This window comes from Pseudomonas sp. SO81, from assembly GCF_030374125.1.
In the GTDB taxonomy this organism is placed as follows: Bacteria; Pseudomonadota; Gammaproteobacteria; order Pseudomonadales; family Pseudomonadaceae; genus Aquipseudomonas.
This window is the reverse complement of sequence record NZ_CP126126.1, coordinates 4,593,472-4,650,109: the sequence shown is the minus strand read 5'-3', so window position 1 is coordinate 4,650,109 and position 56,638 is coordinate 4,593,472. Positions and strand designations below refer to the sequence as shown.

The 56,638-nt window shown below is 61.9% G+C and carries 52 protein-coding genes, 2 tRNA genes and 1 pseudogene (2 of these 55 running past the window's edge); 15 read left to right on the top strand and 40 right to left on the bottom strand.

Annotation, left to right across the window (positions count from 1 at the left end; translation table 11 throughout):
• The 3 genes from OH686_RS22280 to OH686_RS22270 all read right to left on the bottom strand — a co-directional run.
• Positions 1-1,561 carry the 5' portion of a DEAD/DEAH box helicase family protein gene (locus OH686_RS22280; protein WP_289535302.1) on the bottom strand. It extends 515 nt beyond the left edge of the window, so only the first 1,561 of its 2,076 coding nucleotides appear in the window; the start codon lies at positions 1,559-1,561; the stop codon falls past the left edge of the window.
• Positions 1,554-3,962 (bottom strand): sigma factor-like helix-turn-helix DNA-binding protein, encoded by a 2,409-nt coding sequence (locus tag OH686_RS22275; RefSeq protein WP_289535300.1) that lies wholly within the window; start codon positions 3,960-3,962, stop codon positions 1,554-1,556. Before OH686_RS22275 ends, OH686_RS22280 begins: the two co-directional genes overlap by 8 nt.
• 599 nt (positions 3,963-4,561) lie before the next feature.
• A complete protein-coding gene (locus OH686_RS22270; protein WP_289535299.1) occupies positions 4,562-6,148 on the bottom strand; it encodes a DNA recombination protein RmuC in 1,587 nt (528 codons plus the stop codon).
• Positions 6,149-6,275: 127 nt separating this feature from the next.
• Between OH686_RS22270 and OH686_RS22265 the strand changes: the two genes are divergently transcribed.
• The 5 genes and pseudogenes from OH686_RS22265 (at position 6,276) to umuC (ending at position 9,710) form a co-directional block, all read left to right on the top strand.
• Positions 6,276-7,151 carry a WYL domain-containing protein gene (locus OH686_RS22265; RefSeq protein ID WP_289535297.1) on the top strand — a complete coding sequence of 292 codons (876 nt, stop codon included), beginning with the start codon at positions 6,276-6,278 and terminating at the stop codon, positions 7,149-7,151.
• Between the two features lie 14 nt (positions 7,152-7,165).
• Positions 7,166-7,699: pseudogene (locus OH686_RS22260) on the top strand (plasmid pRiA4b ORF-3 family protein).
• A 307-nt stretch (positions 7,700-8,006) separates the two neighbouring features.
• Positions 8,007-8,195, top strand: a complete 189-nt coding sequence (locus OH686_RS23255) for a S24/S26 family peptidase (protein WP_354005268.1) — start codon at positions 8,007-8,009, stop codon at positions 8,193-8,195.
• Positions 8,192-8,443 (top strand): LexA family protein, encoded by a 252-nt coding sequence (locus tag OH686_RS23250; protein ID WP_354005267.1) that lies wholly within the window; start codon positions 8,192-8,194, stop codon positions 8,441-8,443. Before OH686_RS23255 ends, OH686_RS23250 begins: the two co-directional genes overlap by 4 nt.
• Positions 8,436-9,710 (top strand): translesion error-prone DNA polymerase V subunit UmuC, encoded by a 1,275-nt coding sequence (gene umuC / locus OH686_RS22250; protein WP_289535295.1) that lies wholly within the window; start codon positions 8,436-8,438, stop codon positions 9,708-9,710. The genes OH686_RS23250 and umuC overlap by 8 nt, the downstream gene beginning before the upstream one ends.
• A gap of 287 nt (positions 9,711-9,997) precedes the next feature.
• Here umuC and OH686_RS22245 read toward each other — a convergent pair.
• The 10 genes from OH686_RS22245 to OH686_RS22200 all read right to left on the bottom strand — a co-directional run bounded on the left by OH686_RS22245 (position 9,998) and on the right by OH686_RS22200 (position 17,749).
• Positions 9,998-10,074: transfer RNA gene (locus OH686_RS22245), tRNA-Pro, on the bottom strand.
• An 82-nt stretch (positions 10,075-10,156) separates the two neighbouring features.
• Positions 10,157-10,513 (bottom strand): MerR family transcriptional regulator, encoded by a 357-nt coding sequence (locus tag OH686_RS22240; protein ID WP_043310659.1) that lies wholly within the window; start codon positions 10,511-10,513, stop codon positions 10,157-10,159.
• Positions 10,494-10,796 carry an integration host factor subunit alpha gene (gene ihfA, locus OH686_RS22235; RefSeq protein ID WP_002553164.1) on the bottom strand — a complete coding sequence of 101 codons (303 nt, stop codon included), beginning with the start codon at positions 10,794-10,796 and terminating at the stop codon, positions 10,494-10,496. Before ihfA ends, OH686_RS22240 begins: the two co-directional genes overlap by 20 nt.
• Before the next feature lie 3 nt (positions 10,797-10,799).
• Entirely contained in the window at positions 10,800-13,178 is a 2,379-nt protein-coding gene (gene pheT, locus OH686_RS22230; protein WP_289535292.1) for a phenylalanine--tRNA ligase subunit beta, read from the bottom strand.
• A gap of 42 nt (positions 13,179-13,220) precedes the next feature.
• Entirely contained in the window at positions 13,221-14,237 is a 1,017-nt protein-coding gene (gene pheS / locus OH686_RS22225) for a phenylalanine--tRNA ligase subunit alpha (protein ID WP_289535290.1), read from the bottom strand.
• A 95-nt stretch (positions 14,238-14,332) separates the two neighbouring features.
• A complete protein-coding gene (gene rplT, locus OH686_RS22220) occupies positions 14,333-14,689 on the bottom strand; it encodes a 50S ribosomal protein L20 (protein WP_003243409.1) in 357 nt (118 codons plus the stop codon).
• A 30-nt stretch (positions 14,690-14,719) separates the two neighbouring features.
• Positions 14,720-14,914: a 50S ribosomal protein L35 gene (gene rpmI, locus OH686_RS22215; RefSeq protein WP_021701550.1), complete on the bottom strand. Its 195-nt coding sequence runs from the start codon at positions 14,912-14,914 to the stop codon at positions 14,720-14,722.
• A 60-nt stretch (positions 14,915-14,974) separates the two neighbouring features.
• Positions 14,975-15,526: a translation initiation factor IF-3 gene (infC, locus tag OH686_RS22210; protein WP_289539119.1), complete on the bottom strand. Its 552-nt coding sequence runs from the start codon at positions 15,524-15,526 to the stop codon at positions 14,975-14,977.
• Positions 15,526-17,448: a threonine--tRNA ligase gene (thrS, locus tag OH686_RS22205; RefSeq protein ID WP_289535284.1), complete on the bottom strand. Its 1,923-nt coding sequence runs from the start codon at positions 17,446-17,448 to the stop codon at positions 15,526-15,528. The genes infC and thrS overlap by 1 nt, the downstream gene beginning before the upstream one ends.
• 224 nt (positions 17,449-17,672) lie before the next feature.
• Positions 17,673-17,749, bottom strand: a tRNA-Val gene (locus tag OH686_RS22200).
• Positions 17,750-17,934: 185 nt separating this feature from the next.
• On the opposite strand from OH686_RS22200, the gene OH686_RS22195 reads away from it, so the two are divergent.
• Positions 17,935-19,218 (top strand): NAD(P)/FAD-dependent oxidoreductase, encoded by a 1,284-nt coding sequence (locus tag OH686_RS22195; protein WP_289535282.1) that lies wholly within the window; start codon positions 17,935-17,937, stop codon positions 19,216-19,218.
• Between the two features lie 57 nt (positions 19,219-19,275).
• Here OH686_RS22195 and OH686_RS22190 read toward each other — a convergent pair whose 3' ends face one another.
• From OH686_RS22190 to OH686_RS22120, 15 genes are all read right to left on the bottom strand, one after another.
• Positions 19,276-19,581, bottom strand: a complete 306-nt coding sequence (locus tag OH686_RS22190; RefSeq protein WP_289535280.1) for a DUF2388 domain-containing protein — start codon at positions 19,579-19,581, stop codon at positions 19,276-19,278.
• A 117-nt stretch (positions 19,582-19,698) separates the two neighbouring features.
• On the bottom strand, positions 19,699-21,219 hold the full coding sequence (locus tag OH686_RS22185) for a GumC family protein (RefSeq protein WP_289535279.1): 1,521 nt from the start codon (positions 21,217-21,219) through the stop codon (positions 19,699-19,701).
• Positions 21,216-22,382 (bottom strand): glycoside hydrolase 5 family protein, encoded by a 1,167-nt coding sequence (locus tag OH686_RS22180; RefSeq protein WP_289535278.1) that lies wholly within the window; start codon positions 22,380-22,382, stop codon positions 21,216-21,218. Before OH686_RS22180 ends, OH686_RS22185 begins: the two co-directional genes overlap by 4 nt.
• Positions 22,382-23,050, bottom strand: a complete 669-nt coding sequence (locus OH686_RS22175; RefSeq protein ID WP_289535277.1) for a polysaccharide biosynthesis/export family protein — start codon at positions 23,048-23,050, stop codon at positions 22,382-22,384. The genes OH686_RS22180 and OH686_RS22175 overlap by 1 nt, the downstream gene beginning before the upstream one ends.
• 119 nt (positions 23,051-23,169) lie before the next feature.
• Positions 23,170-23,787, bottom strand: coding sequence for a P-loop NTPase family protein (locus OH686_RS22170; RefSeq protein ID WP_289535275.1), 618 nt, complete (start codon positions 23,785-23,787; stop codon positions 23,170-23,172).
• 10 nt (positions 23,788-23,797) lie between these two features.
• A complete protein-coding gene (locus tag OH686_RS22165) occupies positions 23,798-24,916 on the bottom strand; it encodes an acyltransferase family protein (protein WP_289535273.1) in 1,119 nt (372 codons plus the stop codon).
• Positions 24,913-25,749 (bottom strand): class I SAM-dependent methyltransferase, encoded by an 837-nt coding sequence (locus tag OH686_RS22160; RefSeq protein WP_289535272.1) that lies wholly within the window; start codon positions 25,747-25,749, stop codon positions 24,913-24,915. The genes OH686_RS22165 and OH686_RS22160 overlap by 4 nt, the downstream gene beginning before the upstream one ends.
• A complete protein-coding gene (locus OH686_RS22155; protein ID WP_289535270.1) occupies positions 25,746-27,002 on the bottom strand; it encodes a glycosyltransferase family 4 protein in 1,257 nt (418 codons plus the stop codon). Before OH686_RS22155 ends, OH686_RS22160 begins: the two co-directional genes overlap by 4 nt.
• Positions 26,999-28,459, bottom strand: a complete 1,461-nt coding sequence (locus OH686_RS22150; protein WP_289535268.1) for an O-antigen ligase family protein — start codon at positions 28,457-28,459, stop codon at positions 26,999-27,001. Before OH686_RS22150 ends, OH686_RS22155 begins: the two co-directional genes overlap by 4 nt.
• Positions 28,449-29,408, bottom strand: coding sequence for a glycosyltransferase family 2 protein (locus tag OH686_RS22145; RefSeq protein WP_289535267.1), 960 nt, complete (start codon positions 29,406-29,408; stop codon positions 28,449-28,451). Before OH686_RS22145 ends, OH686_RS22150 begins: the two co-directional genes overlap by 11 nt.
• Entirely contained in the window at positions 29,405-30,235 is an 831-nt protein-coding gene (locus tag OH686_RS22140) for an NAD-dependent epimerase/dehydratase family protein (protein ID WP_289535266.1), read from the bottom strand. Before OH686_RS22140 ends, OH686_RS22145 begins: the two co-directional genes overlap by 4 nt.
• Complete coding sequence (locus tag OH686_RS22135; RefSeq protein ID WP_289535264.1) at positions 30,232-31,152, bottom strand: glycosyltransferase family 2 protein; 921 nt, start codon at positions 31,150-31,152, stop codon at positions 30,232-30,234. The genes OH686_RS22140 and OH686_RS22135 overlap by 4 nt, the downstream gene beginning before the upstream one ends.
• A 4-nt stretch (positions 31,153-31,156) precedes the next feature.
• Positions 31,157-32,638 carry an exopolysaccharide biosynthesis polyprenyl glycosylphosphotransferase gene (locus OH686_RS22130; RefSeq protein ID WP_289535263.1) on the bottom strand — a complete coding sequence of 494 codons (1,482 nt, stop codon included), beginning with the start codon at positions 32,636-32,638 and terminating at the stop codon, positions 31,157-31,159.
• A 65-nt stretch (positions 32,639-32,703) separates the two neighbouring features.
• Positions 32,704-33,732: a GDP-mannose 4,6-dehydratase gene (locus OH686_RS22125; protein ID WP_289535261.1), complete on the bottom strand. Its 1,029-nt coding sequence runs from the start codon at positions 33,730-33,732 to the stop codon at positions 32,704-32,706.
• 176 nt (positions 33,733-33,908) lie between these two features.
• Complete coding sequence (locus OH686_RS22120; RefSeq protein WP_289535260.1) at positions 33,909-35,105, bottom strand: polysaccharide biosynthesis protein; 1,197 nt, start codon at positions 35,103-35,105, stop codon at positions 33,909-33,911.
• A 447-nt stretch (positions 35,106-35,552) separates the two neighbouring features.
• Here OH686_RS22120 and dusA point away from each other — a divergent pair, with 447 nt between their 5' ends.
• Together dusA and tal are read left to right on the top strand one after the other, a co-directional pair.
• Positions 35,553-36,563, top strand: a complete 1,011-nt coding sequence (gene dusA / locus OH686_RS22115; RefSeq protein ID WP_289535258.1) for a tRNA dihydrouridine(20/20a) synthase DusA — start codon at positions 35,553-35,555, stop codon at positions 36,561-36,563.
• A 75-nt stretch (positions 36,564-36,638) separates the two neighbouring features.
• The gene (gene tal / locus OH686_RS22110) at positions 36,639-37,562 is read left to right on the top strand and encodes a transaldolase (RefSeq protein ID WP_289535257.1); all 924 of its coding nucleotides are present in this window, start codon (positions 36,639-36,641) and stop codon (positions 37,560-37,562) included.
• A gap of 67 nt (positions 37,563-37,629) precedes the next feature.
• Here the strand turns inward: tal and rssC are convergent, their stop codons facing one another.
• Together rssC and rssB are read right to left on the bottom strand one after the other, a co-directional pair.
• Positions 37,630-38,124, bottom strand: coding sequence for an anti-sigma factor antagonist RssC (rssC, locus tag OH686_RS22105; RefSeq protein ID WP_137971969.1), 495 nt, complete (start codon positions 38,122-38,124; stop codon positions 37,630-37,632).
• Entirely contained in the window at positions 38,121-39,305 is a 1,185-nt protein-coding gene (gene rssB / locus OH686_RS22100; RefSeq protein ID WP_289535256.1) for a two-component system response regulator RssB, read from the bottom strand. The genes rssC and rssB overlap by 4 nt, the downstream gene beginning before the upstream one ends.
• 215 nt (positions 39,306-39,520) lie before the next feature.
• On the opposite strand from rssB, the gene OH686_RS22095 reads away from it, so the two are divergent.
• Positions 39,521-39,820, top strand: coding sequence for a PilZ domain-containing protein (locus OH686_RS22095; RefSeq protein ID WP_137971967.1), 300 nt, complete (start codon positions 39,521-39,523; stop codon positions 39,818-39,820).
• A 61-nt stretch (positions 39,821-39,881) separates the two neighbouring features.
• Here the strand turns inward: OH686_RS22095 and OH686_RS22090 are convergent, their stop codons facing one another.
• Complete coding sequence (locus OH686_RS22090) at positions 39,882-40,577, bottom strand: MlaA family lipoprotein (RefSeq protein ID WP_137971966.1); 696 nt, start codon at positions 40,575-40,577, stop codon at positions 39,882-39,884.
• A gap of 116 nt (positions 40,578-40,693) precedes the next feature.
• Between OH686_RS22090 and OH686_RS22085 the strand changes: the two genes are divergently transcribed.
• The 3 genes from OH686_RS22085 to OH686_RS22075 all read left to right on the top strand — a co-directional run bounded on the left by OH686_RS22085 (position 40,694) and on the right by OH686_RS22075 (position 42,200).
• Positions 40,694-41,101, top strand: coding sequence for an acyl-CoA thioesterase (locus OH686_RS22085; protein WP_289535253.1), 408 nt, complete (start codon positions 40,694-40,696; stop codon positions 41,099-41,101).
• Positions 41,102-41,165: 64 nt separating this feature from the next.
• Positions 41,166-41,816: an HAD superfamily inactivated hydrolase PcrP gene (pcrP, locus tag OH686_RS22080; RefSeq protein WP_289535252.1), complete on the top strand. Its 651-nt coding sequence runs from the start codon at positions 41,166-41,168 to the stop codon at positions 41,814-41,816.
• A gap of 120 nt (positions 41,817-41,936) precedes the next feature.
• The gene (locus OH686_RS22075) at positions 41,937-42,200 is read left to right on the top strand and encodes a DUF4404 family protein (protein ID WP_289535250.1); all 264 of its coding nucleotides are present in this window, start codon (positions 41,937-41,939) and stop codon (positions 42,198-42,200) included.
• 42 nt (positions 42,201-42,242) lie between these two features.
• On the opposite strand, the gene queF is transcribed toward OH686_RS22075, so the two are convergent.
• The 4 genes from queF to OH686_RS22055 all read right to left on the bottom strand — a co-directional run bounded on the left by queF (position 42,243) and on the right by OH686_RS22055 (position 46,235).
• A complete protein-coding gene (gene queF / locus OH686_RS22070) occupies positions 42,243-43,073 on the bottom strand; it encodes an NADPH-dependent 7-cyano-7-deazaguanine reductase QueF (RefSeq protein WP_289535248.1) in 831 nt (276 codons plus the stop codon).
• A 222-nt stretch (positions 43,074-43,295) separates the two neighbouring features.
• Complete coding sequence (locus OH686_RS22065; protein WP_289535246.1) at positions 43,296-44,000, bottom strand: copper resistance protein B; 705 nt, start codon at positions 43,998-44,000, stop codon at positions 43,296-43,298.
• Positions 43,987-45,699: a copper resistance system multicopper oxidase gene (locus OH686_RS22060; protein ID WP_289535244.1), complete on the bottom strand. Its 1,713-nt coding sequence runs from the start codon at positions 45,697-45,699 to the stop codon at positions 43,987-43,989. Before OH686_RS22060 ends, OH686_RS22065 begins: the two co-directional genes overlap by 14 nt.
• On the bottom strand, positions 45,696-46,235 hold the full coding sequence (locus OH686_RS22055; protein WP_289535242.1) for a cupredoxin domain-containing protein: 540 nt from the start codon (positions 46,233-46,235) through the stop codon (positions 45,696-45,698). The genes OH686_RS22060 and OH686_RS22055 overlap by 4 nt, the downstream gene beginning before the upstream one ends.
• Before the next feature lie 144 nt (positions 46,236-46,379).
• Here OH686_RS22055 and OH686_RS22050 point away from each other — a divergent pair, with 144 nt between their 5' ends.
• Both OH686_RS22050 and OH686_RS22045 read left to right on the top strand, forming a co-directional pair.
• Positions 46,380-47,057: a heavy metal response regulator transcription factor gene (locus OH686_RS22050; protein ID WP_289535240.1), complete on the top strand. Its 678-nt coding sequence runs from the start codon at positions 46,380-46,382 to the stop codon at positions 47,055-47,057.
• Positions 47,057-48,382, top strand: a complete 1,326-nt coding sequence (locus OH686_RS22045) for a heavy metal sensor histidine kinase (RefSeq protein ID WP_289535239.1) — start codon at positions 47,057-47,059, stop codon at positions 48,380-48,382. Before OH686_RS22050 ends, OH686_RS22045 begins: the two co-directional genes overlap by 1 nt.
• On the opposite strand, the gene OH686_RS22040 is transcribed toward OH686_RS22045, so the two are convergent.
• The 5 genes from OH686_RS22040 to OH686_RS22020 form a co-directional block, all read right to left on the bottom strand.
• The gene (locus OH686_RS22040; protein ID WP_289535237.1) at positions 48,379-51,447 is read right to left on the bottom strand and encodes an efflux RND transporter permease subunit; all 3,069 of its coding nucleotides are present in this window, start codon (positions 51,445-51,447) and stop codon (positions 48,379-48,381) included. The genes OH686_RS22045 and OH686_RS22040 overlap by 4 nt on opposite strands.
• Entirely contained in the window at positions 51,444-52,463 is a 1,020-nt protein-coding gene (locus OH686_RS22035; protein WP_289535235.1) for an efflux RND transporter periplasmic adaptor subunit, read from the bottom strand. The genes OH686_RS22040 and OH686_RS22035 overlap by 4 nt, the downstream gene beginning before the upstream one ends.
• Positions 52,464-52,544: 81 nt before the next feature.
• Entirely contained in the window at positions 52,545-53,324 is a 780-nt protein-coding gene (locus tag OH686_RS22030; protein ID WP_289535233.1) for an ABC transporter permease, read from the bottom strand.
• Positions 53,321-54,253: an ABC transporter ATP-binding protein gene (locus OH686_RS22025; protein ID WP_289535231.1), complete on the bottom strand. Its 933-nt coding sequence runs from the start codon at positions 54,251-54,253 to the stop codon at positions 53,321-53,323. Before OH686_RS22025 ends, OH686_RS22030 begins: the two co-directional genes overlap by 4 nt.
• A 121-nt stretch (positions 54,254-54,374) precedes the next feature.
• Entirely contained in the window at positions 54,375-55,049 is a 675-nt protein-coding gene (locus OH686_RS22020) for a transglutaminase-like domain-containing protein (RefSeq protein WP_289535229.1), read from the bottom strand.
• A gap of 115 nt (positions 55,050-55,164) precedes the next feature.
• Here OH686_RS22020 and OH686_RS22015 point away from each other — a divergent pair, with 115 nt between their 5' ends.
• On the top strand, positions 55,165-56,638 hold the 5' portion of the coding sequence (locus OH686_RS22015) for an acyl-CoA dehydrogenase (protein WP_289535227.1). 971 nt of this gene lie beyond the right edge of the window; the window shows 1,474 of its 2,445 coding nt (coding positions 1-1,474); its start codon is at positions 55,165-55,167; its stop codon lies beyond the right edge, outside the window.

Genomic DNA, 56,638 nt, shown 5'->3' with positions numbered 1-56,638 from the left:
GTCGGTCTTGATTGTCGTTCAGCAGTTGTTTCAGTTTGCGTTTTTTGTCTGCACTGCTACCGGTGAGTTTGGCGCGCTTGATGAGTTCGAGCTTTAGGCTGGTGGAGAAATCGTCTTTATCCCCCATGGCCATTAGCCGAGCAATTTTTTTACTCAACCGAATGTATTCGTCCAGCTCCTCCGGGTCCAATTCACAGACGATCGGGTAATAGTTGTACTTGCACAGGAAGCCGGCGTCGATGGCGTCCTTGATGTTAAACTCAATTACCGGCTCACCGAAGTAGTCAAAGATGGCCTTGGTGCCAAAGGGGTCGTTGTGGCGGATGGGCGTGGCCGACAACCCAATTCGGAATCGCGCCTGTTGGGGAAGCTTCTGGGCAATGTTCTCAGCGCCCATGTTATGCACCTCGTCCGACACCAACAACAAGTTGGTCCGGACACTATCAAGGAACGACTGGAACTGGCTGTTCTTGAAGGTGTCATTGACCGCAATGGCCAACATATGGTCACGGTCCCCGGACAACATTTGATTGTAGGCAGACTGCAACGCACCCAACCACTTGTCTTTGCCCCCATAGCATTTGATCGCGTCATAGCCAAAGAACGCCGCTTCGTCCGCCCATTGCTCCCCTAAATGCACGTAGGGGACGGTGATAACGATGACGAGCTTGGCTTGTTGAGTGCGGAAGTGGTCCAACAGTCTGGTAGCCGCGGTCAGGGCGGTGATGGTTTTGCCGGCCCCGGTGGCCATGCAGAACAGCCCTTGCCCATTCTGCGCAAACCAGGCTTTGATGGCTTTTTCCTGGTACCCCCGAATCTTCCCCTCGTCATCTTGAATGGCTTGGGGAACCGCAGGGCAGCCAGATGGCAGGCTGTATGGACGAGAGCCCGTTGTGGCATAGGCTTTGATTTTATCCAGCGTATTGGATGTGGGCGTAAAGATCAGTAGGTTGGGGTCCTTGCCTTGCCAAATGCTCTCAAATTCGTGTTTCTTCTTTTCGCACCGCTGGCGACCTTCCTCGCTGGTCCACGACCGATAGATGTCAATAATTTCCCAATTGGAAGAGGCTCTAGCGGTCAGATTGTACGAGCCGCTGAAGGCGATATCGTTGCCCGCCTCGTCCGAGAAAATGCCATTTTTCGCATGGTAAATTCCACTCAGCTTATTGGTAGGCACCGCCACTTTCAGCTCAACAATTCCATCGCGGATTAGCCAAGCCAGCGCTAGACGGGCGTCCTCTTTGAGCGCCGAGAACACCTGATCCACCTCTTCCTCAAAAATCCGCTTGGCCTGAAACTCCTTATCCGCCACGGCTTTTGAATTTACGATGCAGTCTAGGTCTTTCTCCTGCAACTCGTGGCCAACGATCCATCGAGCCTTGCCCCGGGACCGAGCGAACTGCGAGATACCATGAGCAGTATCCGCAATCCAGCCGGAGGTAAAATACCCCACTCCCACGTCGTATCTGGCGGCACTCTTTAGCACCGGGTCAAAAAAGATCGCGTTGGGATCTTCGGAAGAAGTATTAATTGACAGCGGGAGATTGATTTCCTTAAACATACAGATCGAATTCCTTTATCAACGCATCCAGAACACCCGTATCAACAGACTTCTCCTCCGTATGGTTACGGTAATCCAATTGCCTTAAGGTGATTGGCTCGCCGGTGGCGAAATAGCGTTCAATCTCCGTATCCGTACCATCGAAGCGCACATAATCCCGTTCTAAGGTGATGTCCGGGTCCTTCCAAACGACCGAGAGAATGGTGGCGACTGCATACTCTATCCCCGTTGATCGAACACGATTATATACCGACGACAACGCAACAGATTCTTTGTAGGCAGCCATTCGGATTGCGGCTTGAAGACGGCGTATGTCGGCGAGGTCATTAAACACTCGGCCAGCCACATCCCACTGGCGTTTTTCCGCCGTCAGGTAGACCTCGTCACACGCTATCAAGCTGTTTCGGACCGAGCCATTGGTTAGCTCACCCCGGGTGGGACGGAGCAACTCCATGACATCAGAGATCGAAACCGGCCCGTGAGCCTCGACCAGTTCTGCGATTTCGGTTTCCAGCGGTAAATAATCTCCATAGCTGGGCAGGCCGACCATAAAACCTCGTCCAATTCGGTATCGTCCGTCGTCCTGAAGAATGCCATGCACTAGATAATAGTTAAAATAAGGCTCTTTCTGTCTGAAATCTGGCCTGATGCGAGAAATGTGTTCAAAAATAATTCTCGAATTCACATAACGACCTTCATTGAGGATCAGCTTATATGCTTCGTCTTTGATGTGGTCGATATCATCGGAATCCAGTTTTAAATGGGCGTACAAGGCAAACGTAGCTGGGCCAACAATTAATACATCCTGCAATCGGTTCAGGGTTGACCCAAGGGCGTGCTCTGTGACCTCTTCCTTGAAAATCGTTTTGTACAGTCGTGTGGCTTCACTGGTATGGAGGGGTTGTCCAGCCGACGACAGCACAATCCGGGCGCGCTCCGATGCGGAGTTAGTGACGATATCAATGCCACCCTCCGCACTCATAGAAAACTTCTTCTGGTTACGAAAAATAAAATACTCCAACACCGGACGATTCACACCATCCAGCTCTTTTATAAGAGTATTACCATCCCCGCCGGCGTTACGATAAATAAACGCTTCAATATCGCCGAATATTTGGTCTTGACGCGCCAAGAAATCCCTGCCGATGATGTAGTCGCCGTCCCTTGTCATCCACACATCGCTGCTGGCCGGGACAACGAAGTTTAAGACCACCTCCAGCTTTAGCCTTGAAACGCCGTACAAGCGCTGTATAACCTCAACGGATAATACTCCTTTTGAGGCTTTGACATATTTTTCGAGGCTTTCGGATAGGTGGAACAGGCCAGTGCGATTACTCTTCACGTATTTCGCTATCGCCTTAGACTCGATTTGCCGAATTCGCTCTCGGGTCACGCCAAAATATCGCCCCAGCTCCTCAAGTGTCTGGCCTTCTCGCTCTAACCTCGCCAACAGGACTTTTTTCTCTCGGTCTTCCAAGCCCGACAAGTCATTTGCGAAAAATTCATCGTGGTGAAAGACCTGATTCTTCTTGCTCAATAGAAATCTGTAAAAATCCGAAAGCAATGCTGCAAGCCTCGGTGCCAGCGTAGCGTGAGTGATTATTCTTTCAGACAGCTCATAGAGGTCATAACTGATTGCGGTTAACAGTTGATGTAGCGAGGTTTCTTGGTAGTCTGGGTCTAGTTTATTTAGCAGCACTCTTTCCTGCTTAGACAAGCCTGGCGCTTTGCTGATGATTTCCGTAACGGTGATGGTGGCAAAGCCTTCATTTTCAAGCAGCGACACGAACTCCGAGCCAAAGTCACTCGACTCATACTGAAGCGGCAGGCTCTGCTGCTCAGTTTCTGTTAAAGACAATTCGTTCACAGATTTGCCTACCAAGGATTTCAACAGATCGAGGAATTCGTCCACAGATGCCTGACCAAAGCCAGTTAGCTTTTGAAGCTCACGCCTCAGAGTGCAAATACTCTTACCTTCTAAATCCCCCAAAGTCTCTGATTCGAACTCTTTATTTTCGATAGCTTTAGTGAGCGCATTATGCAATCGCACACTACATCGACAAGCGTGTGAAAAACTGACAATACTAAAGCTCTTATAGTGAGCCGGGATAGTTATATAAAGACTCTGTTTAGTCGACGCTAACGCGTGTGAGTTACCAGCCAAATTAGCTTCGGCATACTCATCGAGTATAATTACTAGTTCACTGACGCTCTTTTTTCCGAGATTAGGAATTAGGAAGAGCCGCTGAATATTTTCACTTTTATTTTCAATATACTCAGACAAACTACTAAAAGGCAGTCTGCCTTCGAATGCGGCTTGCAACACAGCGTTGTACAGCCTGGCACTAACTGGCTCACGCTCTAAGATTTCTATAACTTCTAGATCGAGATTATCTTTCATTCCGTGTCAACTCTTATAGTGGTCAACTTATCCCGAGCGCCGACTTAATTTTTTCTTCCTCTAGTGCCAAAACGCCCTGCTCGATCAGGCCATCGCACGCCGCCCAGAAGGCATCTTCGTTAATTGCCCTTTCAGGCGCCCCGGCAGCGACTGACTACCAATACTCAAACCATCGGCGGGCACCAGGCTAGCAGGGCCTGCTCCAACTAACTCATGCACAACACCCCACAGCCGCCCGCAGCAAAACGGGCCTGTCCAATTCAAATAAAGGCGGCAACGAAACAACGGAAACCGGAGGGAAGCTGAGCGCCTAGCGGCGAATGCCGATGCGCATATGGAGAGTCATCCCTGGGATACCGCGACCTGCCATTTTGCGATGTCCGTCACCATATCCACTGTCCGAGCATGGGTAAAGCCATGCTCGGTGCTTTTTGGCACCCCGGTCAGTTTGCTGGCCCGCAGTCCTTGGATATCGGCGTTTTAGCCACATCAACACGCCCCGTATAGACCAGACTGATGCGCATGCCCGACTGCAGACCGGCCGCATAGTTGGCGTGATGCTCATGCCGAGTAGCACTACCATGACCAGCCGCACGCGTTCATGCTTCCTCCTGCGCCTCGAAGGCTGCCTGTTCGACCAGGCCCAGCTCAAGCTCGGCGCGGTCTACCCAGGTTTCGTCCAGCTCGCCTTTGACGGCCACGCCCAGTTGGCGGAAATCGCTGACCTGCTTGACCAGGTTGGCCTTGCCGCTGACCAGCTGATCACGCGCCTTACGGTAGGCGTCCTGGGCTTTGTCCAGGCTGATGCCGATGGCGTCCATGCTGCCGAGGAAGGTGCGTAGCTTGTCGTAGACCTTGCCGGCCCTTTCGGCCAGCTCGGCGGTGTGCTTGTTCTGGTCCTCGAAACGCCAGAGCTGACGCACGATGTTGAGGCTGGTGAGCAAGGTGGTCGGGGTAGCGACCAGCACGTTCTGCTCGATGGCTTTCTGGAACAGGGTCTCGTCCGCCTTGAGCGCCTCGACGAAGGCCGACTCGATGGGTACGAACATGAACACCATCTCCGGCGCATTCAGCCCCGGCAGCTCGAAGTAGTGCCGGTTGGACAACTCCTTGATGCGCTGGCCGATAGCCGTGACGTGGTCATTGAGAGCCAGGCGCCGCTCGGCATCATCCTCTGCATTGATGTAGCGGGTGTAGGCATTGAGCGAGACCTTGGCATCGATGATCAGGTGCTTGCCCTGCGGCAGGTAGACGATCACATCCGGGCGCTGGCGATTCTCCTCACCATTGATGCTGACCTCGCGTTTGAAGTCGCGCCCGTTGACCAGACCGGAGCGCTCCAGGACGTTTTCCAGCACCAGCTCGCCCCAGTTGCCCTGGGCCTTCTTCTGGCCCTTGAGTGCAGTGGCCAGGTCATGCGCCTCCTGGGTGATCTGCTGGTTGAGCTCCTTGAGGTGCAGCAGCTCCTGGGTCAGCGCGGCCTGTTGCTGGACATCCTTATGGTGGATGTCTTCGACCTTGGCGCGGAAGCCGTCGATCTGCTCGCGGAAGGGCTTGAGCAGCGCATCCAGCGACTGCTGGCTGTGCTGCGAGAACGCCTGGCCCTTGGCTTCGAAGATCTGCCCGGCGAGCTGCTCGAACTCCAGCTTGAGCTGGTCGCGGCTTTCCTTGAGCAGCTGCTGTTGCTCGGCAAAGTGCTGCTGCTTCTGCTCCAGGCTGCTGCTGAGGGTGGCGTGCTCCTTGGACAGGTTGGCGAACTTGTCCTGCATCACCTCGTGACTGTTCTGCAGGCGTTCATGGGCCTGCTTGAGCTCGGCGTGCTGCTGCACGAGCTGGCCATGCTGAGCGCGCGCTGCGCTGGCCTGGCTTTGCGCCTCGGCCAACTGGGTGAGCAGTTGCTTCTGCTCATCGCGCAAGCCGGCAGACTCTTCACGGGCAAAGCTCAGCTGGCGCTGCAGTTGCTCGACATGCGCCTTCTCGGCACGCACCGCGGCTGTCAGCTCGCGCAGCTCCAGCTCACGGGACTGGCTCAGCGCCTGAAGCTGCTCCAGCTGGTCTTTGCAACCCTGCAAATGGGTCTGCGCCTCCTTGCGCCGCATGCTCTGCCAGAACAGCGCCAGGCCAAGACCTGCGGCCAGCACCAGCGCAGCCACCACCATCCCCCAGGACATTCCGATATCGCTCACGGTGTTCTCCTTCCACTACATGCATCAGTGATGCAACTTGAATGACAGCCACAGGATATGTAGCCTAAATCGACGCATCCACGGTGTTTACACGTACAGGTAAAGTTTTCGAGCAGATGGAGAGGCCATGAAACGCAAGCAAGCCATTGAGTCAGTGCGCTGGGATCTGGCCCTGCGCTACCGCCTGATCGAGACCATCGCCTGGTGGGAGGGCCGTTTGACCACGGGCCATTTGATGCAGAGCTTCGGCATCAGCAGGCAGCAGGCGTCGAAGGACATCAACTCCTACATCACCGACTACGCGCCTAAGAACCTGGAATACGACAAGCATTTGAAGGGGTATGTGCCGAGCCGCCACTTCAAACCGCTGTTCATCGATGACAGTGCCAGCGCCTACCTGCACCTGCTCAACCAGAATCACGACCGCGCACCACACATCGAAGGGCTCGCGCTGGCCTATGCGCACACCGAGGTACTGGAGGTGCCGGATCGCTCGGTACGCCCAGAGGTGCTGCGCCCGCTACTCAAGGCCTGCCGCGAGGGGCTGCGGCTGGAGTGCGAGTATGTGTCCTTCAACACGCCTGACGGTGAAACTCGCCTGATCGCACCGCATACACTGATCTACACCGGCATGCGTTGGCATGTGCGCGCTTACTGCGAGAAGAACAGAGATTACCGGGACTTCGTGCTCAGCCGTTTTCGGGGTGAACCGGGGCTTATGGATGACCAGTCTGAGCACAGCCAGGATTTAGATAGCGGGTGGAATACCGAGCTCGCGGTGGTCATCGAGCCCGACTCGCGCCTGAAGCACGAGCAGCGCGCCATTATTGAAGCAGACTACGGCATGCAGAACGGCCAGCTACTGATCGAGACCCGTGGCGCGCTGGTGCAGTACGTGTTGCAGCGCTACCAGATCGACCCGACCAAGGTGCATGCCAAGGCGGAGGCTCAGCAGATTGTCGTAGCCAACCTCGATGAACTGAAGCCCTGGCTTTATCACTGACAAATGGAGCCCGTATGGCCTCCCACCCCCTGCTTTACACCCTACATATCCAGCTAGAGCCATTGCAGCTCGATCCACCGATCTGGCGGCGCATCAGGGTGAGCGGCGACTGCACCCTGCGCAAGCTGCACCACTTCATCCAGGCAGCCTTTGGCTGGCACAGCAGCCACCTGCATGAGTTCAGCGACGGCATCCATCGCTACCTGCCGCTGGATGCCGAGCTGATGTAGATGTACGACAATGCGCTGGATGACCGTAAGAGCAAACTGCGCCGCGTACTCAAGGAGGCAGACCGGCTGCGCTATCTCTACGACTTCGGCGACAGCTGGCAGCACGTGATTGCCGTGGAGAGCATCGAGCCCTGCGACTTCACCGGCACCTGGTGTGAGGTACTCGATGGAGCCCGCGCCTGCCCGCCGGAAGATGTGGGTGGCGTGCCGGGTTACTTGGACTTTCTGGCTTCAAGCGGCAGCTTTGATCCCGAGCTGTTTGACCGGCGCGCCGCCAACGCGGCGGTGCAGCGGATCTGCAATAACTTCTGGGGCTGAGGCCAGCGCTGCCAAGCGCGGCTAGCGCTTAATTCGCAGCACCGCCATAGGCCAGCTTGGCCAGCCCGATCAGTGCGGGCAGCACCAGCGCCAGCGGCAAAAGATCGCTAAGGGTGGGCAGCAAGATCATAGGAAGTCCTCCTGGTCGGTTGCCCACAACCTAGCGAGAACCGCCTGCCAGGGCGATCTGTCTACTTTTCGCCTGTAAACAATCCGTGCAGACCCCGCACGTTGGCGACGAACGCGCCTTGTCGAAATGACGGAGCCCTCAATACTGTATATAAATACAGTTATCGGTCAGCCCATCATGAGCAACGCCCTCATCCTCAGCCTGCTGCAGCGCAGCGGCACCGCCCTCCCTCTCTTCGATGCGCGAGTCCCGGACGGCTTTCCCAGCCCTGCACTTGATCACATGGAGCACAAGCTGTCGCTCGATGCGCTGCTGGATATGCAGGCCCCGCACACCTATGTGGTCGCGTCAGCGGTGACAGCATGATCGGCGCCGGCATCTTCGATAACGACCACCTGATCGTCAGTCGTGCGCTGCAAGCCCGCCCCGGACAGGTGGTGGTGGCATGCCTCAACGGCGATGTATTTGTGAAACGCCTGGCGCAGGACCAGGGGCAATTCGTATTGCGCTCGGAGAATTCCGCCTACTCGCCGCGCTACATCCTGGAGCAGGATGAGCTGATGATCTGGGGCGTCGTCACCCATAGCCTGCGCAATCACCTGAACCATGGCTGAGCCGGTCTACGCGCTGATCGATTGCAACAGCTTCTATGCCAGCTGCGAGCGCGTATTTCGCCCCGATCTGCAGCGCACGCCCATCGTGGTGCTCAGCAATAACGACGGCTGCGTCATCGCTAGGTCTGCCGATGCCAAACCTTTCGTGAAGATGGGCGCGCTCTTTCACGAGATTCGTGGCGACCTCAAGCGCCACGGCATCGTGGCCTTCAGCAGCAACTACGCACTGTATGGCGACATGAGCGAACGCGTGATGACCATCCTGGAGGCCAGCTTCCCGAGCGTCGAGGTCTACAGCATCGAAGAAGCCTTCGCCGATATGACCGGCCTTCCCGAACCACTGGGGTCGATAGGCCGTCAGGTACAGGCGGAGGTGAAACAGAAAACCAGAATTCCCGTTGGCGTTGGCATCGCCACCACCAAGACGCTGGCCAAGCTGGCCAATGCCGCCGCCAAACGCTGGCTAAAACATACCGGGGGCGTCGTAGATATTCGCGACTCTGTTCGGCGTGACAAGCTGCTCAAGGCTATACCGGTTGAAGAGGTCTGGGGTATCGGCCCGCGCCTACGCGCACACCTAGAAGGCATGCAGATCAAAGCGGCCTGGGAGCTGGCGCAGATGGACGCCTGGACGCTGCGCAAGCGGTTCAACCTGGTGGTGGAGAAGACCGTGCGAGAACTGCGCGGAATAGCCTGCCTGGAGATTGAGAGCGAGATCGAACCCAAGCAGGAGATCTGCTCCAGTCGCTCCTTCGGTAAACGACTGCGCGAATTAGCCCCTATCCAGGAGGCCGTCGCCGCCTATGCCATACGTGCCGCCGAAAAACTGCGCAAGCAGGAATCACTTTGCCGGCAAGTGCGCGTCAGCCTGCGCACGGGGATGTTCAACCCCGCTGAAGTCAAATATGCCAACGGCATCCTCTGCCAATTGCCCTACCCTACCGATGACAGCCGGCTGATCATCCAGGCCGTTCAGACTGGGCTAAAGCAGGTGTACCGCGATGGTTTCAGCTACGCCAAGGCGCAGGTGCTGCTATTGGATCTCTGCCGAAAGAATGAGTACACACCGGATCTGTTCGCACCCGAGCAGCCCATCAGAACCGAGCGACTGATGAGCACCCTAGATGAGATCAACAGCCGCTGGGGGCGGAGCACATTGCAGCCAGGAAGAACGGCCAAGCCCGCGGAGTGGCCAATGCGCAGAGAATTTCTGTCACCCGCCTATACCATACGGTGGACAGATCTACTTGTAGCTAAAGCTCTGTAAGCACGCATAAAGCCACCGCTTGCTTTGAAGGACAGGATACGGCCATAGGAAGTTAGACAGTGGCCTGCTCAGCTGAAGCAACCAGCCATATATGAGCTGGTGAGCATTATCAAAATGGCCCCGCAGGAAACAAGGCGAATACAGTCCCGTACGGACAAGATCAGTGCAAGCTCCGCACAAACGGTCACCAAACGGTCACCACAAGTGGTCCTCAGGAGTTGGGTTGAAAAATCGCACCCATAAAAAAATCCAGTCACTGCTAAGTGACTGGATTTTCTAGGGTTTTTTGGTCGGGACGGAGTGATTCGAACACTCGACCCCTTGCACCCCATGCAAGTGCGCTACCGGGCTGCGCTACGCCCCGACGATGCTTCCGTGTTACCGAAAGCGGGGAGGACTTTACAATAAGCTGCTGAATTGTGGAAGTTTTTTTTACCGCTGGGCACTTACTTGCGAAGCACTAGCAGAACATCCTCGAGTTCGGCAATCATCTGCCGGATCAGCTGCTTGTACTGGGTGGTGTCGTCCTTGGCTTCGTCGCCAGAGAGACGCTGACGCGCCCCACCGATGGTGAAGCCCTGGTCGTACAGGAGCGCTCGGATCTGACGAATCATCAGCACGTCTTGGCGCTGATAGTAGCGACGGTTGCCCCGCCGCTTCACCGGATTGAGCTGAGGAAACTCCTGCTCCCAGTAACGCAAAACATGAGGCTTGACGGCACAGAGGTCGCTGACTTCGCCGATGGTGAAGTAGCGTTTGCCAGGGATAGGCGGCAGCTCGTCGTTATGACTTGGTTCCAGCATATGCCTCTACTCTGGCCTTCAATTTCTGGCCCGGACGAAAGGTGACAACACGGCGAGCCGTGATCGGGATTTCTTCGCCTGTCTTGGGATTTCGACCTGGGCGCTGACGTTTGTCGCGCAGGTCGAAATTGCCGAAACCGGACAATTTGACCTGTTCGTTGTCTTCCAGCGCGTGGCGGATTTCCTCGAAAAACAGCTCCACCAACTCCTTGGCTTCCCGCTTATTCAGGCCAAGCTCTTCATACAGACGTTCCGCCATCTCAGCTTTCGTCAGAGCCCCCATACGCTACTTCCTTAACGTGGCGTTGAACCTTTCTTCCAGCGAGGTGATGATGTTTTGCGTAGTTGTATTCACCTCATCGTCGTTAAGAGTGCGCGATGGATGTTGCCAGGTCAAGCCAACGGCAAGGCTTTTTCTATGTGGATCAATGCCTTTACCGTGATACACGTCAAACAGTCTGAGGTCCGTCAGCCACTCGCCAGCGGCCTCGCGGATGGTGGAGAGCACGGCTTCTGCCGGCTGCTCGCGGTCCACCAGCAGGGCCAAGTCGCGGCGTACCTCGGGGAAGCGTGACAGCTCGCTGAACGCCGGCATGCGCCCGGTGGCCACTTCGGCTAGTACCAGCTCGAAGAGGAATACCGGCTGATCCAAGCCCAGGGTCTTGGCCAGCTCCGGGTGCATTGCACCAAGGAAACCAACCAGGCGCCCTTCCCGCTCAATGCGTGCGGTCTGGCCCGGGTGCAGGGCCGGATGCTCGCCAGGTACGAAACTGAAGGCATCGGCGGCGCCGGCATAGCCCAGCAGCGCCTCGACATCGGCCTTGAGATCGTAGAAGTCCACGCTCTCACGGCCGTTGGCCCAGCCTTCCGGCAGGCGGCTGCCGCTGATCACGCCAGCCAGCATAGCTTCCTGCTTCAGGCCTTCGAGCTGGCCGATGAAGCGCAGGCCGCTCTCGAACAGACGCACACGCGACTGCTGGCGGTTGAGGTTGTGCTCCAGTGCCTTGACCAGGCCCGGCCAGAGCGAGGAACGCATGGCGGCCATGTCGGCGGAGATCGGGTTGGCCAGCTGCAGCGGCACCACGCCCGGATTGAACAGCTCGAACAGCTTGGGATCGATGAAGCTGTAGGTGATGGCTTCCTGATAACCGCGCGCGACCAGCAGGCGACGCAGGGCCGGCAGCTCGGCACGGGCCTCGGCCTTGGCCTGCGGGGCCAGGCGGGCCTGCGGGTAGCGCACCGGCAGGCGGTTGTAGCCGTACAGGCGGCCCAGCTCTTCGATCAGGTCCACTTCCAGGCTGATGTCGAAGCGGTGGCTCGGCACGCTGACCTGCCACTGGCCGGCGCCCTGGGCGACGGTGTTCAGGCCCAGCGCATTGAGCAGGCGCTCGACCTCGGCGTCGTCCATATCCATGCTCAGCATCTGGCTGATGCGCTCGGCACGCAGGGTGATCGGCGCGACGTTCGGCAGGTCGGCGGCGCTGGCCACTTCGATGATCGGGCCGGCTTCGCCGCCAACAATCTCCAGCAGAAGCGCAGTCGCGCGCTCCATGGCGCTGCGCGCCAACTGCGAGTCCACGCCACGCTCGAAGCGGTGCGAGGAGTCGGTGTGCAGGCCATAGGAACGAGCCTTGCCGGCCACCGAGATGGTGTCGAAGAAAGCGCTTTCCAGGAACAGGTCACGGGTCTTGTCGCTGACGCCGCTGTGCTCGCCACCCATCACGCCGGCGATGGCCAGGGCACGGTTGTGGTCGGCGATCACCAGGGTGTCGGCGCGCAGGCTGACTTCCTGGCCGTCCAGCAGGACCAGCTTCTCGCCCTCTTCCGCCATGCGCACACGGATGCCGCCATTGATCTCAGCGAGATCGAAGGCGTGCATCGGCTGGCCGAGTTCGAGCATCACGTAGTTGGTGACGTCGACGGCGGCGTCGATGCTGCGGATGTCGGAACGACGCAGGCGTTCGACCATCCACAGCGGAGTCGGCTTGGACAGGTCGACGTTGCGGACGACGCGACCCAGGTAGCGCGGGCAGGCCTTGGAGGCCAGTACTTCGACCGGGCGTACTTCGTCATGGGCGGCGGCGACTGGGGCAACGGAGACAGCCGTTACCGGGGCGGCGTAGATGGCGCCGACTTCGCGGGCCAGGCCGGCCAGCGACAGACAATCGCCACGGTTCGGGGTCAGGCCGATCTCGATGCTGGCATCGTCCAGACCGAGGTAGTCGCGCAAGCTCTGACCGACCGGAGCGTCTGCCGCCAGCTCCATCAGGCCGTTGTTGTCGTCGCTGACCTGCAGCTCGGAGGCCGAGCAGAGCATGCCCTGGGACTCCACGCCGCGGAGCTTGGCCTGCTTGATCTTGAAGTCGCCCGGCAGCTCGGCGCCGATCATGGCGAACGGAATCTTGATGCCGGCACGAGCATTGGGCGCGCCGCAGACCACCTGGAAGGTGGCGCTGCCGTTGCTGACCTGGCATACGCGCAGTTTGTCGGCGTCCGGGTGCTGTTCGGCGCTGAGGATCTCGCCCACCACCACGCCACTGAACTGGCCGGCGACCGGGATCACGGCGTCCACTTCCAGGCCGACCATGGATAGGCGGGCCACCAGCTCGTCGCGCGAAACTGCCGGGTTTACCCAGCTGCGCAGCCACTGTTCACTGAATTTCATGCTGTCTGTTCTCCTTAAGCGAATTCGATACGGGGCGTGCGGCTAGCGGAATTGCGCCAGGAACCGCAGGTCGTTATCGAAGAACAGGCGCAGGTCATTGACGCCATAACGCAGCATGGCCAGACGCTCGACGCCCATGCCGAAGGCGAAGCCGGAGTACTTCTCCGGATCGATGCCGGACATGCGCAGGACGTTCGGATGCACCATGCCGCAGCCCATCACTTCCAGCCAGCCGGTCTGCTTACACACGCGGCAGCCCTTGCCGGAGCACATCACGCACTGCATGTCGACTTCGGCCGATGGCTCGGTGAAGGGGAAGAAGGACGGGCGGAAACGCACACCCAGCGGCTTCTCGAAGAACACCCGGAGGAACTCCTCGATGGTGCCCTTGAGGTCGGCAAAGCTGATGCCCTCGTCGACCAGCAGGCCTTCGACCTGGTGGAACATCGGCGAGTGGGTGATATCGGAGTCGCAGCGGTACACACGGCCGGGGCAGACGATGCGGATCGGCGGCTGCTGCGATTCCATGGTGCGCACCTGCACCGGCGAGGTGTGGGTGCGCAGCAGCATGTTCGCGTTGAAATAAAAGGTGTCGTGCATCGCCCGCGCCGGGTGGTGGCCGGGGATATTGAGGGCTTCGAAGTTGTGGTAGTCGTCTTCGACTTCCGGCCCCTCGGCCACGCTGTAACCGATATGAGTGAAGAACTGCTCGACACGCTCGAGGGTGCGGGTGACCGGGTGCAGGCCACCGGAGGCCTGGCCGCGGCCAGGCAGGGTCACGTCGATACGCTCGGACGCCAGCTTCTCGGCGAGCAGGGCCTGCTCAAGCACAGATTTGCGGGCGTTCAGGGCGTCCTGAACCTGATTCTTGGCAGCGTTGATCAAGGCGCCAGCCTGCGGACGTTCTTCGGCCGACAGCTTGCCCAGGGTCTGCATCAGGACGGTCAGTTCGCCCTTCTTGCCGAGATACTGAACCCGGAGCTGTTCCAGGGTGTTCACGTCTGCGGTGTTTTGCACGGCCTCAAGCGCTTGCGAGACCAATGCATCCAGGTTTTCCATGTACGGACTCCAGATACGAAATAGGGGAAGAGCTTGAAGGCTCTTCCCCTATCTTTGACGTTGCCACCGGGCGAGCCCGGTGATTGTCGGGGGACTTAAGCCAGAACGGCCTTAGCTTTCTCGACAATCGCAGCAAACGCCGCTTTTTCGTTCACTGCCAGATCGGCCAGAACCTTGCGGTCGATTTCGATCGACGCTTTTTTCAAGCCAGCGATCAGACGGCTGTAGGACAGACCGTTGACGCGAGCACCAGCGTTGATACGAGCGATCCACAGAGCGCGGAACTGACGCTTGCGCTGACGGCGGTCACGGTAGGCGTATTGGCCTGCCTTGATCACAGCCTGCTTGGCAACGCGGAACACGCGCGAACGTGCGCCGTAGTAGCCTTTGGCGAGTTTCAGGATTTTTTTGTGACGAGCACGAGCGATAACGCCACGCTTAACACGAGCCATGAGTAATTACCTCTAAATATCTTGACCGAATTAACGAACGCGCAGCATGCGCTCGACTTTTGCCTTGTCCGACGGATGCATCAGTTCGCTACCGCGAAGTTGACGCTTACGCTTGGTGGACATTTTGGTCAGGATGTGGCTCTTGAAAGCGTGCTTGTGCTTGTAGCCGGCAGCAGTTTTCAGGAAACGCTTGGCCGCGCCGCTTTTGGTTTTCATCTTTGGCATGTTTGGTACTCCGCATTCATTAACAACTGATAACCATCAGGCCTGCCAGTGCCCGGGAGGTTATTTACGCTTCTTGGGAGCGATGACCATCATCAGCTGGCGTCCTTCCAGCTTAGGATGCTGTTCTACGATGCCGAGTTCGGCGAGGTCGGATTCGACCCGCTTCAACAGCTCCATACCCAGCTCCTGGTGGGCCATCTCACGACCACGGAATCGCAAGGATACCTTGGCCTTGTCCCCTTCATTAAGGAAACGTACCAGGTTGCGTAGTTTTACCTGGTAATCCCCTTCTTCCGTCCCTGGACGAAACTTGATTTCTTTGATCTGCTGCTGGTGCTGGTTCTTCTTCGCGATAGCAGCTTGCTTCTTCTTCTCGAACAGGTGCTTGCCGTAGTCCATGATGCGGCAAACTGGCGGAACTGCGTCAGCGGAGATCTCTACCAGATCCAGCTTGGCTTCTTCAGCCACACGCAGTGCCTCATCAATCGAAACAATCCCGATCTGCTCGCCATCCGCGCCAATCAGGCGGACTTCACGTGCGGTGATGTTCTCGTTGATCGGTGCCTTTGGGACGGCCCGCTTATCCTGTCTCATTTCACGCTTAATAATGATTACTCCGAATCTTGGCGACCACGCCGGGAAACCGCTTGCTTGAGCTGTTCGGCGAACTGTTCCAGAGGCATTGAGCCCAGGTCGACACCTTCGCGGGTACGCACAGCAACGGATCGTGTCTCAACTTCCCTGTCGCCAATAACCAGGAGATAGGGAACCTTGAGCAAAGTATGCTCGCGGATTTTAAAGCCGATTTTTTCGTTTCTCAAGTCAGACTTGGCACGGAACCCGCTTTGGTTGAGAGTTTTCTCGACTTCCAGGGCAAAATCGGCCTGCTTGTCGGTGATATTCATGATCACCGCCTGGACTGGGGCCAGCCAGGACGGGAACGCACCGGCGTAGTGCTCGATGAGCATGCCGATGAAGCGTTCGAAGGAACCAAGAATGGCGCGGTGCAGCATGACCGGACGGATACGGCTGTTATCTTCGGCGATATAGCTGGCATCCAGCCGCTCCGGAAGGTTCGGATCGTACTGCAGGGTGCCGCACTGCCAGTTACGACCCAGGCAGTCCTTGAGGGTGAATTCGATCTTCGGACCGTAGAACGCGCCCTCGCCCGGCTGGTATTCCCACTCCAGACCGGACTCGTTCAGCGCATCCGCCAGGGCACCCTCGGCGCGATCCCACAGCTCGTCGGAACCCACACGCTTGGCCGGACGAGTGGACAGTTTCATCGAGATATCGGAGAAGCCGAAGTCCGAATACACCTGCAGAGTGAGCTTGATGAAATCGGCCGCCTCTTTCTTCACCTGATCTTCGGTGCAGAAGATGTGCGCGTCATCCTGAGTGAAGCCGCGCACACGCATGATGCCGTGCAGCGCGCCGGACGGCTCGTTGCGGTGGCAGGCACCGAATTCGGCCAGGCGCAGCGGCAGGTCGCGGTAGGACTTCAGGCCTTGGTTGAAGATCTGCACGTGGCACGGGCAGTTCATCGGCTTCACCGCATAGTCGCGGTTTTCCGAATTGGTGGTGAACATGTTCTCGGCGTAGTTCGACCAGTGACCCGAGCGCTCCCAGAGGATGCGATCCACCACCTGCGGCGTGCGCACCTCGACATAACCATGCTCGCGCTGCACCTGGCGCATGTACTGCTCCAGGACCTGGTAGACGGTCCAGCCGGCCGGATGCCAGAACACCATGCCCGGCGCTTCTTCCTGCAGGTGGAACAGATCCAGCTGCTTGCCGATGCGACGATGGTCGCGCTTCTCGGCTTCCTCGATGCGCTGGATATAGGCGGCCAGCTGCTTCTTGTCCGCCCAGGCGGTGCCATAGATGCGCTGCAGCTGCTCGTTCTTCGAGTCGCCGCGCCAGTAGGCACCGGAAATCTTGGTCAGCTTGAAGGATTTGAGGAAGCGGGTGTTGGGCACGTGCGGGCCGCGGCACATGTCGACGTATTCTTCATGGAAGTACAGGCCCATGGCCTGCTCGTCCGGCATATCGTCGATCAGGCGCAGCTTGTATTCCTCGCCACGCGCCTTGAACAGCTCGATGACTTCGGCACGCGGAGTCATCTTCTTGATGACGTCGTAATCCTTGTCGATCAGCTCGGCCATACGCTTTTCGATGGCGGCCATGTCTTCAGGCGTGAAGGGACGATCGATGGCGATGTCGTAATAGAAGCCCTCCTCGATCACCGGACCGATCACCATCTTGGCGTTCGGATAGAGCTGCTTGACCGCGTGGCCGACCAGGTGCGCACAGGAGTGACGGATGATCTCCAGCCCCTCATCGTCCTTCGGCGTGAGAATCTGCAGGGTTGCATCGTTTTCGATCAAGTCACAGGCGTCCACCTGCTTGCCGTTGACCTTGCCGGCCAGGGTAGCCTTGGCCAGACCGGCACCAATGGACTGGGCCACCTCGAGCACGGACACGGGACGATCGAACGAACGCTGACTGCCGTCGGGAAGAGTAATAATGGGCATGGCGCCTCCTCTCCTAGTGGTGACCCCTACCAAAGGTCACGTGGGTTGGGATGAGCCAGGAAGCGATCCGGCGATATGCCTGCCAGACGATGGCAGGAGCCTTGCGGCAAACCGGGACAGACCGCAGTCACTGGAGGTAAACGAATCGCGGATGCTTCCAGAAAGCCTTAGCCCTGACAAGCAGCCAATAAAAAAGGGGTCGTATGTACGACCCCTTTCGGATTTGGTAGGCACAATTGGACTCGAACCAACGACCCCCACCATGTCAAGGTGGTGCTCTAACCAACTGAGCTATGTGCCTGCAATGGAGGCGCATTTTAGGGAGATTCGCCGGGGTGTCAACACCTTTTTTCGCTAAGCCTCTGAAACATTGGATTTTTTGCCGCGCAGCGCCACGTTAAAAATTTTGCACAGAGGCTAGCCGGCGCATTTTGACTCGGGTAGCATCGGCTCATTCCGTAAAAAATAAAGAACATAGGTTCAAATATGGCGCACACCCCCTATCCCCAGTCCTATTACGCCGCCTCGGCCAATCCGGTGCCGCAGCGACCGGCTCTCCAGGGTGAGACCGAGACCGATGTCTGCATCATCGGCGCTGGCTACACCGGCCTCTCCACCGCCCTGTTCCTGCTGGAGAACGGCTTCAAAGTGACCATCGTCGAGGCCGCCAAGGTCGGCTTCGGCGCTTCCGGCCGTAATGGCGGCCAGATCGTCAACAGCTATAGCCGCGACATCGACGTGATCGAGCGCACCGTCGACCCGAAACACGCCAAGCTGCTCGGCGACATGGCCTTCGAGGGCGGCCGCATCATCCGCGAGCGTATCGCCAAGTACGACATCCAGTGCGACCTGAAGGACGGTGGCGTGTTCGCCGCCAACACCTCCAAGCACATGAAGCACCTGGAGTCGCAGAAGAAGCTGTGGGAGCGCTACGGCCATACCCAGCTGGAGCTGCTGGACGAGAAGCGCATCCGCGAAGTGGTGGACACCGACAGTTATGTCGGCGGCATGCTGGACATGAGTGGTGGCCATATCCACCCGCTCAACCTGGCCCTGGGCGAGGCGGCAGCCGTGGAGTCGCTGGGCGGCATCATTTACGAGCAGAGCCCGGCGGTCCGCGTCGAGCGCGGCGCCAACCCGGTGGTGCACACCCCCGAAGGCCGCGTGAAAGCCAAGTTCGTGGTGGTCGCTGGCAATGCCTACCTGGGTAACCTGCTACCGGAGCTGGCCAGCAAGTCCATGCCTTGCGGCACCCAGGTGATCACCACCGAGCCGCTGTCCGACGCGCAGGCCAAGAGCCTGCTGCCGCAGGACTACTGCGTCGAGGACTGCAACTACCTGCTCGACTACTACCGCCTGACCGCGGACAAGCGCCTGATCTTCGGTGGCGGCGTGGTCTACGGCGCCCGCGATCCGGCAAACATCGAGGCGATCATCCGCCCGAAGATGCTTAAAACCTTCCCCCAACTGAAGGACGTGAAGATCGACTTCGCCTGGACCGGCAACTTCCTGCTGACCCTGTCGCGCCTGCCCCAGGTCGGTCGCCTCGGCGACAACATCTACTACTCCCAGGGCTGCAGCGGTCATGGCGTGACCTACACCCACCTGGCCGGCAAGCTGCTGGCGGAAACCCTGCGCGGCCAGGCCGAACGCTTCGACGCCTTCGCCAGTCTGCCGCACTACCCGTTCCCAGGTGGCCGTCTGTTCCAGGTGCCGTTCAGTGCTCTGGGCGCCTGGTACTACAGCCTGCGCGATAAGCTGGGCGTTTAACCTCGCCACAAACGAAAACGGCGCCTCAGGGCGCCGTTTTTTCATTCCGCTATCAACTCACAAGGCGAGGATGGCCTGGGCCAATTGCATGTCGTTCACCTGCAGCTCCGGCAGCTTGCCGCGAATGTGCTGGAAGGCCGCCTCCAGGTGAGCGCCACGAATGTCGCCCTGGCTGGCAACGAAGCTCGCGGCATCATCCTTGGCCTCTCGCACTACCTTGTCGTCACCAAACGAGGATGAGGTGACGTCGCTGGTACCTTCCACCGAGTTGACGATACCGTCAGTGGTCACCACGAAGCTGGTAGCCCCTACCTGCAGGCTCAGCCCCATTGCCAAAACAGCTAGCCAGTGTTTGTTTTGCATGATGCGAACTCCTGTAAATATGTAGATGCGGCATCGGCTGAACAATGCCAGCGCCCTCATCAAGGTATAGCAGCCAATGAGCCTGCAACGCGAGCAGCAGACTCCACCAAAATAAGGTCAGCGGGCCAGCTCAGGCACCTTGGCGATTACCGGCAATTTGAGATAGCGCATCACATCGGCGTCTGATTTGAGACTGTCATCCAGAAACTCAACCACGAACGCCAGCCCAATCCCGCCGAACAGCCCCACCACCAACACGCCCAGCAACACCAGCCAGAGCTTGGGGCTCACCGGGCGATTGTTGATTGCCCCCCAGTTCACTACCGAGACGTTGCCTATCTTGGCTGCCGCCTGGGCGGAGAGGAAGCGAGTCTCCTCGGTCTTTTCCAGGTAGAGTTTGCGAGTATCGCGCAGCACATCCAGTTGCTGCACCAGGCGCTTATATTCAGCCTCCTGCGCGTTCAGCACATTGAGCCGATCCAAGGCCTCGCGCTCCAGAGCCAACCAGTTGTCCAGGGCCTGGCGCAGACCAGCCAGCTGCGAATCGCTCTTGAGCAGATCGTCACGCAGGCGTGCATATAGGGGGTTGATACCCTTCTGCGAGGATGAATAGCGCTGCCCTTCCTGTTCCTTCAATAGCCTCTGCACCACACCGATCTCCTCGCGCACCGAGCGCAGACGCGGATCGTCGGCTGAGAAGCGCTGGACTATATCAGCCTCCTGCCGCTGCAGGTCTGCCAGTTGCTTGTTCATCTCACTGATGGAGAAGTTGTTGGCCGACTCGGCGCCCGATAGCTGGGTAGTAGCAGGTACGGATGTCAACTGGTCACGCAACACTTGGTTTTGTCGCTCGGCCTGGCTCACCGAAACCTTGAGCACGTCGATCTGTTTGCGCACGTCGCCCAGGCGCTCCATTTGCTGGCTGCGCTGTTTGTCGACATCGACGATCTGTTGGTCACCACGGAAGCGGTCCACGGCCTTCTCGGTATCAGCCAGTTGACTGTCCAGCAACGTCAGCTGATCGGTGAAGAAACCAGCCTGCTCTCGCTGGTAGATGCGCACACGCTCGCCCAGGTACTGCTTCACCAGGGCATTAACTCCATTGGCGGCTGCCTCGGGGACTTTGCTGCGCAATGTCACCTCGATGATGTTCGAGCTCTTCACCGCCTCGGCACTAAGATCCTTGACGAAACGGGTAATGGCCTGCCCCTCCACCGTGCGATCGGCGGAGAGCGGGAAGAAGTAATTCTCCAACCCGTTGTAAGCGCTTTTTGCCATCTGCACCCAGCCCTTGGGGGTATACCAGGGATGGTTGACGTCGATGCCCGGGAACAGCGCCTGCGGCGTCAGCTCCTGCACCACCTTCTGCGCCAGGTCGACGCTTGTGAGGATGCCCGACTCGGAGTGCAGCTGCTCCTCACGCACCACCGACATCATCGGCGTACGGAACTGGCTGGAGGCCAGTACCGGCATATAGATGTCTTCCTGGCCGATGCGCACCAGCAGGCGCGCGGTTGACTCGTAGGTCGGTGATACTAGCTTGAGGCCGGCGTAACCACCGATCACCGCAGCGAGGAAGAAGCAGCCAATCACCAAGCGACGCTTGAAGAGGACGTTGAGGATATCGCGGAGATTCATGGCGCACTCACCTGATTGACTTCATTGCGCAGGGCCTCCGCAGCGGGACGCTGGGTGCCATTGGAACGGAACACTCCGAAGGTCCCAAGACCGTCCGGGGATGGGTAGTCCTCGAGCGAGAACCAGTAAAGACGCTGCACGTTGGCGGCAAGCTCGCCCTGAATACCCTGACCGAAGGGCTTGTCGGTGAGGCGCAGCTCGACGAAGTCCACGGTATCGCGCAGGCGTCTGGCTTGCTCCGCGTCGGTGACACCGAGGCGGTTGTCGGCCACGAAGTAGCCCATTTCGGTAATCCAGATCGGCTTACCCGGATACCCCTTGAGCATCATCATCAACTGCAGGTTGAAAACCTTGCCCAGATACCCCGGATCATCGTGACTGCCCACCACACCGAGGGCGGCGTACTCCGAATCGTCGTCATCCATCTCATCGGGTTCGCGCACACCATCCCACCAGTCGAACAGGTAAGGGTGCACCGCCATGATGTCAAAGGTATCGCCATAGTGCGGATCGGCTTCCCACAACTGCCAGAAGAAGATCAGATCGGACTTGGACAGCCCTGCGTGCACCAGCTTTACAGCAGGCCGCAACTCGCGCGTCTCCCGCTGCACCTGACGCATCAGGCGGGTGAAAGCAATGGCGTCCGGCTCCGGCCCCCAGAAGTTCTTGATGTTGGGCTCGTTCCACACCTGCCAGTAGAGGATCGGCGTGAACTTGCCACCCGGGCCATAACGCTCGATGCAGGCCTTGAGGAAGCGTGCATAGTCGGCAAATGCCTCTTCCTTGGGCGCCATCTCGTAGACATCGGCTGGCTTGCTCTCTGGGCGCAACGCCCAGTTCGGCGCGTAATGGACGATCGGCAGCAGCTCGATCCCCTCCTCCTGCGCGACCCGCACCAGGGTATCCATGCTGCGCCACTCGTACTTGCCACGCGTCGCCTCTACGCGGCGCCACTCCCAGTCCAACCGCACCTGAGTCACGCCCAGGGCGCGCGCCTTTTGGAACCGCTTGCGCAGAGTCGGCTCGTCACCCGGCCCCCACATGGCATTGATGCCGATAGAGAGTGGTTCGGCATGGACACGCGGGAGCGCCAGCAGCAGGCACAGCAGCAGTATCCAAGGCCGGACCACACCATACGGTGCTAAGCGGTCCATCGTGTTCATCAGTTGTCTCCGTCGTCATCCCGATCGATGATGTAGTTGACGCCGAAGCCCAGCTGCACGCCTTTGAACAGCACCAAATCGGTAATGTACTGCTGTACCCACTTGTTGGCGTTGGCAATTGGCGACCGCGGTATGTAGACGATGTCCGACGGTGTAAGGGCGACCTGCAGATCCGGACGACCGGCGGCGATGGCCTCGTCGCTCAGGTCCAGGTGGTAGGGGATCGGCTCGCCTTGGCTACCCTTGCGGATCAGCACGATGGACTCCATGTTGGCCGTCGGCAGCGTTCCACCCACCCTGTAGATCGCCTGCATCACCGACATGCCGCTCTCCAGGGAAACTACCTGGGGTACGGCCACTTCGCCGCCCACGTAGGCGCGGAAGCCCTTGAAGGAGCGCACGATCACCGAGATCGCCGGATCCTTCAGGTGCTTGGCGTATTTCTCCGTCAGCAGGTCATCCACCTGCTGCGGCGTCAGGCCGGCCACTTTCACATCATCGACCAGCTGCAATGAAATGTAGCCGTCGGGACGCACCACGGCCGTGTCATTCAGCTCCTGGGTGTAAAAGAACTTGATGTCCAGATCGTCCCCGGGACGGATGTAGTACTGCTGATCCGGCACCAGGCCGTCCCGGCCAACCAGTGCCAACCCATCGGCGCCCGGCATGTCTTCGACTTCGATGGATGTGCACCCCCCAGCCAGCAAAGCTGCTAAAAGCAGGAAAACCCTGCCTCCCCCCAGTACCGCCATAACGGATAGTCCCTTCACAAGAATGATTGATCGCTTCACAACCAGCGGTACAGCCAGTCGGGAATGAAGTTGAGACTGCGATTGAGCACCAAGCCGAGCAGCTCCCCGCCACTCTCCTGCAGGCGCCGTGCCGCATATTGCGCAACCTGGCGCCGCGTCCGATTGGCCTGGGCGACCAGCACCACACCGCTCATGCACTTGGCGGCCACCATCGCCACCGGCGACTGGGTGGGCGGCGGCATATCCCATAGCACCAGGGCGAAGCGTTGGTTGAGGCGCTCGAACAAGGCTTCGGTGTCCGCGTTGCCGATACCAAACAGGCGCAGGGCATCAGCCTGAGAGAGACCAACCCGGGCCACCGAGCGGCCGGGGCTGCACAGACGATCGAGGTCGCCCTCCAGCCCCTCGGCTGCCGGCGCCTGCTCGGACACCTCCACCACCAGTACCTGGCCGAAGGCCGCCGCCATTTCTTCGGCGGCCTGCTGGGCAATGAAGCTGGCGCCGACCCGGCGGGCGACGCCAACGAACATCAACTGATTGAACTGGCGCTCACGAGCCTCCCGCAGAACCCGGGCCATGAGCTCCTGCATCGGCTGCGCCAGGCGACGGTCCTCGGCGGGCAGCGGCAGGGGTTGAGGATTGACAGCGTTCATGGTGCTCCCTTCAGGCCTTGCTCAGGCGCTTGCCGATTTCGATGATGGGTTTCTCCAGCAGCACATGGGCTGCCATGCCCACAGCCAGGGTCGCCAGGAAGGAGGCGACCACCAGCATCCAGGCCGTACTGGCCGAAGGCATCAGATAGAGGTACAGCTTGCCGAACACTCCTAGTACAAAGGGATGGGTCAGGTAGATGGAGTAGGACGCATCGCCCAGGCGAACCATGATGTCGCGCTGGGTCCACTGACGCCCTGCCTCGCGCTGCACTTTCTCGCGGTTCAGCAGCGTCAGCAGCAAGAGGCTGTATGCGCCACCAAAAGCCAGCACCCGTATGGGGTTTTCCTGGTTGATCTCGCCGGACTCGGCGAACAGCATGCCCAGCACAACCAGAACGGCGGCGAGAGCCAGCGGGCGCCACTGGCCAAAGCGGCGCAGCCACTCCCAGTGGCGGTAGACCAGTGCCCCCATGGTGAACTGCAGCATGTACAGCGACAAAACATGGAAGTCCCAGAAGCTCACGTCGCTCCATGCCTGCAGGCACCACTTGCAGAGCGCCAGAACCGAGAGCCCGAGCATCACCGTCAGTAGCCAGCGGGAACCGAGGAAGCGGGCCACCAAGAACACAGTGGCGTAGAACACCAGCTCGTGCTCAACAGTCCAGCCCACGAACAGCAGCGGCAAACGCTCCTGGGGCAGCATCAGCAGGGACTGCGTGACCGACTCCCAGTCATGGCTCCCCGAGCCCATGGTCATGTTCGGGTTGTACAGCCAGAGCATCACCAGCAGGCCGGTGAAGAACATGTACAACGGGAAAATCCTGAAGAAGCGGCTGATCAACCAGCGCCGCGGCTCGAAGCGCGTGGTGAAGGTGATGTAGGACATGATGAAGCCGCTGATCACGAAGAACATGTCCGGCGCCGAGTAGCCCAGACGATCGATGTACAGGCGCCCGGCCTGCTCCCAGCCGGGAAGCTTGTGAGCCACATCCAGGAGATGCACGACCAGCACCATGAACACTGCCAGCCCGCGCAACCGTTGAACGCTGAGCAGCTCCCCACGGTGCACCACTGCCGGAGACAGGGCTTGACCGTAGAGTTCGCTGATGCTCCGCAGCAGGGTAGTCATCGAAGGGCCAGCAGCAAGGGCTGGGATTCGCCCTTGACCGTCTTGATGGAGACCTCGCTGAAGCCGATGCGCTTGCACAGGTCGATCAGATAACTCGACTCGTAGGCGACCGCCGCCTCCGGATTGGCCAGCGACTCCACTGCGGCAGCACCGATGCGATGGGCAAAGGTATGGCGGGTCATGAAGGTAGGCGGCGGGAAGTCCAGGCAGAACACGTACATGGCCATGCAACTGCCCGGTCTCAGGATGCGGAAGGACTCGGCGCAGTAGTTGTGCAACTCCTCCTCCAGCAGGTGGGTGTAGAGCGAGGTGGAAAACACCAGATCGGCGCTAGCGTCATCCAGGGGAATCGAGTAGAAGGCCTTGCGCCCATCATCGTTGCGATAGGTAGCGCTGCTGTGGGTGGACTTGACGAAATCGAAGCGCTCGGCGTCGAAATGATCGCGGCACCAGGCGAGCATCTCGTCGTCGATGTCGATGCCGGTGTAGTGACCGGTGAAGCGCTCCCCCTTGAAGTCGTAGTCGCGCATGTGATGGGCATAGCGCCCACAGCCCACGCCGATGTCGACGATGTGCGAGTCCAGGCCGACGAAGCCTTTCTCCATCATGTAGTACCAGAAATTACGCGCGGCAGTCAGGTAGACGATTTGGTTGTGAAACAGCTTCGAGCCGGCACCGATGCGTACGCGCATATAGTTCGGCGGCAGATTGCGGAATTCCTGGAAGAGCAGCCCAGGCATGACGTCCCCCAGAGACAGCACATGCTTGAGAACCGGGTTGTAGCTCAGCGTGGCGAGCGAGGGGGCCAGCTTTCTTGCCCAGCGGATCATCATGGGAACAGCTCCTCCACCTTCGGCCCCGGGGACAGTTTCACCGAGAGCAGGTTCGTATATAGATCCAGCAATGTGTCCAGGTGACGGCTGCGGGTATGGTTGCGCGCGACCAGTGCCCGGGCCTCGCGCCCCAGTTCTGCCAGGTTGGAAGCCTCGTCCATGGCACGTTGCAATGTCTCGGTCAGGGGAGCAGCGCCGACGCTCTTGGTGAGAAAGCCGGTGCGCCCATCCAGTACATAGTCGGGAATGCCGCCCACCGGGAAGGCCAGCACCGGCGTCTCGAATGCCATGGCCTCGATTCCAACCAGAGGGCCAGGATCGTCCCAGACTGAGGGCAGCACGAAGAGGTCGGCGCGACGGTAGTAGCCGGCAAGGCGCTCTTGGGGCAGCCACTCGATGAACTCGATGCGCTCGGCGATGCCCAGCCGTTGAGCCAGCGCGCGTGCAGCCGACAGGCGCGGACCGGACGATACAGAGACCAATCGCCAGTCGCCCTGTACATTAGCCAGGGCGCGCACCAGCACCTCTAGACCCTTGCCCTTGACCGCCTGGCCGGTAAACAGCAAATGCAGGGGCCGATCTCGCCCCGGCACTCCGTCATGCTTGTCATCGCCCATGGGCAACACGCCCAGGGCCTGCTGATCGAAGCGGCTGAAATAAGGCACCACCCTTACCCGCTGCTCGGCGAAGCCGTTCAGCAACAGCACACGACTCATGTGTCGACTCCCCACCACGGAGGCCGAGAAAGCCTGATAGGCAGCGCGCTCTTCCAGTTTGCCCGGCAGGTCCTGCAGCGCTGGCAGGCGTCCACCGCTCCGGGACGGGCCAACCAGGCAACCTTGCAAGGCGCAGCTCCAGCCCAGAGGCTTCTGGCAACGGTCGCCCGGGAAACGCCGACGACCACGCCGCAGGCACATGGAGGTGTAATCGTGGAAGGAGCGAAGTAGCGGCACGCCCAGGCGCGGCAACAGGCGCAGCAGCGGCAAATCACTGCACAGGTGCAGGTGCAGCAGATCCGGACGCCAGGCCTGCAGAGCCGCCAATGCTTCCTCGGCCGCACTAGGTTGGGCCAGCCCTGTCCTGGTCAGCGGCAGCAGAGCTACCCCGCGGCAGTCGAGGAACTCCGGTACTGCTCCACCACCATGGGCCAGCGCAACGCTGTGACCGCGTTCAGCGCAAGCACGAGCCAGCTCCAACACGTAGTTGGGCAGGCCACCTATGGTCAGGGTCTCCACCAGCAGGAGGATTCTCATCGAGCGTCCCCCAACCGAGCCAGGCCGAATGCCTCGGCGCGACTATCACTCAGCCCCAGACCGAGCAGCACCACCAGCAGGAAGTGCATGTTCTGCAGCAGGAGCATGTCCACCGAGGCGAATACCATGTAGGCCGCTAGCGTACCGATCGCCGCCAGGGTGAAGGGTGCAGCGTCGTCCTTCAGGCGCTCGCGCCAGCGCCGGGCCAGTGCGCGGGCCACGATCACGAGAAACGCCACATATCCCAGCAGGCCAAGCAGGCCAGTACCAGCGAGTATTTCCAGATAGGTGTTGTGGGCATGCAAGGAGGCATAGCCCAGCTCCACATTCAGGGTCACGCTGCGAGCAAAGAACTCGTCGCGGAAATTGCCCAGCCCGACGCCCAGCAGCGGATTGTCCTTGAACACATCGAACACCACGCCCCAGATGATCAGGCGATCCAGCACAGCTTCGGGTCGCCCAGGCACGAGGCCGGCAAGGGTACCGTCCCAGGTGGGAGATAGGGCCAGCACCGCCAGCAGGCCCAGGGCACCAAACAGCCCTACCAGCACCAGCCAGCGCAGCAACCCCGGGCGCAGCACCAACTGCATGACCAGCACCAGCGTCAACGCTCCCAGCAAGCCGCCCCTGGACTTGGTTGCCGCCAGGCCGGCCAGACACACTAGCAGGCACAGACCCGCCAGCAGTCGCAACCAGGGGCGAGGTGACAGGAACAGGTGGGCAATGGCCACGCTCATGCACATCACCAAGTACATGGCCAGGCCCTGTGCACCACCGAAGGCGCTGCCCGCCCGCCCGGAGATGTCGAAGGTATGGCGGATCTGGGCCAGGTCACCCTCAGGAATGGGCACCGGAATACCCAGCATGCCGGTAATACGGGTGCCATTGCTGGCAAGCTCGTAAAGCCCGTCCACGGCGAACAAGCAAGGCACCAGCAGCAGGGTCAGCGCAGCGAAAAGCCAGAAGCGCGGGTCGGGGCGAAATACCAGCATCAGTAGCGGCAGCACCATGAACCACTCAACGATGCGCAGCAGCTGCTTGAGGCTGTTGCCTTGGGCGATCGAGCTCACCTGTGCCAGGCAAATGGCGATGAGGAATGGGGTAATCGCGCGCACCAGGATGGGCGCGCGCCAGCGCTCCAGCCGCGGTCCCTCTTCGCGCATCAGCATGAAGGGCCAGAGCAGACACCAGATCACCAGCAGGCCGTCGGCAGCGTTGACCGGGATGCCGCCCAAGGCCTTCTGAATCGGGATGGCCAGGCTGATCACGAACGGAACCAGCACCAGCCCCGGATGCCGACTCAGCAGCAGCGCGCCCCCCAACCCCAACCCCAAAGCCATGCCCGGCAGTGGATAGAGCGTCGTGAGCAGCGCCAAGGCGAAGCCCAGCGGGAATGCCAAAAGCACTCCACGGTGGACGATGCTGCCGTGTTCGGCGAGCCAGGCCTCAGACGCCACGCCCGACCTCCTCGGCAAAAGGGTTCATACCCATCACCCGCAGGTTGGAACGCAGCAGGGCCAGCGCTCCTTCTCGGCGTTCCGGCACCAGATACAGCAGGGCAGCCCGGGCACTGCCCAGCAACATCACCAGGTCGGTAAACAGTTTGAGTAGGCACAACTCCCACAGTGCTCGGTGCTTGCGATACAAGCGATAGCGGCTGCGGCGCAGCTCATAGCGCATGCGCAGGGCGGTGGCACTCAGCTCCGGACGAGCCCGCTGGCCACTGGGCGCCCTGCCCGAGGAACGCCCGCCATGGTGCAGCACCCGTGCATCGGGTAACAGCCACAAGGACCAGCCGGCGTTGCCAGCGCGAGTGCACCAGTCCACATCCTCGTCGTACATGAAGAAGCCTTCATCCAGAACACCGACGCCGATCAGCAACGAGCCACGGATCATCATGCAGGCGCCATGCAGGCGCTCCAGAACTACGGGCGACTCTTGGCCTACGGCCGGAAACTGCGGACCGTGCAGGGCACGGCGGAACATCTCCAGCGGCGTCGGGAAGCGACAGGGATAGTCCTGGTCGGCCCCATCCGACGCGTTCACTACCCGACCGCTGACGGCCCCTACCTGTGGGTTCTGCTCCAATGCCCGGATCATGCGATTCAGAGTGCCGGCCTCGACCAATGCATCGCTGTTCAGCAGCAGCACATAGTCGCTGCGGCAGTCACGCAGTACCAGGTTGTTACCGGCGGCGAAGCCTAAGTTGGCTCCAGCATCGATCAGACGTACGTCCGGGTGCGCGCTGCCGATGAGCGTCAGGCTGCCATCGCCGGAATCGTTGTCCACCACCGCGATCTGCAAAGCCACGTTCGTGGGTGCGAAGCGCTTGAGGGAGTCGATGCACTCCACCACCAGCGCCGGAGTCTTGTAGTTGACGATGGATACCGTCAGCGTCGTACTCATACCGCCGCTCCTCCCTCTTCGCGCAGACGCGCACCCAGCGCCCGGCAGTATGCCCGCAGGAAATCCTCGTCCAGCCCGCTAACCCCGAATGCCTCACGGCTCCGCTGCATGTCCAGCCAGAAACCGTCATGTTCGCGCAGATCGCTCACCAGCAATTGGCCGGAACCGTGGCCCTCGATAAGCCATTGGGCGATTCGCCCAGTGGGCGTGCCGTGACCGGCGCCGAGGTTGTACAACCCCGGCTGCAATCGCGACACAATCTGCGGGAGCCAGGACGCCAGGATCTCGACCGGCAGGAAGTCGCGTTCGACGAAGGGACTCATATCCAGCACGACCCGCGCATCCCCGACCAGGCTGCGCGACGCCATGGCAAAGAAGCTGCGCCGCCCTTCCTCCAGCTCGTAGCCGCAGACGTTGCTCAGCCGCAGCACCGTGAGGCGATCCCCCAGCAGTGCCGCCAGCGCTTCCTCGCCGTGCAGCTTGGCCATCCCGTAAGGATTGACGGGTTGCGTCGGCAGGGCTTCGTGCAGACGCCCTCCGGCCGGTGCCGGACCATAGACCATGCGCGAGCTGAGCATCAGGTAGCGCACCTCGGGGCGGCTCAGCAAACGCTCCCCCAGCTGCAGGTCGATGTCGCGGGAGGCGCTGTAGGGCTCGCGCTTGAGCGAGTCGTCGAAGGCGCAGTTGATCAGGCAATCCACGCCCTCCAGCCAGTCCTCCTCCAGCAGCGCCTGGCGCCAACCGACGAAGCGCCAGCCGGCTGTTTCCGGGCGTGCCTTCAGCGCCCGACCGATGAAGCTGCCCTGCCCTATCACTGCCACCGTCATGGTTGGCTCCAGAAGTAGGCATGCATGCTCAGGCGCTGCCGCCAGCTCAGCGGCAGCAACCGATAGCGCTGCCCTAGAGCGAAGCCCAAGTATTTGCAGAAGGTACGCGCCAGCACACCGATCACCGCCAGTGGTCGCAACGGGCTCAACGCTTCCGACAACTCGCCGCGCAGGAAACGCATGCCTTCGCCCGAGGACGCCAGGCGTACCCGGCTCAACTCATCGTCCATGGCCATCAGGGTGCCGATATCGAAATAACGCCGCAGCTCCTGCGCCAGGCTATAGGAATGGCTGTGCACCGCCAGCGCCGAGGGCTGATAGACGCGCACGCCGCCGCGCTGGAGCAGACGTAGGGCCGCGGCCATGTCCTCGCCCATGGGCAGCGCTTCGGGGAAGCCACCCGCCGCCCGCAGCGTCTGGCACCGATAAGCAGAGAAGGAATTAGAGCAGAACACGGCCCTGATGCCACGTGATGCCAGATCGGCGATACCGGTTCGATCCGCCAGGGCTGGGTAGTTGAACTCCCTGGCGAAGCGCTCGGCGAGTTTCGATCCCGGCCTGGGCAGCTGGCGGCCATAGACCAGCGCCACCTGAGGATCGGCGAAAGGCTCCAGCAGTTGCTCCAGCCAATCAGCACCTTGCGGGCAGGCGTCCTGGGTGAGAAACACCACGAACTCACTGTCGGCGCACAGGGAGAGTCCAAGGTTGCGGGTGCTGCCATGGCCGAACTCGCTACGACGAATGGCATGCAATTCGAAGCCGGCGGTTCGGATGAGTTCGGCGCTGGCGTCGCTCGAATCCGAGTCGATGAACAGCACCCGGCGTGGTGCTTCGGGTAACGCCGCAAAGCAGGCAAAAAGACCCGGCAGATGGTGCTCGGCGTTGAGCGTGAGTATCACCACGCTGCTGCGTGCCACGACATCAGAACGCATTCTTGCCTCCGAAGCCGCCCAGCACTGTCTTCAGTACGATCCACAGGTCCAGTTCGATGGACCAGTTCTGGATGTACTGGATGTCGTAGGAGAAGCGCTCTGTCAGATGCTCCTCGGTAAAGGTGTTGCCACGCAGGCCATTGACCTGAGCCCAGCCCGTGATGCCAGGGCGCACCTTGTAGCGCTCAACAAAATCCTGCACCACCGCCTCATAGGTTCGATCGCCGGCCTTCACACCCGGTGGATGTGGTCGCGGCCCGACCACCGACATATGCCCCAGCAGCACGTTAATGAATTGGGGAAACTCATCGAGGCTGGTGCGCCGGAGAAATTCGCCCACCCTGGTGACGCGACTATCGCCCCGCTCGGTTAGGCGGATTTCCTTGCTCGCATCATCCGGGTCGTGCGTCATGCTGCGGAACTTGTAGATACCGAACAGCTGGTTGCGCAGGCCATAGCGCTGCTGACGGAAGAGCACCGGACCAGGGGACTCCAGGCGGATTGCGAGGGCGATCAGCAACCCCAATGGGAGGAAAGCAAGCAGTGCCGTGGAAGAGAAGCCGATATCGAACAAACGCTTGAGCAGCCGTCCCTCTACCGGTAGCCGATTCATACCCAGCAGCATCATGCGGTGCGGCCCCTGCTTAGGCCAGTTAGCGAAAGCATGCCGCAACACTGGTACTTCGGGCGCCAGATAGACGCTGCCTAGCTGGGTCCGTAGCAATGCGGCCAGTTCGTTGACGCGGACACCGGCACTGTTGGGCAAGGCGATTACCACACCATCTATGTCGCGAGGCAAGCTACCCAGTTGCGAGGTATTGGCCAGCAGCGGCACTGGCAGGCTACCCGGATCTATACGCGACTGGCGGTCCTCGATGAAGCCGACTACCTCGATGTCCGGCTCATGCAATGCCATGTGACGTGCGATAGCTATGCCCTGCTCGCCGGCGCCAACTATCACCAACCGGGTGTTGTAGTTCCAGTGGCGCGCCAAGTGCTCCAGCAGGAGCCGCCCGCCCAGAGAAAATACCAGCACCAGTACCAGCAGCGCCGCCAGAAGATGGATCGACAGCAGCGGGTGCCCAGCCACCAGCAGCAGGCACTGCAATGCAGCGACCGCGACAGTGGCGTTGAGCAGCGCGCTGGTAAGTTTCAGCGCCAGAGCTGCCCCGGGCTGGCCCAAGCGCTTGTAGGTGCGCACCGGCATCGACATCCCGAACAGAACCAGAAACACCGCCCACAAGCGCAGCTCATCCTGCAGCCCCGCAGGTTCGCCACCGACCAGCAGCATCAACGTCAGCACCGCAAGGAAGCTTGCGACGCCATGAACCAGGCGCAGCAACAAAAGCTCCACACGCGCCAGCGCTGCCGCATCGAAACGGCGGCTAGTAGTCTTCCCATCTTGCGCCACATCCTCAGCACGCAACCTCAGCGCACGCCGAACGGCTCCCATCGCCTCGCTCGAACCCATGGTTTCTCTCGGAGTTTCTCGTTCACGGGGCGCCGCTCTGATTGAGAGGCGCGACCATCGCTGGTTCAGACCTGCGCGACTTCGCGGGCAGCTACCAGAGCACCCAACGTCGGCAGCATCAGCTCCCCGGGAGTGCCGAACAGCTCTGTATAACGATCCAGATTCGAGACGTACCAATCCACCAGCATGCCAAGGTCATCCCTGAGACTGTGCTGGGGCTTCCAGCCCATGTTCTGCAGCTTGTCCCACGAGATGGAGTAGCGAGCATCGTTGAAGGGGCGATCCGGCACGAACTCGACCACCTCCTCAAGGCCTCGGCCGAAGTGGCCGCACAGCATCTCGGCCATCTGCAGATTGGTGTACTCCTCGCTGGTGCCGATGTTGTAAGTCTGGCCGATCTCGCCCTGCTCGGCGACGAACAGCACCGCGCGTGCGAAGTCCCGCGTGCTGAGGTAGTGCCGACGATTGCTGCCATTTCCATGCAGCGGCAGGCGCCGGCCGGTCAGCAGATGGCAGATGAAGCGCGGAATGATCTTCTCGGGGAACTGGCGAATGCCATATAGATTGTTTGCCCGGATGATCACGATGGGCTCGTGATAGGACTGTATGTAGCCCCGCAGAATCATCTCGGCCGCCGCCTTGGAGGACGAGTAGGGGTTGGTAGGCCGCAGCACGTCGTCTTCGGCTGCCGCGCCATGCATGACCTCGCCATAGACTTCGTCAGTGCTGACATGCACTACTTTGGGCACCCGCTCTTGGCGGCAGGCCTCCATCAGTGCATGGGTACCCAGAACGTTGGTCCGGGTGAACTCCAGAGAGTTGCCGAAAGAGTTGTCAACGTGGCTCTCTGCTGCCGCATGGATCACCAGGCTGGCATCTTTCACCACCCGGCGACACAGCTCGAGATCAGCTACGTCACCGACCAGCAACTGCGCACGATTGGAGAACACATGGTGGGATATATTCCTGACATCCCCCGCGTAGGTCATCTTATCCAAGATGACCACCCGAGCATCAGGGTATTTCAGACAAGCCTCATCAACGATATGTGACCCAGCGAAACCGGCACCACCCGTAATTACGATCTTGCGCATACAAAATCCCTCCCCGGCAACTTTCCGAACACAGAAAGCCGAGCGCGACACCCATTAATAAAAATGAAGCTTTAGTTGGCCCGTGCCTCAGCGCCTTTAACTTTCACCCACTAGAGCAGTTAAAAATTGACGCCATTTTTTTATCGTTATTTAAAACAGTGCATGAGTGCGCGACATCAACGGCGAGCTACCCGCACCCCAAAAAAACAAATCAGCATCAGAAAGCCAGCAAAATTCACGCCAGCGTAGATATGTGAAAGCCCGTCTGAAGACAGAACGCTCCACGATAAAAAGCTAGTCAGTACTATCAGCAACAACGAGACAGCATGATAGAGCAGGTTGGTGACGGGTATTCGAGCCGCCAACAGCGCCAACTGTAAGGGAGCCGCCAATGCAATAAACAATCCGCCTAACGCCAGATAAAAAAGAGAGGCTTCCCCCACCCGATATCCGTCGCCATAGAAGAGCGCCAGTAATGCCCCCCCTTGAAGCCAGACGAGCGACACAAATACCACGGCAGGCCCCATGAACAGTAACGCCACCTTCCCTGCGTATCGCGACAAAGCCTTGGGCACCATCACCTGATAGCGCTCCATGAACCTCGGGCGAAAATAATTGGTCAACCCGATCAGCAGCGGATTCAGCAAATTCGCCAGCGCCATGCTCGCCGCAAAAACTCCTGCCCCTGCCGCCCCACCTTTTGCCAAGGCAAGCCAGGGATAGAGCTGCACCCCTGCAACATGGCATGCCGTACCCATAATCAACCAGCGACCGTACTGAAAATACTGACACAACCAGTACCGAACCTCCTGCCCCCAGCCAACCCTGAACTCGACCCTGAAGCGCCTGAAAAACAAAGAGATAGAGAAAATTGTCGCAACAGTAATCGCTATATAAGCGGTAGCGGCAGACAGATAGCCGGTGAAACCTAAAACGAAGACTAAAACAACTTGTAGGCCAGATGAAAGCAAATCATAGCAAAATGCCACCGTCAATTTACCAGCGACATGTAAATGGCGCTTAAACATTTCTCTGAAGGCAATAGCCAATAGCGCAAAAGGCAAAGAAACAACGACGCTTTCCAAACTCTGCACGCCGGAAAGAAAGAGGACGGGGACACTCAACCCCAAGACTATCGACAGGCCAAATATCCCGAAGTAGGCAGCCATAAGCATGGAGCTGCGCCGCGCAGGAGCACTTGAGTAAAAGTAGGTATACGGCGTTGCCAGCAAGGCATCGCTTATACAAACAGTCAGGAAGCAGAACGAGTATGCAACAGCGTAATAGCCAAGCTCCGCCTGCCCGCCCCAACGAGCAATAAGCAGACCGGTCAGAAAAGTTGAAATGCTTTGTGCAGCCTGCCCTGCCAGCACGAACGCCGCCCCTCCTAAATGCGCGCGCATCCACGTCAGGTATCTCGCCCCCATACTCCCAACACCCCCTACGCACGGCCATCAATTAACTGAAAACTGCAGCGTCACCAAGATCACCAGTAGAGCGACCGCCCTCAGCGCCATCGAAATAGGCGAACCGATAGAAATTCGCCACAGGATAGGAGGCAAAAAGCCACCAAACCAGCCCCGCCATCCACTGCCGAGCGACCCTCACGCCAACCCACACAGCAAATCGAGCTGCTGATCCCCCTCAGACGCCGTCCTCCTGGGGCAGAGCGAGGAGTCGATTACTACCATCGCCGCCCTGTGAAGCCCCTCCTATCACTACGTACACCACCGGCCTACCCCGCAGCTTCCTGATAGAATTCGCCCTTTGCGCACGAGCAAACCCGCCGTCCGCGCTTGCACCTTCGCTTTCCGGTCGCCATGCCTTTAAAATCAGCTTCAACCGCAGAAATCAAGCACTCAGAACCCTCCCGCCGCTTCTCCGTCGCCCCAATGATGGATTGGACGGATCGCCACTGCCGTTACTTCCTGCGCCAGCTCTCCAGCCAGGCCCTGCTGTATACCGAGATGGTCACCACCGGGGCCCTGCTGCACAACGATGCCGCGCGCTTCCTGCGCTACGACGAATGCGAGCATCCGCTGGCCTTGCAGCTGGGCGGCAGCAATCCAGCCGACCTGGAGGCCTGCGCACGCATGGCCGAGGAGCATGGCTACGACGAGGTCAACCTGAACGTCGGCTGCCCCAGCGACCGGGTGCAGAACAACATGATCGGCGCCTGCCTGATGGGCCACCCGCAGCTGGTGGCCGACTGCGTCAAGGCCATGCAGGACCAGGTGCAGATTCCGGTCACGGTCAAGCACCGCATTGGCATCAACGGCCGCGACAGCTACGCCGAACTCTGCGACTTCGTCGGCACGGTACGTGACGCCGGCTGCACCAGCTTTACCGTGCATGCCCGCATCGCCATCCTCGAAGGCCTGTCGCCCAAGGAGAACCGCGAGATACCACCGCTGCGCTACGAGGTGGCCGCGCAGCTCAAGCGGGACTTCCCGGAGCTGGAGATTGTCCTCAACGGCGGCATCAAGACCCTCGAAGAGTGCCAACAGCATCTGCAGACCTTCGATGGCGTGATGCTGGGCCGCGAGGCCTATCACAACCCCTACCTGCTAGCCCAGGTCGACCAGCTGCTGTTCGGCCAGGACAAGCCGGTGATCAGCCGCGCCGAGGCCCTGACCCGCATGCGCCCCTACATCGAGCGGCACATCGCCGAGGGCGGCGCCATGCATCACATCACCCGCCATGTGCTGGGCCTGGCGCAAGGCTTTGCCGGTGCCCGGCGCTTCCGCCAGCTGCTCTCGGTGGACGTGCACAAGACTCAGGATCCGCTGGCCCTGCTCGACCAGTCCATAGAACTGCTCATCGGCCACTGAAAAGCCCGCGCCAGACGTTGAAGCGGCCCGCTCGGCTCGGGTAAGGTCGAGGCCATGCAACGACAGGGCCTCGTCATGACCTCCAAGCTGGACCAACTCAAGCAGTTCACCACCGTGGTCGCCGACACCGGCGACCTCGACGCCATCAGCCGACTCAAGCCGGTCGATGCCACCACCAACCCTTCGCTATTGCTCAAGGCCGCCGCTCTGCCCCGCTACGCCGAGCTGCTGGACCAGGCGGTCGGCGGCTGTGCCGGCGATCTCGGGCTGGCCTGTGATCGCTTCGGCGTGGCTGTTGGCCAGGAGATCCTCAAGGTGATTCCCGGGCGCATATCCACCGAGGTGGACGCGCGCCTGTCCTTCGACACCCAAGCCACCCTGCGCCGCGCCGAGCGCATCATCGACCTATATGACCAGGCCGGCGTCGGTCGCGAGCGCGTGCTGATCAAGATCGCCTCGACCTGGGAAGGCATCCGCGCCGCGGAACAACTGGAAAAGGCCGGCATCCAGACCAACCTGACCCTGCTGTTCTCCTTCGCCCAGGCCGCGGCCTGCGCCGATGCCGGCGTGTTCCTCATCTCGCCCTTCGTCGGCCGCATCTACGACTGGTACAAGAAGGCCGAGGGCCGCGACTTCGTTGGCGCCGAGGACCCGGGCGTGAAATCCGTCTCGCGCATCTACCAGTACTACAAGGCCAATGGCTATCCGACCGTGGTGATGGGCGCCAGCTTCCGCAACCTGGGGCAGATCGAACAGTTGGCCGGCTGTGACCGCCTGACCATCAGCCCGGAGCTGCTGCAGCAACTGGCCGACGACCAGGGCGAGCTTCCGCGCATGCTCACTGCCGGTACCGGCGAAGCACGCCAGCCGCTGGATGAGAAGGGCTTCCGTTGGGCCATGAACGAAGACGCCATGGCTACCGAGAAGCTGGCCGAGGGCATCCGCCTGTTCGCTCGCGATCAGGAAAAGCTGGAGGCGCTGCTCGCCGCGCGGCGCTGATCCCGGCGACAACGAAAAAGGGCGATCTCCCTGCGGAGATCGCCCTTTTTTATGCCTCAGTGAATGCTCAGCTGCGTTCCAGCGCATTCACCAAGTCATGGAAGGCCTCGCGGTTGGAGTCGTTCAGCCCCATGAGGATACGGTGCGCTTCCAGCACCTTGGCCTTCACCACCTCTTCCGACTGATCCTGCGAAGGGAGGTCGCTCAGGCACTCCGGGCACGGAATCGGGCGGTCGACGATATTGAACACCTGATCGAAGCCCATCGACTGCAGCAGGCGCGTGATGTCCTCGTGGGTAGTGACCACGGTGGGCAGCAGGCCGATCTTTTGCCGGGACAGGATGGAGAGCTTGGCCAGCAGGCCAAGGGTGGTGCTATCGATGCTGCGGGTTTCCGTCAGATCAATGACGATCGCCGAAAAATTCAGCGCCGTGAAGATTTTCTCGATCGTTGCATCCAGCGCCGAACACAAGGTCAGACGAACTTCACCGACAAACTTCAGGACGAAGGTACCGTCCTGCTCGGCGAACTGGATCCTACCGGGGCTATTCCCAGGATTCATGCAAGGTTCCTGCTCAACACCAGCAAGGCAATATCATCCGGCATATCACGCAGATTGGCCAGCCCGAACACCTGGCGCAACCCGTCGAGAGTGCCTCCAGCCTCGCTGATCAGTCTGGGCAGCGCGGCTTCCTTGTCTTTGAGCGTGTCGCCGGGCAAAAGGTCCAGAATACCGTCGGACATCAGACTCAGACTGAAGGACTGCGGCAGCTGCATGACCAGATCGCTGTAGGTGGCTTCCTCGAACAAACCGACCGGCAGACCGCGGCCTTCCAGGTAGCTCGCCTGGCCTTCGCTGTACAACACCGGCAGGGGCAAATGGCCGCCAATGCTGTAGGTCAGCGTGCCGCTCTCCTCGTCGATCACGCCGCCGAGCATGGTCACGTGCTTGCCCAGCTTGCAGTTGATCAGGCCGCGGTTGATATGCCCCAGCACATCGGAGGGCTTGAACTCGGGCAGGATGCCATTGCGTCGCCACTCGTAGAGCAGGCGCGTGGTCATGAACTTGAGCAGCACGGTGACGAAGGCCGAGGATGCACCGTGGCCGGAGACGTCGGCCAGATAGAAGGCGACGCGGCGCTCGTCCACCCGGAAGTAGTCGACGAAATCGCCAGACAGATACAGCGATGGAATGATCTGGTGGGAGAACTCCAGGCCGTCCACCTGCCAGGGCGTCACCGGCAACATGTTCATCTGCACCTGGCGCCCGGCATTCTGGTCTTCCTGCAACAGGTGCAGGCTGGCCTGCAGCTCGCGGTTGGCGGCTTCCAGCTTCTCGCGGTAGCGCTGGTTCTCCAGGCGCAGCTGGGAGCGGTCCAGGGCGCGACGGATCGAATGCTCGAGTACGGCCAGGTCTTCCAGCGGCTTGATCAGGTAATCGGCGGCGCCCAGGCGCAGGGCCTCGACCGCATCGCTCATCACCCCGGCACCGGACACCACGATGACCGGAATTTCGCTGTTGATCACATTGATCCGGCGAATCAGCTCGAGGCCGTCGATCTGCGGCATGCGCAGGTCGCAGATGATCACGTCGGGCTGTTCGCGCTCGAACACTTCCAGCCCTTGCAGCCCGTTTCCGGCCTGCAGGACCTGGAAACCGCTGTCGTCGAGGTAGGCCGCGAGACTCGCTCGCACCACCTCGTCATCATCGATAATCAGCAGCTTGGCGCTGGGTTTATGCATGGGCCATCCAGGCAAACGACGCCGGAGAGAAATTGAATTTGGCGTCCGGAACCAGGCAAAACACCTGTACTCGGACGATTCAAGGCGCAGACGGTACTCCCATCCGCCAGGCGATTCAAGCAGCCTGCCGATTGTCGCCGGGTGCCTTTACACCTCAAATCGACGAGGGTTATAAGACCCTCGGGGAGCGCCTTTACAACAAGAGGATAGGGTCCATGAGCCAGAACGATCGTGCCTACAGCGAGAAACGTGACTTCATCCGCATGCGACTGGAAACCCCGGTCATCCTTCACCACGCCGGCAAAGAAATTCCGGCCCAATGTCTCGACCTGTCCAGCACCGGCATGCAGGTAGAGGCCGACTGCCAGGTCGCCATGGGCGACCAGGTGAAAGTCCACATTCCTTCCGATCACAGCGAACTCAAGGGCCTGGAGGCCCAGACCGAAGTGGTGCGCATCATTCCACTGGAAAACGGTCGAACCTCCATCGGGCTGGCCATCCTGTCGATGAGCTGAGTCCGGTGACGGAAACGAAAAAGGCGGCCCAGGGGCCGCCTTTTTCATGGTGTAAAACGACTCAGAAGTCGTCCACCACCTCGCCGTCCTTGACGCGGAACTCGCGGTTCTGCAGGTAGGCGTTGCGGATGAAGATGTACTTGTCGCCGGTGACCATCTTCTCCGCCGACAGCAGGCTGGCACGGGTGTCGATCACATTGACCGCACGGGTGACGTTGCGGGTCGGCACGTGGTCGATGTAAGGATACGGGCCGAGGTAGCCGTCCGGGATCTTGGCGCCGGCGTCACGCACGGTGCTCGGGCCGAGCAGCGGCAGCACCAGGTACGGGCCGCTACCCAGGCCCCAGGCGCCGAGGGTCTGACCGAAGTCCTCGTCGTTGCGTTGCAGACCCATCTCGCTGGCCACGTCGAAGAAGCCGAGCAGGCCGAAGGTGGTGTTGAAGATCAGGCGGCTGCCATCGACGCCGGCGTCATGCACCTTGCCCTGCAGCAGGTCGTTGGCCAGGTTGCCGACGTCGCCGATATTGCGGAACACGTTGTGCACGCCGTCCTCGAAGAACTGCGGGGTCACCGCCTGGTAGCCCTTGGCGACGGGCTTCAGCGCATAGGTGTCGAGAGTGTCGTTGAAGCGGAAGATCGGGCGATTGAAGCCTTCCCAGGGATCCTCCTCCGCGGCCTGCGCCGCCAGCGGCAGTACGGCCAGCGCGGCGCAAGCGCACAGGCGGCTAAGGCGATCGAGCCACTCGATCATTCGCATTTGCAGTCTCCCCATCGCATCAGTAGTGTGGCGGCCCCGCGGCCGACCGAGATTCGTTTAGGCCGCGCAGTATAAACATCGCCGCCTCGTATGGCAGCAGCATAGCGGACTCCAGCATGTCGGATAAACGCCTCCTCCATACCGCCCATATCCCCGTGCGTTGGGGCGACATGGACAACTACGGCCACGTCAACAACACCGTCTACCTGGAATACGTCCAGGAAGCACGGGTGGACTGGTTCGCCAGCGTCGGCATCGACATCGACCACGCCCCGCAGGGCCCGGTGGTGCTGCAGACCCTGCACACCTACCTGAAACCGGTGGTGCACCCGGCCACCCTGGTGGTCGAGCTGTATGCCGGAGCCGTGGGGCGCAGCAGCCTGGTGGTGGAACACCGCCTGAGCACCCTGGAAGACCCGCACACCTGCTACGGCGAGGGCTACTGCAAGCTGGTGTGGATCGACCACGGCAGCAATGCCTCGGTCGCCGTGCCAGACGACGTGCGCCAGGTGATGGGCGCATAAGCCGTCACGGGAACGTCACAGGCGCTCGCTACCCTGCCCCGAATCCGTAGGGAAGCGAGTCTCCATGCCTGAGCCACAGTTCACCGCCCTGCTCTTCGGCCTGACCGGCTGCCTGGTCGACCACGGCGCCCGTACCCTGCCGATCGCCCTGCAACATAGCGGCCTCGCCGACCCACAGGATCCCGGACTGCTGCCCGCCCTGCTCGCCAGCGCCGCCGAGCGCGCGGAGGCCTTGCCGGGCGTGACCGAGCTGCTGCAGCGCCTGCACCACCAGCGCCTGGCGCATGCCTGGCTGGATGAGCTGCCCACCGAGGTGACTCGCCAGCTGTCCGGCGCCCTGCCCCCGACGATACCCGCCGCCAGCACCGGTAACGCGCGCCCCTGGCCGGCGCCGGACGCCATCTGGCAGGCGCTCGGCCAGTTGCGGGTGGAGCGCCTGGACGGCTGCGTGCTGATCGCCAGCGAGCCGCGCCTGTTGCAGGCCGGGCTGAATGCCGGGCTGTGGTGCATCGGCCTGGCCACCTGCGGTTCGCTGTGCGGCCTGGCCCTGGGCGACTGGCAGGCCCTGAGCGCCGCCGAGCGCGAGAAGCTGCGTGCCCAGGCCACTCTGGAGCTCTATCGCCTCGGCGCCCATTCGGTGATCGACCACCCCGGCGAGTTGCCGGCCTGCCTGCGCGACCTGGCCGTGCGCCGCAGCAAGGGCGAAAAACCCTGACACCCAAAACTTGCCCTGAATCAGGCAGGTCGCGGCGGCCTGGATTAACCTTCAGCCAGAGGGAGCGAACCCGGGCGCCCTGCTCGGGTCAACTCTGCGGTAGCCAAGAAGGAGACGACCATGTCCGCACGCCTGCAGCAACACTTCCAGCAACTGCGCGAGGAACTTGCCATCGAGGGCCCGCTGGACGCGGATGACCGCGCCGCGCTGCTCGAACTGATGCAGGAGATCGACCTGAAACTGGCCCAGGAACTGGCCAGTGACCCCGACGCCACCCTGGTGGACGGCGTCAACCTGGCGGTGGAACGCTTCGAGAGCCAACACCCCACCCTCACCGGCACCCTGCGCAATATCCTGCAGAGCCTGGCCAATATGGGCATCTAGCCTGGCCGGAAAACAAAAAGCCCGCATTCGCGGGCTTTTTTGTTACTGGCGCACCAGCCGGCGGTTATCCGGCGTGATCGCCTCGGTGCTGCGGTAGGGGTTGATGTCCAGCCCGCCGCGGCGCACATAGCGTGCATGGACGGTCAGCTTCGCCGGCTTGAGCAGGCGCTGCAGGTCGAGGAATACCCGCTCCACGCACTGCTCATGGAAGTCCTGATGCTGGCGGAAGCTCACCACGTAGGCCAGCAGGCTGGCCGCATCCAGGCGCGGGCCACGATAGTCGACCACCAGGGTGCCCCAGTCCGGCTGGCCGGTGACCGGGCAGTTGGACTTGAGCAGATGGCTGTACAGGGTTTCCTCCACAGCCTCATTGACGTCGCAACGCAGCAGCTCCGGCCGCGGATGCGCATAGTCGTTGACACTGACTTCCAGATCATCGACGCAGCGCCCCGCCAGCGCGGCCACACCCTCGGCGGCCACCTCGTCCAGGCTGCGCACGCGCACCGCCACCGGCGCGCCGGCACAGGCCGACAGGTCGCGCGTCAGCACCGCCTCGACCTCGGCCCGGTCGGCATAGGCGGTCTGGTTCAGCGAGTTGAGGTAGAGCTTGAACGACTTGGACTCGATGATGTTCGGCGAATCGGCCGGAATGGCGAACTCGCCGATGGCCACCACCGGCTTGCCGGAAGGAGTCAGCCAGGACAGCTCGTAGCAGTTCCAGAAGTCCACGCCCTGATAGGGCAAGGTGCTGGCCGTCAGCCCCAGCTCGGCCCACTTGGTGGTACGGGAGATGGGAAACAGCAGCTCGGGAGCGTACTGGGAAACGTATTCGCTGGATTTGCCCAGCGGCGAGTGTTCGGCGGGATGCTGCATGACGGCGGCCTGGAAAGCGGAAAAACGGCGGGCATTGTACCCCATGCCCGCTGCCCTCTCGTCACCCGTAGCCCGGATGCAATCCGGGAGGCAGGCAACTCCGTTCCCGGATTGCATCCGGGCTACTTGATTCTCCGTAGGGCGGGTAAACCCGCGCATCCGCTACGCGGGTTTCACTCGCCCTACTGCTAGAAGGCTAAACCCGCCTTTCGCCCACAGGTTTCAGAGCCAGAACTTCAGGCCCAGCACCCAGGCACCCTCCTCGTCATGCTCGCCCTCGGCACGCAGCCAGTCACCCGAGCGGCCATAGGTCTTCTCCCAGACATAGCCGGCATAGGGCGAGAACTGCGGACTGACCCGATAGTGCAGGCGCAGCCCGGCCTCCAGGGTGCTGCCACCGGCACCAATGCCCAGGTCGCGGTCGTCGTCCAGCGCCAGGTCGTATTCCAGCTTGGGTTCCAGGACCCAGCGCTGGGTCAGCAGCAGCTCGTACTCGGCCTCCACTCGAAGCGAGGCGTCGCCGCGCTCGCTGAGAAACAGGTTGGCGTCCAGCTCGACCCACTGCGGCGCCAGGCCCTTGAGGCCGAGCACCGCGTAGCTGCGCGCCGGTCCCGGCTGGTCGTCGTAGCGCAGGCCGGCTTGCCAGTCGAAAAACTCGGAAGCCATGCGCCTATACAGCAGCTGGGTCTCGCTGGAGCCGGTCGGCCCGCCGTCGGCGCGCTCGCCGCTGCTCTTCAGTACCGCCTTGTGCAGGTCGTTGCCGTAGGTGGCCTCCAGCTCCCAGGCCAGGGCCTGGTCGTCGCCGTCGAAGCGTTGCTCCAGGTGATCGACGGACAGCTTGGCCACCGGCATGGCGTCCATATGCTGCTCCATGGCCAGGACCGGCGTGGTCAGCAGCAAGCCGAGAACGATATTAATGGTGCGCATGTTCGCTCTCCTTGGCGGCCGGCTGCTCGTTGTAGAACGGCTGGGCGCTGCCGTCCGCCTGCTCCACCACGATCTTGCGGAACATGCCGCTGGCCATGTGGTAGATCAGGTGGCAGTGGAAGGCCCACTCGCCCATGGCATCCACCGGTACGTCCACCTCCAGGCTCTGCCCCGGCGCCACATTGACCACGTGCTTGAGCGGGTTGAAGCGGCCGTTGCCCTTGTCCAGCTGCATCCACATGCCATGCAGGTGCATGGGGTGGTTCATCATGGTCTGGTTGACGAAGCGGAAGCGCACCCGCTCGCCGTACTTGAGGCGGATCGGCTCGGCCTCGGAGTACTTCACCCCGTCGAACGACCAGAAGTAGCGCTCCATGTTGCCGGTCAACTTCAGCTCGATGGTGCGGTCCGGCGCCCGGTAACCGGCGGCAGGGCGCATGGCCTTGAGGTCGCCATAGACCAGCACGCGCCCGCCATCGACCGGCTCGGGGGCGATGCCGCTGCCGGCGGCATAGTCCGGGTTGCCGGCAAGCGCCATGGCCGAGTGATCCATTCCGGCCATCGAGGAATGATCCATACCCGCCATCTGCGAGTGATCCATGCCCTTCATGGCCGAATGGTCCATCCCCGCCATAGCGCCATGGTCCATGCCAGCCATATCGTGGCTCATGCCCATATCAGCCATGCTCAGCAGGCGCGGCGCGCGCAGCGGCGGTGCCTCGGCGCGCATACCCGCACGCGGCGCCAGGGTGGCCAGGGCCTGGCCACGGCGGTCCATGGATTCGGCGACCAGGGCGTAGGCCTTGTCCTCCTGGGGCTGGACGATCACGTCGTAGGTCTCGGCCACCGCCATACGCAGCTGGTCGACCACCACCGGCTGCACGTCGTTGCCGTCGGCCTGCATCACGGTCAGCGGCAGGCCGGGAATGCGCAGGTCGAAATAGCTCATGCCCGAGCCGTTGATGATGCGCAGACGCACCCGCTCGCCCGGCTTGAACAGCGCCGTCCAGTTCTGCTCGGCGTCGCGGCCGTTGACCAGAAAGCGGAAGCCGCCGACATCGGCGATATCGGTCTTGGCCATGCGCATGTTGCCCCAGTCCCAGCGGTCCTTGACCGTGGCTCCCAGGCCATCGCGAGCCACGTCGCGGAAGAAGTCACCCACCGTCTGCTGCTGGTCGTTGTAGTAGTCGGCCTGCTTCTTCAGGTTGGCCAGGGTGCGCTCGGGCTTCTCGTCCTGCCAGTCGAACAGCAGCACGGTGTACTCGCGGTCGTAGCGGTACGGCTCACGCCCCCTGGGCTCGATGATCAGCGGGCCGTACAGGCCCTCCTGCTCCTGGAAGTCGGCGTGGGCGTGGTACCAGTAGGTGCCGGACTGGTTGAGGGTGAAGCGGTAGGTGAAGGTCTCGCCGGGCGCGATGCCGGGGAAGCTGATGCCCGGTACGCCGTCCTGGGTATAGGGCAGGATGATGCCGTGCCAGTGCAGCGCGGTCATGCGCTCCAGCTTGTTGGTGACGGCGATCTCCACTTCCTCGCCTTCCTTGAAGCGCAGCTCCGGTGCCGGGCTCTGGCCGTTGATGGTGAGCGCCGGGCGGCTGCCGTCACTGAAGCGCACCTCACCCTCGTCGATCACCAGCTCGTAGCGCCCGGCCTGGGCGCCCAGGCTCAGGCCGAGCAGCACGCACAGCAGCAGGCGCCTCACGGCTGCACGTCCAGCTTGCCGGCCATACCGGCCTGGTAGTGACCTGGCAGGTTGCAGGCGAACTCCAGGCCGGTGGCCTGCTTGAAGGTCCAGGTCAGCTCGGCGCTCTTGCCCGCTGGGATCATCACGGTATTGGGGTCGTCATGGGCCATCTTGCCGTGGTCCATGCCGGCCATGCCCTGGCCCATCTTCGAATGGTCCATTTTCGAGTGATCCATGGCCTGGATGCCGTTCTCCCCGATCATGCCCATCTGCTGCATCATCAGCATGTGCTTCTGGTGCTCGGCATGCATGGCGGCATCGCCCAGGCTGAACTCATGGAGCAGGCTGCCCTGGTTCTTCAGCACGAAGCGCACCGTCTCGCCGGCCTTGACCCGCACCGAGGCTGGCTCGTAGTACATATCGCCGAGGGTGATCTCGACGGTGCGTTCGGCTTTGGCCGCATCAGCCGGCTTACCAAAGGCGAAGTGGCCGCCATCGGCCAGGGCCGGCAGGCTGAAGGCACAGAGCAGCGGCAGGAACAAACGTGCGGACATGGTCAAACTCCCTCGTGGTTATGTCGCCACTCTAGGGAGCCGCCGCTGGCGCTAAGCTGACGCGAAGATTACATCTCTGTCAGCTTCGCCCCGCCCGCCCCTCGGCTGGCGTATAAAGCCGACTGTCGATGCCGTGAGCCCCATATGAAACTGCTGATCGTCGAAGACGAACCCAAGACCGGCCAGTACCTGCGCCAGGGCCTGACCGAGGCCGGCTTCGCCGTGGAGCTGGCCCAGGACGGTCTGAGCGGCGAGCACCTGGCTCTGACCGGCGAATTCGACCTGCTGATCCTCGACGTGATGCTGCCCGGCCGCGACGGCTGGCAGATCCTCGCCAACCTGCGCGCGGCGGGCCTCGGTGTGCCGGTGCTGTTCCTTACCGCCAGAGACGCGGTGGAAGACCGGGTGCGCGGCCTGGAGGCCGGCGCCGACGATTACCTGGTCAAGCCCTTCGCCTTCACCGAGCTGCTGGCGCGGGTGCGTAGCTTGTTGCGGCGCGGTAATGGCGCACCGCAGGAGCACCAGCTGCAGCTGGCAGATCTGTCCCTCGACCTGCTGCGCCGCCGCGCCGAGCGCGCCGGCCAGCGCATCGAACTGACCGCCAAGGAGTTCGCCCTGCTGGAACTGCTGCTGCGCCGCCAGGGCGAGGTGCTGCCCAAGTCGCTGATCGCCTCGCAGGTGTGGGACATGAACTTCGACAGCGATACCAACGTCATCGAAGTGGCCATCCGCCGCCTGCGTGCCAAGGTCGACGAAGGCTTCGCCGCACCGCTGATCCACACCGTGCGCGGTATGGGCTATGTGCTGGAGGCACGCGCCTGATGTCCCTCGCCAACCGCCTGGCCCTGCTCTTCGCCGCCTGCGCCGCCGCCGTGGCGCTGGTCGCCGGCGCCCTGTTCACCCGCGCCAGCGAGGCGCACTTCGTCGAGCTGGATCAGCAACAACTGCAGGGCAAACTGGCGGTGTTCGCCGAGCTGCTGCAGGGCGTAACCGACACCGAGAGCCTGGCCGCGCGCCGCCCGCAGCTGGAGCAGGAACTGCAGCGTCACCCCGAGCTGGCCCTGCGCATCCAGGGCGCGGACGGCCAGCAATGGTTCACCAGCCAGCCGCTGCTCGCCCACCTGCCGCAAGGCGACGCACAGATCGGCCGCTGGCAGCACCAGGGCACCGATTTCCGTGTGATCGAGGAGCAACTGGACGGCGGCCTGCGCCTCAGCCTGCTGCTGGATATCACCCACCACCAGCACTTCCTGGCGCAGATGCAGCGGCTGATCTGGCTCTGCGTTGGCCTCTCGGCACTGGCCACCGCCCTGCTCGGCGCCTGGGTCGCCCGCCGCGGCCTGCGCCCGCTGCGGCAGATGACCGATGTGGCACAGCAGGTATCGGCGCAGTCGCTGACCGCGCGCCTGCCACTGGAGGGCATTCCCGGCGAACTACGTGAGCTGGGCGAGGCCTTCAACGCCATGCTGACACGTCTGGAAGATGCCTTCGCGCGGCTCTCGGCCTTCTCCGCCGATATCGCCCACGAGCTGCGCACGCCGCTGTCCAACCTGCTGACCCAAACCCAGGTCACCCTCGGCCAGCCGCGCGAGCTGGCGGAGTACCGCGAGGCCCTGCACTCCAACCTGGAGGAGTTGCAGCACCTGGCGCAGATGGTCGGCGACATGCTCCTGCTGGCCAAGGCCGACAACGGCCTGCTGCAGACCCGTCGCGAGCCGCTGCTGCTGGAAACCGAGCTGACCGCCCTGGCCGACTATTTCGCGCCGCTGGCCGAGGAGGCCGGCGTGAGCATCCGCGTCGAGGCCGAGGGCACGCTGACGGCGGATCGCCTGCTGCTGCGCCGCGCTCTATCCAATCTGATCGACAACGCCCTGCGCTTCACCGCGGCCGGCGGCGAGCTGCGCCTGAGCGCGACACCAACGCGGATCGAGGTCGTCAACCCGGGCGTGGAAATCCCCTTTGATCTGCGCGAGCGCCTGTTCGACCGCTTCTACCGCGCCGACCCGGCCCGCCGCGAAGGTGGCGCCGAGCACGCCGGCCTGGGCCTGGCCATCACCCGCTCGATAGTCCAGGCCCACGGCGGCAGCATTCGCTGCGAGTCGGCGGATGGCCGGACGCGCTTCATCATCGAACTGCCAGCGACCTAAGCCGCCGCGGGCTCGGGCTCTTCCAGGCGAATCGGCCGCCAGCGCCGCAGTAGCGTGTAGAGCGTCGGCACCACGAACAGGGTGAAGAAGGTCCCCACCAGCAGGCCGCCGACTATGACCATGCCGATCTGCTGGCGGCTCTCGGCACCGGCCCCCGTGGCGATGGCCAGCGGCAGCGAGCCGAGGACCATGGCGCCGGTGGTCATCAGGATCGGCCGCAGGCGCTGTACCGCCGCCTCCAGCACCGCCTCGCCCAGTTCGCGGCCCTCGCGCAGCAGGTGGTTGGCGAACTCGACGATGAGGATGCCGTGCTTGGTGATCAACCCGATCAGCGTCACCAGGCCCACCTGCGAGTAGATGTTCAGGGTGCCGCCGAACAGCTTGAGCGCCAGCAGCGCACCGGCCATGGACAGCGGCACGCTGAGCAGGATGATCAGCGGGTCGAAGAAGCTCTCGAACTGCGCCGCCAGCACCAGGAAGATGAACAGCAGGGCCAGTACGAAGATCAGTGCTACGCCGCTGCTGGAGTCCTTGAAGTCACGCGAGGTGCCGGTGTAGTCGAACTGGGTGTCCGGCGGGAAGATGCCCCGCGCCTTCTCCTCCAGATGCTCCAGCGCCTCGCCCAAGGTGTAGCCGGAGCCGACGTTGGCAGTGACCGTGACCGCACGCAGCTGGTTGAAGTGGTTGAGCTCGCGCGGCGCCACCGTCTCGCGCACCTCGATCAGGTTGGAGAGCTGCACCATGTTGTCGCCCCGCCCGCGCACGTAGACCCGGTTGAGGTCGTCGGGGTTGCTGCGGTCGACATCCTGCAGCTGCACCAGCACGTCGTACTGCTCGCCGTTCTGCTTGAAACGGGTGACCTGGCGGCTGCCGAACAGGCTTTCCATGCTGCGGCCGATGGTGGCCACGTCGGTGCCCACCGCCACTGCCTGCTCGCGGTTGACCGCGACCTTGAGCTGCGGCGTGTTGAGCTTGAGGTCGGTATCCAGGCTCTCCAGCCCCGGATAGCCGCGCACCTCGGCCAGCAGCTGGTCGACGTACTGCTGCAGCTCGGCGTATTCCAGCGAGGAGCGGATGACGAAGTTCACCGGCTGGTTGCGTGCGCTCTGCCCCAGCGGCGGGCGGTTGATCGGGAAGGCGCGCACGCCGGGGATGTCCTGCAGCTTGGGCAGCAGCTCATCGCGGATTTCGAATTGGCTGCGCTCGCGCTTGTCCCAGTCCTCCAGCTTCATGAATGACAGGCCCTGGGCCACGGTGGGGAAGCCGACGATAACCATGTAGCGGTTGGCCTCCGGGATCGAGGCATAGGCGGCTTCCAGCTGCTTGGCGTAGCGGCTGGTGTAGCCGACGGTGGCGCCGTCCGGGCCGTTGATCGAACCGACGATGGTGCCGGTGTCCTCGGTCGGCGCCAGTTCGCTGCGCAGGCTGCCGAACAGCCAGGCGCAGAGGATCAGGATGCCCAGCAGCAGCGCCACCACCAGCCACCAGGCGCGTAGCACCCGCTCCAGCAAATGGCGGTAGTTGTAGGTCAGGCCGTTGAGGAAGCCCTCGATCAGGTTGTACAAGCGGCTGTGCTTCTGCTGCGGCACATGGGCCTTGAGCAGATGGCCGCACATCATCGGCGACAGGGTCAGGGCGACGAAGCCGGACACCAGCACGGCGCCGGCCAGGGTCCAGGCGAATTCGGTAAACAGCTTGCCCGAGGTACCCTGCATGAAGCCGATCGGCGCGTACACGGCGGCCAGGGTCAGGGTCATGGCGATCACCGCGAAGGCGATCTCGCGGCTGCCGACAAAGGCGGCCCGCATGGGGCTCATGCCCTGCTCGATGTGCCGGTGGATGTTCTCCAGCACCACGATGGCGTCGTCCACCACCAGGCCGATGGCCAGGACCATGGCCAGCAGGGTCAGGGTGTTGACCGTGAAACCCATCAGCGCCATCAGCGCGCAGGCGCCGATCAGCGACACCGGGATGGTCACCAGCGGAATCAGGGTCGCGCGCAGCGAGCGCAGGAACAGGAAGATGATCAGCACCACCAGCACCACCGCTTCCCAGATGGTGGCGTAGACGTTCTTGATTGACTCGCGGATGAACAGCGAGTTGTCGTTGGCCACCGCCATCTCCATGCCTTCGGGGAGCAGCTCGCGCAGCTCCGGCAGCGCCTGATTGAGGCCGTCGGATATCTCCAGCGGGTTGGCCGTGGCCTGCTTGACCATGCCCACCGCCACCGCCGGGCGTCCCTTGAAGCGCACCACGGTGCGCTCGTCGGCGGCGCCGATCTCGGCATGGCCGACATCGGACAGGCGCAGCAGGTAGCCGCGCGAGTCGTCGAGGATCAGTCGGTTGAATTCGTCCGGGGTCTTCAGGTCGGTTTCCGACAGCACGCTGAACTCGCGCTGCACCGACTCGATGCGCCCGGCCGGAATCTCCACGTTCTGCCGGCGCAGGGCGTCCTCCACGTCCTGCACGGTCAAATCGTGGGCGGCCAGCTTCTCCGGATCGAGCCAGATGCGCATGGCATAGCTGCGTGCGCCGCGGATCTGCACCTCGGACACGCCGGGGATGATCTGCAGGCGATCCTGCACCACCCGCTCCAGCACATCGGTGATCTCCATGGCGGAGAAGCGTTCGCTATAGAAGGCCAGCCACACCACCGGCTGGGCGTCGGCCTCGACCTTCTGCACCATCGGCTCGTCGATCTCGTCCGGCAGCAGGCTGCGCACCCGGCCCAGGCGATCACGCACATCGTTGGCGGCCTCGTCGGAGTTGCTGCCGAGGCGAAACTGGGCGGTGATCTGGGTGTTTTCCGAACGGCTGATGGAGCTGACGAAGTCCAGCCCCTCGATGCCGGACAGCACGTCCTCGATCGGCTGGGCAACCTGGGACTCCATGATTTCCGGGCTGGCGCCGGGGTAGATGACGTTGACCGTGACGATCGGCACGTCGATGTTCGGGTACTCGCGCACCGCCAGGCGCTGATAGGCCAGCAGGCCGAGCAGCACGATGATCAGCGACAGCACGGTGGCGAACACCGGCCGGCGGATGCAGATGTCGGAGAGCGTCATGCGCCGTCCCCACGCTGGACGGTGCGCACCTCATGCCCGGGGCTGACCTTGTGCCAGCCGGCGCTGATGATCGTCTCGTCGCCCTGCAGCCCCTCCACCACTTCGGCGCGGCCGCGCAGGCGCTGGCCGATGCGGATCTGCCGGCGCTCGACCTTGCCCTCCACCACCAGGTTGACGAACAGCAGCTGACCCATGGGCATCACCGCTTCTTCCGGGATCACCAGCGCCTGTGGACGCTCGGCGAGGATCACCGAGACCTTGACGAACTGGCCGGGCTTGAGCCGGTGATCGCCGTTGGCCACCTGGGCGCGAATGGCCTGGCTGCGGCCGATCTCGTCCAGGCGCGGGTTGAGAGCGATGATCCTGCCCTGGAAGCGCTCACCGCCGTAGGTATCCAGCGACAGCTCGACGGCCTGGCCGACCCGCACCTGACTGACGGCCTTCTGCGGCACGCGGAAATCCAGCTTGAGCGGGTCTAGCACTTCCAGGTTGACGATGTCGTCACCGGGGCTGAGGTAGTCGCCGACGCTGACCAGGCGCAGGCCGAGCACGCCGTCGTAGGGCGCGCGGATCTGCGTCTTGTCCAGGCGTGCCTGGGACAACGCCAGGCTGGCGCGGGCGGCCTGTTGCTGGGAGCTGGCCTCGTCGAGGGCCTGGGCATTGCTGGCGCCGCGCTTGAACAACATCTGCGCGCGAGCGAAGCTTTTTTCGGCGAGATCGAGATTGGCGCGGGCCTGGGCCAGCTCGGCGCGGGCGATGGCATCGTCGAGCCCGACCAGCAGGTCGCCGGCCTTCACTGCCTGGCCCTCCTGGAAATGCAGGGTGGCGACGCGCCCCTCGACTTCCGGGCGGATCATGGTGGACTCGTCCGAACGCAGCGAGCCGAAGGTGATCAGCTCGTCACGTACCAGCGTGCGCTCGGGCTGCGCCACTTCCACCAGCGGCGCCTGTTCGGCCCGCAGGGGACTGGCCAGGCACAGGGTCGCGAACAGCAGAACGGCGCGGCGGGCAGTCATCACTCAACCTCTTATTGTCCGATCGGTCGAGTCTAACGGCGGACAGCGCCGTTGCCGACCGCCGATTGTGTTACCCGATGCTTACTGACGCATGCCCCGGCCGCTCTTCAGCAGGCGGATGCAGACGATGTAGAGCACCGTGCTGGCCAGCAGCATCATGCTGATGGCGATGCCGATATTGATGTCCGACACACCGAGAATCCCGTAGCGGAAGGCGTTGACCATGTGCAGGATGGGGTTTACCAGCGACACGTGCTGCCAGAACTCGGGCAGCAGGCTGATCGAGTAGAACACCCCGCCCAAGTAGGTCAGCGGCGTCAGCACGAAGGTCGGGATGATCGAGATATCGTCGAAGTTGCGCGCATACACCGCGTTGATAAAGCCGCCCAACGAAAAAGTCACTGCGGTCAGCAGTATCACCAGCACGGTCACGCCCAGGTGGTGCACCTGCAGCTGGGTGAAGAACAGCGACAGCAGGGTGACGATAAAGGCCACGGCCAGGCCGCGCAGGGCGCCGCCGATGGTGTAGCCGATGAGGATGGTGTGCGGCGATACCGGCGACACCAACAGCTCCTCGACATTGCGCTGGAACTTGCTGCTGAAGAAGCTCGACACCACGTTGCTGTAGGAGTTGGTGATCACCGACATCATGATCAGCCCGGGCACGATGAACTCCATGTAGGAGTACTGCCCCACCCCGCCGACCTGGCTGCCGATCAGCCGGCCGAAGATCACGAAGTACAGGGCCATGGTGATGGCCGGCGGCAGCAGGGTCTGCGCCCAGATGCGCATGAAGCGCCGCACTTCGCGGCGCACGATGGTCTGCAGGGCGACCCAGTTGGAGGCGAGTTCCGGGCTCATTTCGCCACCTTCGCCAGATTCTTCTCGACCAGGGACACGAACAGCTCCTCGAGACGGTTGCTCTTGTTGCGCAGGCTCAGCACCTCGATGTTCTGCGCCGCCAGTTGGCGGAACAGCTCGGTGATGCCCAGGCTCTTCTCCACCTGCACCTCCAGGGTGTGGTGGTCGACCAGCATCGCCGGATAGCCCTGCAGCTGCGGCGGCACCAGTTGCGACTCCTTGAGGTCGAGCAGGAAGGTCTCCACGTGCAGGGTCTTGAGCAGCGCCTTCATACTGGTGTTCTCGACGATGCTGCCGTGGTCGATGATGCCGATGTGGCGGCACAGCTGCTCCGCCTCTTCCAGGTAATGGGTGGTGAGGATGATGGTGATGCCCTTCTGGTTCAGCTCGGTGAGGAAGCTCCACATCGAGCGGCGCAGCTCGATGTCCACGCCGGCGGTGGGCTCGTCGAGAATCAACAGGCGCGGCTCATGCACCAGCGCGCGGGCGATCATAAGGCGGCGCTTCATGCCGCCGGAGAGCATGCGCGCGGCCTCGTTGTGCTTGTCCCACAGGCCGAGCTGGGTCAGGTACTGCTCGGCGCGCTGCTTGGCCACCTTCTGCGGGATACCGTAGTAGCCGGCCTGGGTCACGACTATGTCGAAGACCTTCTCGAACTGGCTGAAGTTGAACTCCTGCGGCACCACGCCGAGGCAGCGCTTGAGCCCGGACGGATCGCGGTCCAGGTCGTGGCCGAATACCTCGACCGTCCCACCGCTCTTGTTCACCAGGGTGGAGAGGATGCCGATGGTGGTGGACTTGCCCGCCCCGTTGGGGCCGAGCAGGGCGAAGAAGTCGCCTTCGGCGACGTCGAGGTCGATGCCCTTGAGGGCCTGGAAGCCGTTGGCGTAGGTCTTGGTCAGTTGCCGGATGGACAGCGCGGAACTCATAAGAGATAGCTACTCAGCAAGGGGAAGGCTTAGATAAGGCTCGGGAGAGGTAATTGCAACCATTCATTGCAGGGTAGCCTGCCCGCCCCGAGCGCAGGAAAAAAGCCCCGCCGCCTCGATGTTAACTATCGAATTCCTTCATGGCGGCGACCTCCGCCTGCAGATCGCCACGCAGGAAGGCCGAGCCTTCCTCGAATAGATGCGGATAGCACTGGCGCAGATGGCCGAAGAACAGCTCCAGCGGCAGGTCGTCGAACTGGCCGTGGTCGGCCAGATATTCCATATAGCGTGCCCCCTCGGCGTTGAAGGGGTGGAACACGCTGTCGCTGCGCCCATCGAACTCCAGCGGCGCCACCTTGAACATCTGGCACAGCGCCAGGTTGAACGCCGGCGTGGCCTTGACCCATTTGCCCTCGAGAAACAGCTCGGTGTAGCCGTGCATGGCGAACACTTCGCTGCGCAGCATCTCGATCAGGCTTGGGGTGGACAGGTGGTTGCGCACATCGGCCAGGCCGATGCGCGCCGGTATCCCGCAGTGCCTGGCGCAGGCCGCCAGCAGCAGGGCCTTGGGCACGCAGTAGGACTCGCCCGCCGCTAGCGCGTGGCTGGCCTTGAGCGTCTCGTGATCGGGGCTGAACACGTAGGGGTTGTAGCGGATCTGGTCGCGCACCGCGTAGTACAGGCTCACGGCCTGCTCGCGGGGGTCGCGGCTGGCTCCCCGCGAACGTTCGGCGAACTCGACTACCCTGGGGTGGTCACTATCCACGAAGCGGCTGGGTAGAAGGCTGGACTGCATCAGGGTTCTCCATGGGGTTGCCCCCAGTCTATCCAGCCCTATCGCGCCGGGTGCACGACGATCCGGCCAAGCTCGCCGGCCTTACCGCCACGGCCGGCCTCATGGAGGATTGCGCATGCTCGCTGTCTGGTTGCTGATTCTGCTGTTCGGCGTCGCCTACCTGGCCTATTCCCGCATGGCCGCCCTGCCCGCCCTGGGCATCGTTGCCGGTTACCTGATCCTGCTCGGTCTGTTTGCTGATGCACCGGACTGGCTGGAGCTGCTGCTCTGGCTGCTGTGGCTCGGCGTGGCCATTCCCCTGGCCCTGCCGGAGCTGCGCCGCAAGCTGATCACCGGGCCACTGTTCGGCTGGTTCCAGAAGGTGCTGCCGCCGATGTCGGATACCGAGCGCGACGCCATCGAGGCCGGCACCGTGTGGTGGGATGGCCAGCTGTTCAGCGGCCGCCCGGACTGGGACGTGCTGCTGGATTACCCCGCCGCCAAGCTCAGCGACGAAGAGCGCGCATTTATCGACGGCCCGGTGGAAGAACTGTGCGCCATGGTCAGCGACTGGGAGATCGGCCAGCAGCTGGATCTGCCGGAGAAGGCCTGGCAGCACATCAAGAGCCACGGTTTCTTCGGCCTGATCATTCCTCGGGAATACGGTGGCAAGGGCTTCTCCGCCTACGCCCACTCCCATGTGGTGATGAAGCTGTCGACCCGCTCCGGCGACCTCGCCTCCACCGTGATGGTGCCCAACTCCCTCGGCCCGGCCGAGCTGTTGCTGCACTACGGCACCGACGAACAGCGCCAGCACTACCTGCCGCGTCTGGCCCGCGGTGAGGAAATCCCCTGTTTCGCCCTCACCGGCCCGCTGGCCGGCTCCGACGCCGGCGCCATGCCGGACACCGGCATCGTCTGCCGCGGCCAGTGGAACGGCGAGGAAGTGCTCGGCCTGCTCCTGACCTGGGAGAAGCGCTACATCACCCTGGGCCCTGTGGCCACCCTGCTCGGTCTGGCCTTCAAGGCCTATGACCCGGACCACCTGCTGGGTGACCAGGAGGATCTCGGCATCAGCTTGGCGCTGATTCCCACCGACACCCCCGGCGTGGAAATCGGCCGCCGCCACCTGCCGCTCGGCGCGGCCTTCATGAACGGCCCCAACTCCGGCAAGGACGTGTTCGTGCCGCTGAGCTGCCTGATCGGCGGCCAGGAATACCTCGGCAAGGGCTGGATGATGCTGATGAACTGCCTGTCCGTGGGCCGCTCCATCTCCCTGCCCGCCGGCGGCACCGGCGCGGCGAAGATGTCCAGCCTGGTCAGCGGCCAGTACTGCCGGGTGCGCGAACAGTTCGGCGTGCCGCTGGCGGCCTTCGAAGGTATTCAAGAGGCGCTGGCGCGCATCGGCGGCAACGCCTGGATGATGGACGCCGCGCGTACCCTCACCGCCAGCGCGGTGGACCTGGGCGAGAAGCCCTCGGTCCTGTCGGCCATCCTCAAGTACCACCTGACCGAGCGCGGTCGCGAATGCATCGGCCACGCCATGGACGTGCATGGCGGCAAGGCCATCATCATGGGCCCGAACAACTACCTGGCCCGCGCCTGGCAAG

What these genes read in the sequence shown, in the direction of transcription:
- OH686_RS22275 (WP_289535300.1), bottom strand. Translation starts at nt 3,962, where the DNA reads ATGAAAGATAATCTCGATCTAGAAGTTATAGAAATCTTAGAGCGTGAG.
- OH686_RS22265 (WP_289535297.1), top strand. Translation starts at nt 6,276, where the DNA reads ATGAAACGCAAGCAAGCCATTGAGTCAGTGCGCTGGGATCTGGCCCTG.
- OH686_RS23255 (WP_354005268.1), top strand. Translation starts at nt 8,007, where the DNA reads ATGAGCAACGCCCTCATCCTCAGCCTGCTGCAGCGCAGCGGCACCGCC.
- OH686_RS23250 (WP_354005267.1), top strand. Translation starts at nt 8,192, where the DNA reads ATGATCGGCGCCGGCATCTTCGATAACGACCACCTGATCGTCAGTCGT.
- umuC (WP_289535295.1), top strand. Translation starts at nt 8,436, where the DNA reads ATGGCTGAGCCGGTCTACGCGCTGATCGATTGCAACAGCTTCTATGCC.
- OH686_RS22240 (WP_043310659.1), bottom strand. Translation starts at nt 10,513, where the DNA reads ATGCTGGAACCAAGTCATAACGACGAGCTGCCGCCTATCCCTGGCAAA.
- ihfA (WP_002553164.1), bottom strand. Translation starts at nt 10,796, where the DNA reads ATGGGGGCTCTGACGAAAGCTGAGATGGCGGAACGTCTGTATGAAGAG.
- pheT (WP_289535292.1), bottom strand. Translation starts at nt 13,178, where the DNA reads ATGAAATTCAGTGAACAGTGGCTGCGCAGCTGGGTAAACCCGGCAGTT.
- pheS (WP_289535290.1), bottom strand. Translation starts at nt 14,237, where the DNA reads ATGGAAAACCTGGATGCATTGGTCTCGCAAGCGCTTGAGGCCGTGCAA.
- rplT (WP_003243409.1), bottom strand. Translation starts at nt 14,689, where the DNA reads ATGGCTCGTGTTAAGCGTGGCGTTATCGCTCGTGCTCGTCACAAAAAA.
- rpmI (WP_021701550.1), bottom strand. Translation starts at nt 14,914, where the DNA reads ATGCCAAAGATGAAAACCAAAAGCGGCGCGGCCAAGCGTTTCCTGAAA.
- thrS (WP_289535284.1), bottom strand. Translation starts at nt 17,448, where the DNA reads ATGCCCATTATTACTCTTCCCGACGGCAGTCAGCGTTCGTTCGATCGT.
- OH686_RS22195 (WP_289535282.1), top strand. Translation starts at nt 17,935, where the DNA reads ATGGCGCACACCCCCTATCCCCAGTCCTATTACGCCGCCTCGGCCAAT.
- OH686_RS22190 (WP_289535280.1), bottom strand. Translation starts at nt 19,581, where the DNA reads ATGCAAAACAAACACTGGCTAGCTGTTTTGGCAATGGGGCTGAGCCTG.
- OH686_RS22185 (WP_289535279.1), bottom strand. Translation starts at nt 21,219, where the DNA reads ATGAATCTCCGCGATATCCTCAACGTCCTCTTCAAGCGTCGCTTGGTG.
- OH686_RS22180 (WP_289535278.1), bottom strand. Translation starts at nt 22,382, where the DNA reads ATGAACACGATGGACCGCTTAGCACCGTATGGTGTGGTCCGGCCTTGG.
- OH686_RS22175 (WP_289535277.1), bottom strand. Translation starts at nt 23,050, where the DNA reads ATGCCGGGCGCCGATGGGTTGGCACTGGTTGGCCGGGACGGCCTGGTG.
- OH686_RS22170 (WP_289535275.1), bottom strand. Translation starts at nt 23,787, where the DNA reads ATGAACGCTGTCAATCCTCAACCCCTGCCGCTGCCCGCCGAGGACCGT.
- OH686_RS22165 (WP_289535273.1), bottom strand. Translation starts at nt 24,916, where the DNA reads ATGACTACCCTGCTGCGGAGCATCAGCGAACTCTACGGTCAAGCCCTG.
- OH686_RS22160 (WP_289535272.1), bottom strand. Translation starts at nt 25,749, where the DNA reads ATGATGATCCGCTGGGCAAGAAAGCTGGCCCCCTCGCTCGCCACGCTG.
- OH686_RS22155 (WP_289535270.1), bottom strand. Translation starts at nt 27,002, where the DNA reads ATGAGAATCCTCCTGCTGGTGGAGACCCTGACCATAGGTGGCCTGCCC.
- OH686_RS22145 (WP_289535267.1), bottom strand. Translation starts at nt 29,408, where the DNA reads ATGAGTACGACGCTGACGGTATCCATCGTCAACTACAAGACTCCGGCG.
- OH686_RS22140 (WP_289535266.1), bottom strand. Translation starts at nt 30,235, where the DNA reads ATGACGGTGGCAGTGATAGGGCAGGGCAGCTTCATCGGTCGGGCGCTG.
- OH686_RS22130 (WP_289535263.1), bottom strand. Translation starts at nt 32,638, where the DNA reads ATGGGTTCGAGCGAGGCGATGGGAGCCGTTCGGCGTGCGCTGAGGTTG.
- OH686_RS22125 (WP_289535261.1), bottom strand. Translation starts at nt 33,732, where the DNA reads ATGCGCAAGATCGTAATTACGGGTGGTGCCGGTTTCGCTGGGTCACAT.
- dusA (WP_289535258.1), top strand. Translation starts at nt 35,553, where the DNA reads ATGCCTTTAAAATCAGCTTCAACCGCAGAAATCAAGCACTCAGAACCC.
- tal (WP_289535257.1), top strand. Translation starts at nt 36,639, where the DNA reads ATGACCTCCAAGCTGGACCAACTCAAGCAGTTCACCACCGTGGTCGCC.
- rssC (WP_137971969.1), bottom strand. Translation starts at nt 38,124, where the DNA reads ATGAATCCTGGGAATAGCCCCGGTAGGATCCAGTTCGCCGAGCAGGAC.
- rssB (WP_289535256.1), bottom strand. Translation starts at nt 39,305, where the DNA reads ATGCATAAACCCAGCGCCAAGCTGCTGATTATCGATGATGACGAGGTG.
- OH686_RS22095 (WP_137971967.1), top strand. Translation starts at nt 39,521, where the DNA reads ATGAGCCAGAACGATCGTGCCTACAGCGAGAAACGTGACTTCATCCGC.
- OH686_RS22090 (WP_137971966.1), bottom strand. Translation starts at nt 40,577, where the DNA reads ATGCGAATGATCGAGTGGCTCGATCGCCTTAGCCGCCTGTGCGCTTGC.
- OH686_RS22085 (WP_289535253.1), top strand. Translation starts at nt 40,694, where the DNA reads ATGTCGGATAAACGCCTCCTCCATACCGCCCATATCCCCGTGCGTTGG.
- pcrP (WP_289535252.1), top strand. Translation starts at nt 41,166, where the DNA reads ATGCCTGAGCCACAGTTCACCGCCCTGCTCTTCGGCCTGACCGGCTGC.
- OH686_RS22075 (WP_289535250.1), top strand. Translation starts at nt 41,937, where the DNA reads ATGTCCGCACGCCTGCAGCAACACTTCCAGCAACTGCGCGAGGAACTT.
- queF (WP_289535248.1), bottom strand. Translation starts at nt 43,073, where the DNA reads ATGCAGCATCCCGCCGAACACTCGCCGCTGGGCAAATCCAGCGAATAC.
- OH686_RS22065 (WP_289535246.1), bottom strand. Translation starts at nt 44,000, where the DNA reads ATGCGCACCATTAATATCGTTCTCGGCTTGCTGCTGACCACGCCGGTC.
- OH686_RS22055 (WP_289535242.1), bottom strand. Translation starts at nt 46,235, where the DNA reads ATGTCCGCACGTTTGTTCCTGCCGCTGCTCTGTGCCTTCAGCCTGCCG.
- OH686_RS22050 (WP_289535240.1), top strand. Translation starts at nt 46,380, where the DNA reads ATGAAACTGCTGATCGTCGAAGACGAACCCAAGACCGGCCAGTACCTG.
- OH686_RS22045 (WP_289535239.1), top strand. Translation starts at nt 47,057, where the DNA reads ATGTCCCTCGCCAACCGCCTGGCCCTGCTCTTCGCCGCCTGCGCCGCC.
- OH686_RS22040 (WP_289535237.1), bottom strand. Translation starts at nt 51,447, where the DNA reads ATGACGCTCTCCGACATCTGCATCCGCCGGCCGGTGTTCGCCACCGTG.
- OH686_RS22035 (WP_289535235.1), bottom strand. Translation starts at nt 52,463, where the DNA reads ATGACTGCCCGCCGCGCCGTTCTGCTGTTCGCGACCCTGTGCCTGGCC.
- OH686_RS22030 (WP_289535233.1), bottom strand. Translation starts at nt 53,324, where the DNA reads ATGAGCCCGGAACTCGCCTCCAACTGGGTCGCCCTGCAGACCATCGTG.
- OH686_RS22025 (WP_289535231.1), bottom strand. Translation starts at nt 54,253, where the DNA reads ATGAGTTCCGCGCTGTCCATCCGGCAACTGACCAAGACCTACGCCAAC.
- OH686_RS22020 (WP_289535229.1), bottom strand. Translation starts at nt 55,049, where the DNA reads ATGCAGTCCAGCCTTCTACCCAGCCGCTTCGTGGATAGTGACCACCCC.